The organism is Burkholderia sp. FW306-1C-G01B (genome assembly GCF_058781685.1).
In genome coordinates this window covers 55691-113361 of the sequence record NZ_JBYSWZ010000010.1, presented here as the reverse complement: position 1 = coordinate 113361, position 57671 = coordinate 55691, and the positions used below count along the sequence as shown (strand labels likewise).

Here is a 57671-nt window from a genome sequence, read left to right as displayed (position 1 = left end):
TTCGGCCCGGCGCCTTGCCCGGAGAGTTCTTCCTTCTTCTTGCGCGCGCGTTCGAGCGCAGCGGCGATGATCGCGCGTTTCTTCGCGTCGGCATCGTCGGCGGCCGGTGCGGTGGCCGGCGTGCCCGGCTGCGCTGCGGGTTGTTCTGCGGCCGGCTTCGCAGCGCCGGCACTGGCCGCGCGGCGTGCGGCGGCGCGCGCTTCGGCGGCCTCGCGTTCGCGGCGCTGGCGGGCGAGCCGGAGGTCATGGCGTTCGCGCGCGGCATCGGCCTGTTCCTGCGACCACGCGTCCCAGCCCGTGCGATCGCCGGTCACGGGCAGCATCGCGATGCAGTCGACGGGGCATGGCGGCACGCACAGGTCGCAGCCCGTGCAGAGCGACTCGACGATCGTATGCATCTGCTTCGGTGCGCCGACGATCGCGTCGACCGGGCATGCCTGCATGCACAGCGTGCAGCCGATGCACAGGTTTTCGTCGATGAATGCGACGGCACGCGGATGCTCGCTGCCGTTGACGGGGTTCAGCGGAATCACCGGCTTGCCGAGCAGGCCGGCGAGGCGCGCGATGCCTTCGGCGCCGCCGGGCGGACACTGGTTGTAGTTCGCATCGCCGGCGGCGATTGCCTCGGCATACGGGCGGCAGCCGTTATAGCCGCACTTCGTGCATTGCGTCTGGGGAAGCAGATCTTCGATACGATCCGCGAGTGTTTTGGAGTCGGTCACGGTGACAACGGGCGCAGCGGCGCCGAATGGCTCTCGGCCGCGCGGGGCGCGGCCGGAAAGGTTTGCCAAAGCTTGATTATCGCCGATTTCCCGCATTGCGCTGGACGCCGTCTGTGCGCATAATCGAACCGCTTTTTTGCAGGGGCTCAGCAGGAGGGCGGCCGCACGCGGCGCGCCCGTTCCACGGCGGCCGGCGCCGAGGCGGTGGGGGTGCCGGTCCGGATCACGCGGCTCACATAGCAAAACGCCACCATGAATCAGCCAAAAATCAAAAGAGATCCTGAAGGTACGCGCCGTCGCATCCTGATGGCGGCAGCCGAAGAGTTCGCAAGTGGAGGGCTGTTCGGCGCACGCGTCGACCAGATCGCGCGCCGGGCCGAAACCAACGAGCGCATGCTCTATTACTACTTCGGCAGCAAGGAGCAGCTGTTTACAGCCGTGCTCGAACATGCGTTCTCCGCGCTGACCGAGGCCGAGCGCGTGCTCGATCTCGACGGCGTCGCGCCGGTCGAAGCCGTCACGCGGCTCGCGCATTTCGTTTGGGACTACTACCGCGACCACCCGGAGCTGCTCAGGCTCATCAACAACGAGAACCTGCACGAAGCGCGCTACCTGCACAAGTCGACGCGGATCCGCGAGATGATGTCGCCGATCGTCGCAAAGCTCGGCAACGTGCTGACGCGCGGCCAGAAGGCCGGGCTGTTCCGCAGCGACGTCGATCCGCTGCGTTTCTACGTGACGCTGTCGGGGCTCGGCTACTACATCGTGTCGAACCGCTTCACGCTCGCCGCGACGCTCGGTCGCGACTTCACCGACACCGACGAGCGCGCGGAAATGGTCCGGATGAACACCGAGGTGCTGCTCGCGTATCTGCTGCGGCGCTGACGCGCCGACCAGCGCCCGCCGGATGCAAAAACGCCGCCGTGCGCAGGCAACGGCGGCGTTTTTTCGTCGGAACGCGGTGCGTCAGGCGGCCTTGCGCGTGCGTACGGCTTTTGCGCGCGGGCTGCTGCCGGCACGTTTCGCCGCCGGTGCGGCCTTGGCGGGCGCGGCGGCCGTGACCGTTGCCTTCTCGCGCGTGCGCTTCGCCGTGGTGGCACGTGTCGTTTCGGCTTGCGCGTTGCCGGCCGGCACGGCCGCGAGCGTCGCGGCCGCCGGTGCGACGGGCTGCACCTTCGTCGCGCCGGGCTTCGGTTCCGGCGCATGCTCGCGGATGAAGTCGCGCAGCTGCGGGTAGATGATCGTGCGCCAGCGGCGGCCCGAGAAGATCCCGTAGTGACCGCACTTCTCGGCGGTCAGGCTGCGGCGCTGGTCCTGCGGGATGCCCGTGCACAGTTCGTGCGCGACGTGCGTCTGGCCGCTGCCCGAGATGTCGTCGAGTTCGCCCTCGATCGTCATCAGCGCGGTGTGCCTGATGTCCTGCGGTCGCACACGCTCGCCTTCGACATCCCACGTGCCTTCGGCCAGCCGGAATTCCTGGAACACGATACGGATCGTCTCGAGGTAATACTCGGCGGCCATGTCGAGCACCGCGTTGTATTCGTCGTAGAAGCGGCGGTGCGCTTCGGCGTCGTCCTCGTCGCCGCGCAGCAGGCTCTGGTAGAAATCCCAGTGCGATTGCGCGTGCCGTTCCGGGTTCATTGCGACGAAACCCGTGTGCTGCAGGAAGCCCGGATACACGTGGCGGCCTTCGCCCGGATAGTTCGCGGGCACCGTGTGGATCACGTTGTTCTCGAACCACGAAGTCGAGTGCTGCGTCGCGAGCGAGTTCACCGATGTCGGGCTGCGGCGCGCGTCGATCGGGCCGCCCATCATCGTCATCGTGAGCGGCGTGTCCTCGCCGCGGCTCGCCATCAGCGAGATCGCCGCGAGCACCGGCACCGTCGGCTGGCACACCGAGATCACGTGCAGGTTGCGCGCGCCGATGTGACGGATGAACTCCTGGATGTACGCGACGTAGTCGTGCAGGTGGAACGGGCCGGTCTCGACCGGCACCATCCGCGCGTCGATCCAGTCGGTAATGTAGACCTTGTGATCCTGCAGCAGCGTGCGCACCGTGTCGCGCAGCAGCGTCGAGTGGTGGCCCGACAGCGGCGCGCAGACCAGCACGACCGGCTCGTCCTTCAACTGCGTGACGGCGTCGGCGTCGTCCGAATAGCGCTTGAAACGCAGCAGCCGGCAGAACGGCTTCTCGACGATCGTCTGCTCGACGATCGGGATGTTGTGGCCGTCCTTGACGATCTGGTGAAGGTTGAATTCGGGCTTCTCGTAATCCTTGCCGAGCCGGTACATCAGTTCGTACGCGGCGGCCATCCGCGTCGCGCCCGGCATCAGCGAGAACGGGCTGGACGGATTGGCGAACGACTTGGAGGCGGCCTGGGCCCAGGCCGTGAGCGGGCTCAGCATCGCCCGCTGGAATTCGTGCAGTTGGTAAAGCATGCAGACTACTCCCGCGTGGGGGACGGTGCGCAAGGGCGGCGTGGGGCGTCGCGGCGTGCCGTGGGGGTCAGCGGCCGGCCATGTTGCACTGCGGCCGGTCAATCGTGTCGATCATATCGGACAACCATGAATGTTGCAATGCAACATTTCCGCGATTTTTCATCAAAATTTTGCGATTTGACGTTCTCTGAAAAAGCTGCCCGCGCCTCGTTCAGCGCCCCGTGGCCATCGCCGGTGCGGGCTGGCCGGCCGCGCGCGCCATTGCGTCTTCGTGGTGCATCAGGTTCATCGCGGTATGCACGAGCGCCACGTGCGAGAACGCCTGCGGGAAGTTGCCGACGAGCCGCCCGGCAACCGGGTCGTACTCTTCCGCGAGCAGCCCGAGATCGTTCGACAGCGAGAGCAGCCGGCTGAACAGGCGGTGCGCGTCGTCGATCCGGCCAAGCAGCGCGTAGTTGTCGACCAGCCAGAAGCTGCACGCGAGAAACGTGCCTTCGCCGGGCGGCAGGCCGTCGTCGTATTCGGTCGTGCGGTAGCGCATCACGAGCCCGTCGTGCAGCAATTCCCGCTCGATCGCTTCGACCGTGCCGACGACGCGCGGGTCTTCCGGCGGCAGGAAGCCGAGCAGCGGCATCAGCAGCACGCTCGCGTCGAGTTCGTCGCTGCCGTAGCTCTGCGCGAACGCCTGCTTGTCTTTGTGCCACGCGTTGTCGCATACGTCGGCATGGATCCGCTCGCGCAGCGCGCGCCAGCGGTCGAGCGAGCCGGGCAGCCGGAACATTTCCGCAGACTTGATCGCGCGGTCGAACGCAACCCACGCCATCACCTTCGAGAACGTGAAATGACGGCGGCCGCCGCGCGTTTCCCAGACCCCCTCGTCGGGTTCCTGCCAGATCTTCTCGAGATGGTCGAGCAGCGCGCACTGCACGGACCAGACCGTGTCGTCGGCCTGCAGCCCGCCCACGCGCGCGAGGTGCAGCGCGGCCATCACCTCGCCGAACACGTCGAGCTGGAGCTGGTTCGCGGCGCCGTTGCCGATGCGTACGGGCTTCGAGTCCTGATAGCCGGGCAGCCAGTCGAGTTCCATTTCCGGCAGTCGGCGTTCGCCGGCGATCCCGTACATGATCTGGATCTGCTCGGGCGAGCCGGCCATCACGCGGCCGAGCCACGTGCGCCATGCGCGCGCCTCGTCGTAGTAGCCGCCGCGCATCAGCGCGAGCAGCGTGATCGTCGCGTCGCGCAGCCAGCAGTAGCGATAGTCCCAGTTGCGGTTGCCGCCGATCTTCTCGGGCAGCGACGTGGTCGGCGCCGCGACGATACCGCCGGTCGGCTCGTACGCGAGCGCCTTCAGCGTGATCAGCGAACGGCGCACGGCGGCCGCGTAGCGGCCCTGCACCTGGCAGCGGCCCGACCATTCGAGCCAGTAGTTCTCGGTGCGCGCGAGCATCGACAGCGGGTCGCGCGCGGGCGGCAGCCGCATGTGCGATGCCGCGTAGCTGAGCGAGAACGGCACGCGTTCGTCGGCGCTCACCGTGAATTCCGCAATCGTATGAAGGTTCTTGCCGGCGAGCGGCACCGGCGTGCGCAGCACGACGGTGTCGGGGCCGGCGATCGCCTTCATGCCGTCCTCGCGGGTCAGTTGCGTGACCCACGGGACCGAGAAGCCGTAGTCGAAGCGCAACACGAGCTCCATGCGCATCTTCATCGTGCCGTGGCGGCCGACGACGATCCGCACCAGTTCGGACCAGCCATTGCCGGGCGGCATGAAGTCGATCACGGTGACGGCGCCGTCGGCGCTTTCGTAGTCGGTTTCGAGAACCAGCGTGTCGCCGCGATAGCGGCGGGTCGTGTGCGTGATCGCGGCGTCGGCGGCCGGCGCGAGCAGCCAGCGGCCGTGCTCGGGCGTGCCGACGAGCGCCGCGAAGCAGGCGCCCGAATCGAAGCGGGGCCAGCACAGCCAGTCGACGGAGCCGTCTTTTGCGATCAGCGCGGCGGTGTGGCCGTCGCCGACGAGGGCGTAGTCTTCGATCAGGGCGGGCATGGGCAGGCGATCCTTGGTTTCGAGTTCACAATGCGGACGGCGGCGCCCGGGCTTCACGTGCCGGCGCTGCGCCCCGTATACTCGGCCGGGCGGCGGAGCGCGTGAATGGCCGGCGTTTCGTCCTATCTCAACACTTGAAGCGACTCGATGCAAGGAGGATTCAATGCCCAACCGTTTACGCGAGCATGACGCACGCGCTTCGACACGACGGTTCCCGCTTAGGCTCGCTCACTGGATGAAAGGTTTCGCGATCGTGCTTTCCCTGTCCGCGACCCACGCATTTGCGCAGCAATCGCCCGCCCCGGCCGACGGCGTCTACAACCTGCTCGTCGGCACCTATACGGGTGGCGGCAGCGACGGGATCTACGTTTATCGCTTCGATACGAAAACCGGCAGCGTCGCGCCGGTGTCGTCGGCGAAGACCGTGAATCCGTCGTATCTGTTGCCGAGCCGCGACGGTCGCACCGTCTACGCGGTCAACGAACTGCCCGGCGACGACGGGCCGGCGACGCAGCGCGGCGGCGTCAGCGCGTTCCGCTTCGACGCGAAGACGGGCGCGCTGACCTTCATCGACCGCGTGTCGTCGGAAGGGAACGATCCTTGCTATCTCGCGCTGTCGCCGGACGGCAAGTACCTCGTGACGGCCAACTATTCGGTTGCGTCGGATCCGGGCGGCAGCTTCGCGGTGTTCCCGCTGCGCGACGACGGCGCGGTCGGCCAGGCCGTGCTGGCCGTGCACCATGAGGGCACGGGGCCCGTGAAGGGCCGCCAGGACGGCGCGCACGTGCACTCGACGGTGTTTTCGCCGGACGGCCGTTACCTGTTCGTGCAGGATCTCGGCGCGGACAAGCTCTACGGCTACCGCTACACGGTGGACGGCAGCCGCGGGCTGATCGGCCCGACCGACACGCGCTACACGCCGGTGAAGGCCGGTTCGGGCCCGCGCCACATGGTGTTCGGCGCCGACGGCCGGTTCGCGTACGTGACGAGCGAGCTGAACGCGTCGGTCGAGGTGTTCGGCTACCACGACGGCAAGCTGACGCCGGTCGAGACGGTGCCGATGACGGCGCCGGGCTTCAAGGGCAAGGTCGGCGGCGGCGCGATTCATCTGTCGCCGGACGGCCGCTTCCTGTATGCGAGCAACCGCGGCGACGCGAACGACATCGTGATCTACGCGGTGAACCGGGCCGACGGCCGGCTGAAGCACGTCGGCCGCCAGTCGAGCCTCGGCAGGACGCCGCGCGAGTTCCTGATCGATCCGACCGGCAAGTGGCTGATCGTCGGCAACCAGGACAGCGATACGTTCTACGTGTTCAGCCGCGATGCCGAAACGGGGCAGCTCGGCGCGAATCCGCAGAAGGTTGCGGTCGGCAAGCCGGTCGACTTCAAGCTGGTGCCGGCGCTGTAAATGACGAAGGGCGCTGCCGATGCAGCGCCCTTCGTGTTCCGGGGCGGCCGGTTTCGCGGTGCGCCCGCGCCGGCCGATCGCGGCCGGGCGGCCGCCTTGCTCAGTCGGCCGCGGCCGGCACGAGCACCTCGCGGCTGCCGTTGATGCCCATCGCCGATACGAGCCCGGCCGCCTCCATCTGCTCGACGAGGCGCGCGGCGCGGTTGTAGCCGATGCGCAACTGCCGCTGCACCGACGAGATCGACGCGCGCCGCGTGCGCACGACGAACGCGACGGCTTCGTCGTACAGCGGATCGGCTTCCGCGTCCGGCGCTTCGCCGAACAGGTCCTGCGTCGCGCCGTCGGCGGCCGGGCCGTCGAGAATCCCTTCCTCGTACTGAGGTTCGCCGAACTGCTTCAGGTACTCGACGATCCGGTGCACTTCCTCGTCGGCGACGAACGCGCCGTGCACGCGCTGCGGGTAACCGGTGCCCGGCGGCAGGAACAGCATGTCGCCCATCCCGAGCAGCGATTCGGCGCCCATCTGGTCGAGGATCGTGCGCGAATCGATCTTCGACGACACCTGGAACGCGACGCGCGTCGGGATGTTCGCCTTGATCAGACCGGTGATCACGTCGACGGACGGACGCTGCGTCGCGAGGATCAGGTGGATGCCGGCCGCGCGCGCCTTCTGCGCGAGGCGCGCGATCAGCTCTTCGATCTTCTTGCCGGCGACCATCATCAGGTCGGCCAGCTCGTCGATCACGACGACGATCAGCGGCAGCTTCGACAGCGGCTCGGGATCCTCGGGCGTCAGCGAGAACGGGTTGCCGATCTTCTTTTCCTTCGCTTCCGCGTCGCGGATCTTCTGGTTGAAGCCCGCGAGGTTGCGCACGCCGACGGCTGACATCAGCCGGTAGCGCTTTTCCATTTCGCCGACGCACCAGTTCAGCGCGTTTGCCGCGAGCTTCATGTCGGTGACGACCGGCGCGAGCAGGTGCGGGATGCCTTCGTAGACCGACAGTTCCAGCATCTTCGGGTCGATCATGATGAGCCGCACGTCTTCGGGCGTCGCCTTGTACAGCAGCGACAGGATCATCGCGTTGATCGCGACCGACTTGCCCGAGCCCGTCGTGCCGGCGACGAGCATGTGCGGCGCCTTCGCGAGATCGGTCACGACCGGGTGGCCGGTGATGTCCTTGCCCATCGCGATCGTCAGTTGCGACGGCGAATGCTGGTACTCGCGCGCGGCAAGGATTTCCGACAGGCGGATCATCTGGCGCTTCGCGTTCGGCAGTTCGAGGCCCATGCAGGTCTTGCCGGGGATCGTCTCGACGACGCGGATCGACGTGAGGCCGAGGCCGCGCGACAGGTCCTTCATCAGGCCGACGATCTGGCTGCCGCGCACGCCGAGCGCGGGCTCGATCTCGAAGCGCGTGATCACGGGGCCGGCCGACGCGCCGACGACCGTCACCGGCACCTTGAATTCCTGCAGTCGCTGCTCGATCACCTGGGCCGTCTGCGCGAGGTGTTCCTCGGTGATCATTTCGACGTCGTCGGACGCGGGCTCGAGCAGGTCGAGCGTCGGCAGTTCGACGTTGAACGACGCGGGCGCGTGGAATTCGAACGCGTTCGGGCGCGGCTGGCGCGCGGGGGTGTCGGGGGCGGCGTTTGGGTCGGCCGCGGCAGGCGCGGCCGGTTCGGTTGCCACGGTGGCGATTGCGCCGACGGGGGCGGCAACGGGAAGCGTCGGCGCGGCAGCGGCAGTCGCTGGCGTGGGTAGGCCCGCGCCGGGAACGGTTGCCGGTTGCGGTGCTGCGATCGATGCGGCAGTCGGTGTCGCGGACACATTCGGCACCGACCAGCTTGCCGACGATGCGGCAGGGGCGGGCGGTGCAGCGAACGTCGTAGTTGCGGTTGCCGCAGGCGCCGATGCGATCGGCGGGGGCTGCGTCGCGGTCGTTGCCGCGATGGACGCCAGCGATCCGGCCGCGATGACAGGCGCGCCTGCGTCCGGTTGAACCGGGGCCGCTGCGGTTGTGGTCATCGGGGTGACTGTGCCCGAGGACGATGTCGTTACGACGGAAGCGGCTGGCGGAACCGGCAGGCTGGCCGCCGGTTGCGGTGCGGTTGAGCCGGATCGGCCGAATGTCGTGCCGGTCGACGAGGCTGCCGTGTTGGCCGACAGAGTCGATGCGGGCGCGAAAGGCTGCGCGGCGATCGAGCCGGACGCGAAACTCACAGGCGCCGCGGGAGCGGGCGTAGGCGTTGCCGCCGATGCAGGCGCTTGCGCGGTCGAGTTGAATGTCGAATCCGACGCGCCGGCCGTCGATGGTGGCGTGGCGGGTACAGCGGTCGATGCGGGCGTTGATTCGCGGGAGAGTGAACCGTAAGTCTCGCCCGAAACGCCGACCGGCGCCGCCGATACTACCGATGCGACGGCCGGTGCCGAGGCGGCTGGCTGTGAAAGCGGAGCGGATGCCGGGCCGGTTGCACCGACCGGTGAAGTCGAAGCGACCGGTGCAAAGGTCAGTGCCGAGGCGGCCGGCTGCGAAAGCGAAGTGGATTCAGTACCGGTAACGCCGACCGGTGAAGTCGAAGCGACCGGTGCAACGGTCGATGCCGACGCGGCCGGCTGAGAAAACGAAGCGGATGCCGTGCCGGTTACGCCGGCCGGTGCAGCCGCAGCTGTGTCGGGCGCCAAGCTCGATGCAGATGCAGGTACCTGCGCGGTCGCGCCGTGAGCGGCGCCGCCGAGCGGCGAAGTAGCGGCGGCCGAAGCCGTCGGTGCTGCGGCAAACGGTCGAGCTGGCTGCGATTTCGGCAATCCTGCGAAGACGGCCGTATTTGTCGTCGCAGGTTGCACCGTCGGCGGAATCGACGGCGTCCGCGTCCAATCAGTCGCAGGCGTGGCGCCCTGCGCGATTGCCGACAGCGGCGCGGCGCGCTCTGCGGCTTTCGGCTCGACGGTTTCAGATGCGGTATGCGATGCAGTCAGTGCCGACCCTGCCGCAAGCGGCACGGCGTCGGAAACGGCGCGTGCCGACGAATCTGCGATCGATGAAGCGGGGAGGACAGCAAACGGAGCGATCTCCGCGGCGGGTTGGACGTCGGCGTGAGCATCGGCGATGCCCTGCGGCGCATGGGCCGGTGCAAGGCGATCGATCGCAGGAGCCGGTTGCGCGTCGTACTTGTCACCGGTATCGATGGACGCAACCGGTTTGCTTGCAGCGATGCCGTGAACCGCCTCGTCTAGCGGTTGCGCGAAGGCCGCATTGGCCGGCTGCGATCCCGCCGCGCCGGTCGGCGACGCAGCGATCGGGCTACCGGCCGATCCGTCGAACGCGGAAACCGGCTGGCTGGCGAGGTCTTCCCACGGAGCGAGGTCGATCGGCGCGTCGAACGACGGCGCGGCGGGCGCATCGTCGGCGTGCCGGATCTCGGGGGCGCCGCGATGCGAAAACGCCGCATTGTCGATGCCGGTATCCGGCAGCGTCTGCGGGACGACGTCGTCGAACGTCGTGGCACCCGTATCGGCAACCGGAGCACGCGCCGTGCCGGACTCTGCCGGCATGAACGCATCCAGCATGATCGGCGCGTTGTCGTCGTAAGCGGGCGCCGCGTCGTGTTCGACCGTGGCGCCGGCGTCATGGGCCGCGACGCTGTGCGTCGCGGAGGCGAACCCGTTCGACACGGCAGCCGACACCGGCGCGGCAGCGCTGCCGGCTGTCGCTGCCATACCGGCCACGGTTGCGGCGGCTGCCGCCGCGTGCGCGGCATCGGTCGACTGCGAACCGCCGAGTGTGGCCCATTGTGCGGTGCTGGCCTCGATCGAGCGCAGCGTGTCGTGAACGCTCGGCGCCGGCGTGATCGGCGCCGCGGGTTTTTCCGTCCATGCATAGAGTGGCGCGCGCGCCGGCGTTTGCGGTGCCGGGCGGCGTCGCGCGGTGTCGGGCGGCAGGCCGGCCGCGCCGATTCCCGCCGCCGGTCGCACGGGCGGGCGCGGCGGCGGCGCGCTGGCTGGCCGCGGCGTGACCGTGGTGTGCGGAGCAGCCTGTTTCAGCGCAGCGGTGGCCGGTCGCGCAGCCGTCGGCCGCGGCCGGACGGGTTCGAATCCGACCGGAAGCGGGGCGGGATCGGGGCGCGGCACTTGCGAGTTCGCCGCCGCACGCGCGAGGCTGGCGGTGCTGCCGGTCGTCGGGGGCGGCATCGCGCTGGCCGGCATCGGCGCGGGCGGCGCCGGCATGCTGCGACCGGTCGCGGTCGGCTTCAGCCAGCCCGACGGCGCGACGGGTTCCGTGTGCGGACGCGGAGGCGTCTTGCTGCGCGGCTTCGGCCGCGCCTGCGGGTCGGGTTTCCACAGCGTCGGGCGCGAATACCGGCCGTTCTGGCGCGGCGCCATCGAGTTGACGGTATGCGCGGTGGTCGGCTGTACGATGTCGTCGTCGCGATGCAGTGCGCTGCGCGGCAGGTCGGCGATACCGCGGGCATCGTCGTCGTCGCGCTCGCGCGACAGCTTGACGCCGAACGACGTGTCGACCCATGCGGCGAACTGGCGCCAGCCGATGCCGGTCAGCCAGGGCAGCCCGGCGAAAAACAGCACGACCATCGCGACCGGCGTGCCGATCGGACCGAGCACATGGGCGAAGCCGGCGGAGAACGCGTGGCCGAGCGCGTTCGTGTCGGGGCCCGACAGCGCGCTCGTGAGCGTGCAGCTTGCGACGAACACCGCGGCGAAGCCGAGCCACAGGCGGATCGAGCCGCGGCCGGCGAGGCCGCCGCCGCCGGGCAGCATCGCCTGCACGAGACGCCAGAAGAGAAGGAGGAACCAGACGGCGGAGATGCCGAACCAGCCGAAGACAACCGTGTGCATGCTTTGAAACAGGAGTGGGGAGGGGCGCGCGGGGCGCGACCCGCCGAGTTTAACCGGCCGGCGAACAAGATTCTAAGGCGGCGTGAATTCGTTTCACGCCGTGCTGCGCGTGCGTCCGGCACACGCGTGCGACACGCAACGCGAAGGCGGTCGGCCGGCCTTCGCGCGCGCGGTGCATCAGGGGCTCCGGTGCGTGAAGGTCAGCGTTGCGCCGGCATTGGTCACGATCTGCAGTTGCTTGGGTTCGCGCATCTGCACGCCGGTCTTCTCGATATGGGCGAGCGCGTCGAGGTACGCGTGTTCGAGCTGGCCGCCGAGCGTATTCGGGCAGGCCATCCGCGTGCCGGCGAGCGGCCCGAAGCTCAGCAGGCCGTTCTTGATCGCGTAGGTGCCCATGTAGCGGTTGCAGCCCGAGAACCCGCTGGCGCGCCGGATGCCCGAGTCGGTCGACAGCGCGAGCTTGATCGGCTCGCCGTTGTCGCCGTGCGGGATCGTGCGCTGCGTGCCGTCGGCGTTCAGCCAGCTGGTGAGCTCCCAGCTCGTGTCGTCGAGCAACTGGACGGCGGCCGGGTTGTACGGGTCGGGGGCGGGGGCGGCGGAATCGGGGTGGGTCGGCATCGCGCAGGCGGCGAGAAGCGTGGCAAGCGTCAACGCGCAGAGCGGCGCGCGCAGCGGGCGAAGCAGGCCGGTGCGGGCGCGTGCGGCTGCGAACAGGTGGGACATGAGCCTCGTTCCTCATCGGATTCTGATCAAGGCGTAAGAGTAACGCACCCGCCCCGCGGCAGGCGAGCCGACACTTCGCGCGCGAAAACGTTCGCAGCCTGCCCGCGCGCGGCGCACGGCCGGGCAGCGGCGCGGCGAAACCGCCAAACCGGCGTCGTGGCGCGTGTTAACATCGGAGCCGTTTTCGTCCTCCACCAGAAGCGGGAAATCACATGCAGATCGGTCAGCGGCTCGGTACGCCGCTTTCACCCTCGGCCACGCGCGTCATGCTGCTCGGCGCCGGCGAACTCGGCAAGGAAGTCATCATCGCGTTGCAGCGGCTCGGTGTAGAAGTCATCGCGGTCGACCGCTATCCGGACGCACCGGGTCACCAGGTCGCGCATCGCGCGCACGTGATCGACATGACGGACGCCGCCGCGCTGCGGGCGATCGTCGAGGCCGAGCGCCCGCACCTGATCGTGCCGGAGATCGAGGCGATCGCGACCGACGCGCTCGCGTCGATCGAGGCGGCCGGCCTCGCCGAGGTGATCCCGACCGCACGCGCGACGCAACTCACGATGAACCGCGAAGGGATCCGCCGGCTCGCGGCCGAGGAGCTCGGGCTGCCGACGTCGCCGTATGCGTTCGCGGAATCGTTCGAGGCCTTCAGCGCGGCGGTCGCGAAGATCGGCATGCCGTGCGTCGTGAAGCCGGTGATGTCGTCGTCGGGCAAGGGGCAGTCGGTCGTGAAGACCGAAGCCGACGTGAAGCCCGCGTGGGACTACGCGATGGCGGGCGGGCGCGTGAACCACGGCCGCGTGATCGTCGAGGGCTTCATCGATTTCGAATACGAGATCACGCAACTGACCGTGCGCGCGATCGACCCGGCGACGCTCGGCACGCGCACCTACTTCTGCGAACCGGTCGGCCACGTGCAGGTCGCGGGCGACTACGTCGAGTCGTGGCAGCCGCAGCCGATGAGCGCGGTGGCGCTCGAGAAGTCGCGCGAGATCGCGCACAAGGTCACCGAGGCGCTCGGCGGGCGCGGGCTGTTCGGCGTCGAGCTGTTCGTGCGCGGCGACGACGTGTGGTTCTCCGAGGTGAGCCCGCGGCCGCACGATACGGGCCTCGTCACGCTCGCGTCGCAGCGCCAGTCGGAATTCGAGCTGCACGCGCGCGCGATTCTCGGGCTGCCGGTCGATCCGGCGCTCGGTACGCCGGCCGCGTCGGCCGTGATCTACGGCGGGCTCGACGAGCGCGGGATCGCGTTCGAAGGCGTGCGCGACGCGCTTGCGGTGCCGGGTGCCGACCTGCGCCTGTTCGGCAAGCCGGAAAGTTTTGCGAAGCGGCGCATGGGCGTCGCGCTGGCGACCGGCGCGACCGTCGACGAAGCCCGCGAACGCGCGAAGCGCGCCGCCGCGGCCGTCCGGCCCGTGTCGGCCGGCTGACGGAACGAGGAGAGGGCGATGGCGTCGATCTGGCTGCGTATCGGAAAGCTGGGCGCCGCGCTGGCGCTTGCCGCGGGTCTCGCGGGTTGCGGCCTCGCGGCCGCGCCGTGCCGGGTGGCATCGGCCGGGCTCAAGATCGTGCCACTCGTCGGCCATGTCGCGGCCGCGCCGACCGACGCGTGCGCCGACGTCATCGATCCCTGACGACGATAACCGGTGCGATGACCCACAATAACCGCGCCCCGCGAGGGCGCGTTTCCACCCGTCTCGCGAGAGGACCTGCATGATTCGCCAAACCGTCGCCGCACTCGCGCTCGCCGGCACCGCCGTTTCCGTCGCGCATGCCGCGCAGCTGACCGTCGAAGAGATCGACGCCGATTCGCGCCAGCAGACCTTCTACGAGTGCGCGAACCAGAAGCAGCCCGTGCGCGTGTCGTACTGGCTCGCGGGCAACGGCCAGAGCTTCGCGCTCGTGCCGGTCAACGGGCGGCAACTGCTGTTCGTCGATACCGTGTCGGCTTCGGGCGCGCGCTATCAGGCCGGCCGCTATACGTGGTGGACGAAAGGCAAGGAAGCGACGCTGCGCGACGAGATCGCCGACCAGAAGTCGCCGCCGCTGCTTGGCGACTGCGTGCAGGTCGAGAAGAAAAAGAAGAAGGGCTGAGCGCCGGGCGCGATCGTGGATCGTGTCCGCCAGGCGCCAGCGCCAGCCGGCTGCCGGACCTGAAGGTTCGGCGCTCAGGCCCGCCGCGGACGCCTGGGCAACGCCGTTCTTGATCGGGCCCCTGATATCGCTCGACGCCCGATCGGGATAGCCCGACCGGGCCGCTCGCCGGCCGTGCGGCGCTGTCCGGGCTCGCCGCGCGAACTGCCGCTGCGGCCGTTCGCGGCGTTGTCGCGGACAGATGGCCGCGCAGTGCTACAATACGGCCCTTTCCGCCGGCATTCGCGCCGAACGGAGTCCGCACGGCCTGGTGTCCAGCGTTCGCATTGAACCGGTCCCAAGCGCCAGAGCGGCGCCGCGCGGCGCGCCGCGGCTCCGTCTATTTCCGAATTGTGATGAGCGCAGGCCCGGCTGGCCTGACGCACGATGTCCCCGCCGCGCCTTTTGAGCGAAACGCCACCATGTCCGATTCTGTCGCCAAGCCCGTCGACGCAACCTTCGACCAATTCGGCCTTGCCGCCGATATCCTGAAAGCCATTGTGGAGCAGGGCTATACGACGCCGACGCCGATCCAGGCGCAGGCCATTCCGGTCGTGCTCGCCGGCCGCGACGTCATGGGCGCCGCGCAAACAGGCACCGGCAAGACCGCGAGTTTCTCGCTGCCGATCATCCAGCGCCTGCTGCCGCAGGCCAACACGAGCGCATCGCCCGCGCGCCACCCGGTGCGCGCGCTGATTCTGACGCCGACCCGCGAACTGGCCGACCAGGTCGCCGCGAACGTGCATGCGTACGGGAAGCACACGCCGCTGCGCAGCGCGGTCGTGTTCGGCGGCGTCGACATGAACCCGCAGATGGCCGAGTTGCGCCGCGGCGTCGAGATCCTGATCGCGACGCCGGGCCGCCTGCTCGACCACGTGCAGCAGAAGACCGCGAACCTCGGGCAGGTGCAGATGCTCGTGCTCGACGAGGCCGACCGGATGCTCGACATGGGCTTCCTGCCGGACCTGCAGCGGATCCTGAACCTGCTGCCGAAGGAGCGCCAGACGCTGTTGTTCTCGGCCACCTTCTCGCCGGAAATCAAGAAGCTCGCGTCGACCTACCTGCGCAACCCGCAGACGATCGAGGTCGCGCGCAGCAACTCTACGAACGCGAACGTCACGCAGATCGTCTACGACGTCGCCGAAGGCGACAAGCAGACGGCCGTCGTGCAGTTGCTGCGCAGTCGCGGGCTCAAGCAGGTGCTCGTGTTCTGCAACAGCAAGATCGGCGCGAGCCGGCTCGCGCGCAATCTCGAGCGCGACGGCGTGGTCGCGTCGGCGATCCACGGCGACAAGACGCAGATCGAGCGGATGCAGGCGCTCGACGCGTTCAAGCGCGGCGAAATCGAGGCGCTGGTCGCGACCGACGTGGCCGCACGCGGCCTCGACATCGCCGAACTGCCGGCCGTGATCAACTTCGACCTGCCGTTCAGCGCGGAAGACTACGTGCACCGGATCGGCCGGACCGGCCGCGCGGGCGCGACCGGCGACGCGCTGTCGCTGTGCAGCCCGAACGAGCGCAAGCAGCTCGCCGATATCGAGAAGCTGATCAAGCGTCCGCTCGAAGTGCAGACGCTCGCGCTCGACAAGCCGGCGCGCCATCGTCAGGACGACCGTGGCGGCGAGCGTAGCGGCGACCGCAGCAGCGAGCGCGGTGGCCGGCGCGAACGCGACGAGCATCGCGGTGCATCGGCGCGCCGCTCGGCCGGTTCCGAGCGTAGTGGTCATCACCGTCGCCACGAAGCGCCGGTCGACGATTTCTTCCTGAAGCCGTATGAGCCGTCGGCGGCGGCGAAGCAGTCGGACGACGCACAGCCGGCGCAGCAGCCCGAGAAGAAAGGGCCGAAGCGCCAGGTCGCCGCGCTGCTCGGCGGGTTCGGGATGCCGCGCAAGCCGTCGGCGTAAGCTCGACGGACGTGGCGGTGCGGCGCGCGAGCGCTGCCGGAAAAGCGGGTGCATGCGATGAGCATGCGCCCGTTTTTTTATTGGAGCCGTGGTTGGACGGGGGGCGGGACGTGGGTTGGCGGCGAGCGATGCAACCGGCACTCGACCGGCGCGAAACGGCTTGCCGGGCGCTTCAGCCGGCCCGCGGCCCGAAGCGCCGCGCCCATGCGGCCGTTGCGGCCGCATAGAACGCATCCAGCGTCGTGCCAGCGAGCGCGCCATCGGGCGCGAGGCCCAGATGCGCGGCCGCGGCCTGCAGCGTCGGCAGCGGATCGTCGCGCTCGAGCGCGGTCGCGCCCGTCTGCTTGCTGAGCTTCTCGCCGTTCGCATCGACGACGACGGGCACGTGCAGATACCGCGGCGTCGGTACGCCGAGGCAGTGTTGCAGATGGATCTGGCGCGCGGTCGAATCGAGCAGGTCGGCGCCGCGCACGACGTGCGTGATGCGCGCATCGGCATCGTCGACGACGACCGCGAGCTGATAGGCCCATTGCCCGTCCGCGCGCTTCAACACGAAATCGCCGACTTCGGTCGCAAGGTTTTGCGATTGCGCGTGCTGCCAGCGGTCGTCGAACGTGACGATCGCCGTGTCGCCGTCCGGTACGCGCAGCCGCCATGCGCGTGCAGGCTTGCCGTGCAGACCGGTGCGGCAGGTGCCCGGATACGCGAGCGTCGTGTGGCGCTCGTGCGCGGCGCGCAGCGAGTCGGCGATTTCCTTGCGCGTGCAGCCGCACGGATAGACGAGCCCCGCTGCGACGAGCTGCTCGAGCGCGGACGTATACGCGGCATCGCGCGTGCTTTGCCATACGGGCGGCTCGTCGGGCGTCATGCCGAAATGCGCGAGCGTCGCGAGGATGTCGTCGGCCGCGCCGGGTACCGTGCGCGGGCCGTCGAGATCCTCGATGCGCACGAGCCATGCGCCGCCGTGCGCGCGTGCGTCGAGCCAGCTCGCGAGCGCGCCGACCAGCGAGCCGAAGTGCAGCGGCCCGGTGGGCGACGGCGCGAAGCGGCCGCGATAGCCGTTCATTTGAGCGCGGGGCGCGCGCTTACGCGGCGCTGGCTGCCTGCGCGCAGGCCGGGCACGACTTGCCGGGCACGTAGCTCGGCGACTGTTGCGCTTCCGGCGCGACGACCGCGCGGCACGCGAAGCACGTGACGTTCTCGGTGGGCTGGAGTTGCGGGTTCAGCGCGGTGCGGTAGTCGAACACGAAGCAGTCGCCGTGATAATGGGCGCCGCCGACTTCCTCGAAATACTTCAGGATCCCGCCTTCGAGCTGGTACACGTTCTCGATGCCGATTTCCTTCATGTGGATCGCGGCCTTCTCGCAGCGGATGCCGCCCGTGCAGAACGACACGACCGTCTTGCCGTCGAGATCGGCGCGGTTCGCATCGATCACTTCCGGGAATTCGCTGAACTTGTCGATCCGGTAGTCGAGCGCATCGTCGAACGTGCCGACATCGACCTCGAACGCATTGCGCGTGTCGAGCATCACGACCGGGCGGCCCGCGTCGTCATGGCCGCGGTCGAGCCATGCCTTCAGCGTGCGCGCGTCGACCGACGGCGCGCGGCCGAGCTCGGGCTTGATCGCCGGCTTCTTCATCGTGATGATCTCGCGCTTCAGGCGCACGAGCATGCGGCGGAACGGCTGCGAGTCGGACAGGCTTTCCTTGAACTGCAGCGTCGCGAACTTGCCCTCGAACAGCGGATCGTGGCGAAGATAGTCGACGAACGCGTCGGCCGCTTCGCGCGTGCCGGCGATGAACAGGTTGATGCCTTCCGGCGCGAGCAGGATCGTGCCGCGCAGGTCGAGTTCGTTGCAGCGGGCGGTGACGAGCGGGCGCCATTGCTCGTTCGCGTCGAGCGACACGAAGTGGTAGGCGGCGAGGTTGACGATGGTCATGATGGTCCGACGGGGAAACGGCCGCACGGCGGCTCGCAAAAAAGGGTGCGAAGCCGTGGCGATGATTCGAAAAACCGTATTATCCCGCAAACCGCGCGCGCTTCGGCATCTGGCCGTTGGGCAGGCAGCGCGACGCGGCGTCGCGCGCATCGGCCGTACGGCCAGTGCGGGGATTTTTTGGGCAGCCTGCGCGGCGACGCGGCTACAATAACGCCCATGTCAGATCCCCGCTTCGTTCATCTTCGCGTTCACTCCGAATTCTCGATTGCCGACGGCATCGTGCGTCTCGACGACATCGTCAAGGCGGCGGCCGCGGACGGCCAGGGCGCGCTCGCGCTTACCGATCTCGGCAACGCATTCGGCCTCGTCCGTTTCTACCAGGAAGCCCGCGACAAGGGCATCAAGCCGATCGCCGGCTGCGACGTCTGGATCGCCAATCCGGACGATCGCGACAAGCCGTCGCGGCTGCTGCTGCTCGTGAAGGACAAGGTCGGCTACCTGAATCTCTGCGAGCTGCTGTCGAAGGCATGGCTCACGAACCAGTATCGCGGCCGCGCGGAACTCGACGCGAGCTGGCTCGACGGCGAACTCGCGCAGGGGCTGCTCGCGCTGTCGGGCGCGCAGCAGGGCGATATCGGGCTCGCGCTCGCGGCCGGCAACGAAGAAGCAGCGCGCCGTCACGCCGAGCGCTGGGCGAAGGTGTTTCCGGGCGGCTTCTACATCGAGCTGCAGCGGTACGGCCAGCCGGGCGCCGAGGCGTATATCCAGCAGGCCGCGACGCTCGCCGCGTCGCTGAAGCTGCCGGTCGTCGCGACGCACCCGACGCAGTTCATGACCGACGACGATTTCACCGCGCACGAGGCGCGCGTGTGCATCTCGGAAGGCGACATCCTCGCGAACCCGCGGCGCCAGAAGCGCTTCACGACCGACCAGTATTTCCGCACGCAGGACGACATGGTCGCGCTGTTTGCCGACCTGCCGTCGGCGGTCGCGAACACGGTCGAGATCGCGAAACGCTGCAACCTGAAGCTCGAGCTCGGCAAGCCGAAGCTGCCGCTGTTCCCGACGCCGGACGGCATGTCGCTCGACGACTACCTGGTCCAGCTGTCGAAGGAAGGGCTCGAGACCCGGCTCGTGCAGCTCTATCCGGCCGAAGCCGAACGCGACGCGCAGCGCGACACGTACTACAAGCGCCTCGAATTCGAGTGCGGGACCATCACGAAGATGGGCTTCCCCGGCTACTTCCTGATCGTCGCGGACTTCATCAACTGGGCGAAGAACAACGGCGTGCCGGTCGGCCCGGGCCGCGGCTCGGGCGCCGGTTCGCTGGTCGCGTACGCGCTCGGCATTACCGACCTCGACCCGCTGCGCTACAACCTGCTGTTCGAGCGCTTCCTGAACCCGGAGCGCGTGTCGATGCCCGACTTCGACATCGACTTCTGCCAGCACGGCCGCGACCGCGTGATCCAGTACGTGAAGGAGAAGTACGGCGCGGACGCCGTGTCGCAGATCGCCACCTTCGGCACGATGGCTGCGAAGGCGGCCGTGCGCGATATCGGCCGCGTGCTCGACCTCGGCTACATGTTCACCGACGGCGTTGCGAAGCTGATCCCGTTCAAGCCGGGCAAGCACGTGACGATCGCCGACGCGATGAAGGAAGAGCCGCAGCTGCAGGAGCGCTACGACCACGAGGACGAAGTCCACCAGCTGCTCGATCTCGCGCAGCGCGTCGAGGGCCTCACGCGTAACGTCGGGATGCACGCGGGCGGCGTGCTGATCGCGCCCGGCAAGCTGACCGATTTCTGCCCGCTGTACACGCAGGGCGACGACGGCGGCGTCGTCAGCCAGTACGACAAGGACGACGTCGAAGCCGTCGGCCTCGTGAAGTTCGACTTTCTGGGCCTCACGACGCTGACGATCCTCGACTGGGCCGAGCGCTACATTCGCCGCCTCGATCCGTCGAAGGCCGACTGGTCGCTCGCGCAGGTGCCGCTCGACGATCCGGCTTCGTTCCAGATCCTGAAGAAGGCCAACACGGTCGCGGTGTTCCAGCTGGAAAGCCGCGGGATGCAGGGCATGCTGAAGGATGCGCAGCCCGACCGCTTCGAGGACATCATCGCGCTGGTGTCGTTGTACCGTCCGGGCCCGATGGACCTGATCCCGAGCTTCTGCGCACGGAAGCACGGCCGCGAGAAGGTCGACTATCCGGATCCGCGCGTCGAACCCGTCCTGAAAGAGACCTACGGCATCATGGTCTATCAGGAGCAGGTGATGCAGATGGCGCAGATCATCGGCGGCTACTCGCTCGGCGGCGCGGACTTGCTGCGTCGCGCGATGGGCAAGAAGAAGCCCGAGGAGATGGCCAAGCACCGCGAGATCTTCGCCGAGGGCGCCGCGAAGAACGGCCTCACGCGCGAGAAGTCCGACGAGATCTTCGACCTGATGGAGAAGTTCGCGGGCTACGGCTTCAACAAGTCGCACGCGGCCGCGTACGCGCTGCTCGCGTATTACACCGCATGGCTGAAGGCGCACCATCCGGCCGAATTCATGGCGGCCAACATGACGCTCGCGATGGACGACACCGACAAGGTGAAGATCCTGTTCGACGACTGCGTCGTGAACAACCTCACCGTGTTGCCGCCCGACATCAACCAGTCGCATTACCGGTTCGAGCCCGTTGCCGAAGCCGACGGCAAGCGTTCGCGCACGATCCGCTACGGCCTCGGCGCGGTGAAGGGCAGCGGCCAGAACGCGATCGAGGAAATCCTGCGCGCTCGCGAGGAAAAGGCGTTCACCGACCTGTTCGACTTCTGCGAGCGGATCGACCGGCGCGTCGTCAACCGCCGCACCGTCGAGGCGCTGATCCGCGCCGGCGCGTTCGATTCGCTGAACGCGAACCGCGCGCAGATGCTCGCGTCGGTGCCGCTCGCGATGGAAGCGGCCGACCAGGCCGAGGCGAACGCGATGCAGGCCGGGCTGTTCGACATGGGCGCCGAGTCGCCGCACGCGCATGCGCTCGTCGATGAACCGGCGTGGGACGACAAGCGTCGCCTGCAGGAAGAAAAGGGCGCGCTCGGCTTCTACCTGTCCGGCCACCTGTTCGACGCGTATCGCGACGAGGTGCGCCGCTTCGTGCGGCAAAAGGTCGGCGACCTGAAGGAAGGGCGCGACAAGCTCGTCGCGGGCATCATCGCATCGCTGCGCACGCAGATGACCCAGCGCGGCAAGATGCTGATCGCGCTGCTCGACGACGGTTCGGGCCAGTGCGAGATCACGATCTTCAACGAGCAGTTCGAGGCGAACAAGGCGCTGTTCAAGGAAGACGAACTGCTGATCGTGCAGGGGCAGGCGCGCAACGACGCATTCACGGGCGGCATCCGTTTCACGACCGATACCGTGATGGATCTCGAACGTGCGCGCAGCCGCTATGCGCAGGCCGTGCGGCTGACGATGAACGGCAACGCCGACGCAGTTGCGCTGCGCCGCGTGCTCGAGCCGCACGTGTCGAAGGACGATCCCGCTGCCGCGCATGCGGTCGAAGCGCCCGCGCCGCGCGGCGGCGGGCGTGACGGCGGCCGTCGCCCGCAGGCGCCGTTGCCGAACGGCCTCGCGGTCCAGATCCACTACAGCAACGCGCGGGCGCAAGGCGAAATGCGTCTCGGCGACGCGTGGCGCGTGAAGCCGAGCGACATGCTGCTCGCGGAACTGCGCGCGGCGTTCGACGGCAGTGTCGTCGAAATCACGTACTGACCGCATCCCGACCACCGGACGGCTGTCGCGATACGCGGCCCGTCGCATCGCCATCGTGCGGTGCGGCGGGCCGTTTTTACATCTTCGGGTACCCGGGTCTTGGGCCGGCCATCCGGACGCTATACAATCCGGCGCAGCCGCGCTCGCACGCGCGCACACAAACGGGGGCGGATCCACGCGGCGAGCGGCAACGCGCGACAAGGCCGTCCCGGAACAGGATGCCGGTGCATCAGCCCGTCGCGACGATAAAAACTGACAGTCACCACATGACCATGGCCAACTGGAACCCGACGGGCCGGATCCTCGTGATCCGGATTGATTTTCTGGGCGACATGCTGTGCACGACCGCGTTCCTCGGTGCGCTGAAGGAGCGCTGGCCGGGCGCGGAACTGCATGTGGTCGCGAACCGCTACAACGCGGCCGCGCTGGCCGGCAACCCGGACGTGCACACGGTTCACACGTACGTGTACAGCCGCCAATGCGAACGCAACGACCGTCCCGGGCGGATGCGCGCGCTCTTCGACCGGCTGCGGCTCGTGCGCCGCCTGCGTCGCCTGCGGTTCGACCTCGTGGTCGTGCCGAACGGCGGCATGCATCGCAGCAGCATACAGTTCGCGCGCCAGCTCGGTGCGAAGGACTGCCGCTGGCACGATGCCGAGACCGAATTCGACGATCGCAAGCCCGAACACATCGCGCAGCGGCCGATGTGCCACGAGGCGCTGTCGGGGTTCCGGCTCGTGCCCGAACTCGGTCGTGCCGATGTCGACCGCCTCGGGCTGTCGGTTCATCCCGATCGCACGTTGCAGGACGCGTGGTATCGCCTGCTCGGGGAGCGTACGAAGCCGCGCGTCGGTTTGTTCGTGTCGAACAAGGCGGCCGAGCGCCGCTGGCCCGCGGATCGCTGGCGCGACCTCGGCGAGCGGCTCGCGCCGTTCGCCGACGTGATCGTGTTCCGCGATCCGGCCATCCGCAATACCGCCGAGGACGATGCGTGGCGCGATGTGAGCGCGCGCCATGTCGTGCCGTCGTCGGTCGCCGATCTGGTGGCCGCCGCGAGCCTGCTCGATACGATCGTGTCGGCCGACAGCGCACCCGTGCATCTCGCGTCGGCGCTCGGCGTGCCGGTGGCCGCGCTGTTCGAGGACCGTCCCGAGAAATACCTGCGCTGGCATCCGCTCGGCGTGCCGCATGTGATCCTGCGCGCCGGCGCGACCGTCGACGCGATCGGTGTCGACGCGGTCGAGCGCGCCGTGCGTCATCTGCTGCCGCAGGCCGGCCATTGCGACGAGCCGGTGGCGGATGCGGCACGCGCACGGCCGCCGGCCGCCGCGACATCCGCGGTCCTGACCATCACTTCGTAGCGCCGCAAGCACCGCACACGGTGCAAGCGCCGGCGCCTGCCGCACCGCGCCCGCAGGCGGGGTCGCATCAGGGGGCACATCAGCGCGTCCTGCACGGCCGGTTCGCGATGCCGCGCCGGCTGCTGCAAAATCCTGTACATTGCCAGCCTTGTTCAGCCAGCTAGACAGACCGATCGCCGTGGCCCTGTTTTCCTCCGCCCGCCCGCCCAGAACCATCCTCGTTGCCGCGCCGCGCCGTATCGGCGACGTGCTGCTGACGACGCCGCTCGTGCGTTCACTGAAGGCTCGCTGGCCCGATGCGCAGATCGACATGCTGGTGTTTCGCGGCACCGAGGGCGTGCTCGAGCACAATCCGGACGTGCGGCGCGTGATCGTCGTCGCGCAGCGCGCGGGATTCCGCGAGCGGCTGCGCGACGCGCTGTCGATGTGGCGCCGCTACGATCTCGCGTGCGCGGCGCTGAGTTCCGACCGGCCGCGCTTCTATAGCTGGTTCGCGGGTCGCAAACGGGTCGGCCTCGTCGATCCCGACCGCGTCACGTGGCTCACGCGGATGATGCTGAACGGCATCGCGATCAATCACCATGAATCCGCGCATACGGTCGTCAGCACGCTTGCGCTCGCACCCGTGATCGGCATCGAGCCGGTGTCCGAGGTCGTCGCGCCCGGCATCGGTGACGATCCCGCGCGGCGCGCGCGCTTCGACGCATGGCTCGCGGAGTCGCCGGCGATCCGCGACGGCAAGCCGCTGGTCGTCCTGCATCCGTATCCGATGTTCCGCTACAAGCAATGGCGGCTCGAAGGCTGGGTCGAGATGATCGGCTGGCTGCGCGAGCGCGGCTTTGCGGTCGCGTTGTCGGGCGGTCCAGCCGATCGCGAGCGCGAGTATGCGGAGCAGGTCGCGGCCGAAGCGGGCGGCGACGTGCTGAATCTGGTCGGCCGCCTCACGTTCGGCGAGAGCGCGGAGCTCGTGCGGCGCGCGCGGCTCTTCATCGGGCCCGACACCGGCGCGACGCACGTGGCGGCTGCGACGGGCACCGACACGATCGCGCTGTTCGGCCCGTCCGACCCCGTGCGCTGGGGGCCGTGGCCGCAGCACTGGCCCGCGACCGAGAATCCGTGGCCGCTGCGCGGCTCGGGGCGGCACGGGAACGTGTGGCTGCTGCAGGGGGAGGGCGATTGCGTGCCGTGCCGGCACGAGGGCTGCGAGCGCAAGGTCGACAGCCGCAGCGATTGCCTCGCCAATCTCGGCGCGCAGCGCGTGAAAGCCGCGGCGGCCGAGATGCTCGGGCTGAATCCGCCGGGCCCGGCCGAGGGCGCCGTCGATACGTCGCGACTGCATCGCGCCGGATCCGACTGACGACTGACGCGCGGAAGACGCGCGTTTTTGCTTCGTTGCAGGCGGCTTGTTTCGCGGCGAGCCGTGCAGCCCGCTCGCCTTGACGGCAGGCCTCCGCTGCCGCCGAAGCCGGCTGGCGGCAGCGCGGATGCCGTTGCGCGTTACGCGCTGCGCCGGATCGCCGACGTCTCGCGCGGCAGCGCCTCGCCGCTCGCGCCGCAACCGAGCAGGATGCCGGCCAGCAGCACGATCAGGTGCCCTTCGGCGAAATCGAGCAGCAGCGAATTCGCGAGGCTGCCGATCGTGAAGATCGCGAGCCATGCGAGCAGCAAGTGCCGCGAGCGCGGATCGAGCGTGCGGCTGCCGCGCGCGATCTGCACGATCAGGTTGATGAACAGCAGCACGCCGAGCGAGCCGAGCTGCACGGCCATCAGCAGGTATTCGTTGTGCGGGTTCGACGTGAGCTGGCCTTCGGCGGCCGTCTTGCCGGCCGTGAGCTTCTCGAATTCGGATTCGAGGCCGCCTGCACCGTAACCGATCACCGGGCGGTGACGAAACAGCTCGAGCCCCTTCTTGTACCACTCGAGGCGCAACCCGGTCGACGTGGCCGCGTCGCTCTGCCGGTATTGCTGCACTTCCGTCACGACCTTCACGAGCCGGCCGTTGTGAACCGTGCACGCGGCGACGACGAGCGCGACGCCGAACAGGACGAGCACGCCGGCGGCGAGCCCCGCGCGCAGCGCCGATTGCCGGCGCAGCAACAGCACGAAACGCACGGCGACGACGAGGATCAGCAGCAGCGCGATGACCTGCCCCGTGCGTCCCTGCAGCATCACGAACACGTTGACGAGCGACCACGCGGCGACGCCCGCATACGCGGTGCGGGACAGCGCCGTGCGGGCGGCAAGCGCAAGATCGGCCGCCTGATAGAACAGCAGCGCGCCGAACATGCCGGCGGCGATGTGGTTCTTGAACACCCAGGCGCGCGACAGCGGCAGATCGGTCGCGTGCGCGGGCCCGATCGCGGTCAGCCCGAGATAGTTGGTCGTCGACAGCAGCAGGATCACGCACAACGTGCCGAACCAGCAGCGCCGCACGATCGGCGCCCAGTTCGAATGACGGAACGCGAGCACGGCGAAGGGCAGCAGCAGCAGCTTGTCGTACTTGGCGACCCAGTTCCACGCCTTGTTGTGCGGTGCGACCGTATACGCGACGCTGGCAGTCAGCGCAGCGAGGATCAGCAGCGCCGCGAGCGAAGCCGGGTCGGTCACGAACGAGCGCAGGTCGCGCCAGAATTCGGGGGAGATCACGAGCGCGGCGGCGAACAGCCCGCAGAAGACGTTGGTCAGCGCGGTCGAGACGGGCACCATGCAGAGCGCGGCGACGGCGAATGCACGGGCGGCGGTCAGGCGCCGCGTGGCGGGAGCGGAAAACGAAAGCATCGGAACCTGTCGAATGGACGAATGCGGCTTGCGGACATCGTGCTCGCGCCGCGCGTCCCGGCGGGAGCTCCGGGACGAACGGCGCAGTATACGCGAAGCAGGCAGCGTTTCTGTGCCGTTTTAGGGGCCCGATCAGCTGAACGCGCGCTTGATCCGCGAGCGCAGCAGCGCGCGCTTCAGGCGCCCAGCAACTGCCGGCGTGTCGAGCGCGATGCGCGTGCCGGCCGGCTCGCCGCGATGCAGGTAGTAGCGGTCGAACGTCGCCTGGGTCATGCCCCATTTGTTCAGGAACTGGCGGCGGCCGTCGTTCTTGACGATCTTGCCCGTGCTCTTCTGCTGGAAGTGGTAGACGAGGCTGTCGCCGACACCGAGGAAGATCCGGCAGCCGGCGTCCCAGAATTTCATCGAGAAGTCGTTGTCGCTGCTCATGCCGGGCGACAACTCGCTGCTGTAGCCGCCGATGCGGTTCCACCAGTCGCGGTGCACGAGCGTCGGCGGCCAGGTCGAACCGAGCCAGTCCGCGCGCGCGAGCCGCGGGGTCGCTTCGACGAGGCCCGCCGCGTCGAAATGCTCGGCATCGCGGCCGAAATTGCTGACGACGACGCACGGGTTGCGCGTGTCGACCGGCTCGATCATCGTGCCCGACAGCATGAAGAGGTCGGTCGGCATCTGTTCGATGCGGCGCACGAGCGCCGCGTCCCAGCCGGGGCAGCAGAACATGTCGTCGTTCATGTAGACGACGTAGTCGCGCGTCGCGCGCGCGGCGGCCAGGTTCACCGCATGGCAGATGCCGATGTTGGTCGGCGACGCGGTGTGCTCGATCCCTTCGCTGCGCACCCAGTCGAGCGTGCCGTCCGAGCCGTCGTTCACGTGCACGATGATCTGGTGATCGTACGCGGAGTGGCGGCGCAGGCTGTCGACGACGAGCTTGAGGTACGGCAGGTTGTTCCAGGTCGGGATGATGATGGAGAACATGGCGGTCGGATTCGGTGGTCGTCGTGGCGGGCGGCGCGCGGTGCAGCCGTCTGGGCGGGCACGCGCGGCGCGGGCAGCCCGGCATTGTAACGCCGGGCCGGCCGCTTGCCGGCGGCGCGCAGGGGCGGGCGCTCAGCGCGCCGGTTCGTGGCCGAGCTTCAGGAAGCGGTAATAAACGGTTTCCGCGTTGAACACGGCGATCATGAAGCCCGCGCGGCCGTCGAGGAACCCGCGCCGCAGCACGTAGGTGCGCACGAACGCCCAGGCGCCGCGCGCGAGCGCCTTGCCGAAGCCGCCGCGCTGGCCGGCCGCGCGGCGCTGGCGCGCGCCGGCCGTCGAATACGCGTCGAGCTTGCGCACGACGGTTTCGAAATCCTCGTACGAGTAGTGCATCAGCTTGCCGGGCAGGCGCTGCGCGGCGGTATCGAACACGAGGCGCTCGTGCACGAGATCGTCCGAGAAACGCGCGGCGCCGCGCCGGAACAGGCGCGGCACCCAGTCCGGATACCAGCCGCTGTGATGGATCCACTGGCCGCAGAAGCTCGACAGCCGGTCCAGCGCATAGACCTGCGCGGCCGGCGCGCGGATCGCGTCGCGGATCGACTGCGCGAGCTCCGGGCTGACGATTTCGTCGGTATCGAGCGACAGGATCCAGTCGGTGCCGAGCGCGTCGAGCGCGCGGTTCTTCTGCGGGCCGAAGCCCGGCCAGTCGCGCTCGACGATCACGCGCGCGCCGTGCGCCTGCGCGATCGCGACGGTATCGTCGGTGCTGCCGCCGTCGATGACGACGACATCGTCGGCGAACGACAGCGCATCGAGGCACTGGGCGAGCCGCGCGGACGCGTTGAGGGCGATGAGGGCGACGCCGAGGGAGGGTTCAGCCATGAAATCGTCGGAAAGGCGGAGAAAACGGTGAGCGGCAGTATACCCGCGGCCCGGCCGCCGGCCGCATCGGCCATGACCGTGCCGGCGAGGGCGGTGCGGCTATAATGTTGAGCCCTTTTCGGCACCCGCCCGACAGGGGCGAAATCCCGGGCGGCCACGCGCCGGGCGCCGCATCGCGGCTCAAGAAGGATTGCCTTGGAAACCCAGAACACTCTCCGCAAACCGATGGACGGCACCGGCACCTCGCCGGTCACGGTCCTGAAGCGCCTGTGGCCGTACATCCGGCCGCTCATCGGCATCGTGGTGCTCGCCGTGATGACGATGGGCGTCGTCGCGGCCACCGAAGCCGGCATTCCGGCGCTGCTCAAGCCGCTGCTCGACCACGGTTTCGGCGTGCACGGCAGCGACCGCGCGAAATGGTACGTGCCGATCGCGGTGATCGGCCTCGCGCTCGTGCGTGGCGTATCGCAGTACGCATCGAATTACCTGCTCAACTACGTTTCGAACCGCATCCTGCTGCAACTGCGGCTCGAGATGTTCCAGCGGATGATCCATACCGGCGCGTCGTTCTTCCAGCGCGAAACCGCGAGCACGGTGATCAACGCGATCGTGTTCGAGGTCAACCAGATCCTGTCGGTGCTGACGGGCGTGATGGTCACGCTCGTGCGCGATTCGCTGACGGTGATCTTCCTGCTCGGCTACCTGTTCTACCTGAACTGGCGGCTCACGCTGATCGTCGCGGTGATCCTGCCCGGCATCGGCTGGCTCGTCAGCAAGATCAACCGCCGCCTGCGCCGCCTGAACCGCGAGCACCAGACGCTGACCAACGAACTGTCGTACATCGTCGAGGAGACGGTCGGCGGCTACAAGGTCGTCAAGGTGCACAACGGCGAAGCGTACGAGATGGACCGCTTCGCGTCGATGAGCAAGCGCCTGCGCGGCTACGCGATGCGCATGACGATCTCGGGCGGTCTCGCGCAGCCGCTCACGCAGTTCCTCGCGTCGATCGCGCTCGCGGTCGTGATCACGATCGCGGTCGTGCAGTCGACCAACGACCAGACGACGGTCGGCGGCTTCGTCGCGTTCGTCACGTCGATGCTGCTGGTGATTTCTCCGCTCAAGCACCTGATCGACGTCAACCAGCCGCTGCAGCGCGGGATGACGGCGGCCGAGCTGATCTTCGGGCTGATCGACGAGCCGGCCGAGCCGCAGGGCGGCGGGCGGCTGCTGCCGCACGCGCGCGGCGAGATCGAGTTCCGCGGCGTGTCGTTCGACTACGGCGCGGCCGAGCGGCCGACGCTCGACCGCATTTCGTTCAAGGTCGCGCCGGGCGAAATGATCGCGCTCGCCGGCCCGTCCGGCAGCGGCAAGACCACGCTCGTGAACCTGCTGCCGCGCTTCTTTGACCCGACGGACGGTGCGATCCTGGTCGACGGCGTGCCGGTTGCCGACTACGACCTCCACGCGCTGCGCAGCCAGATGGCCATGGTCAGCCAGGACGTCGTGCTGTTCAACGACACGATCGCCGCGAACGTCGCATACGGGCAGACGCCCGACCGCGCGCGCGTGCAGGCCGCGCTCGAGGCCGCGAACCTCGCCGACGCGGTTGCCGCGATGCCCGACGGGCTCGACACGCTCGTCGGCGGCAACGGGATGCGGCTGTCCGGCGGCCAGCGCCAGCGGCTCGCGATCGCGCGCGCGATCTACAAGGACGCGCCGATCCTGATCCTCGACGAAGCGACGTCGGCGCTCGATTCGGAATCGGAGCGCCACGTGCAGGCCGCGCTCGAACGGCTGATGGAAGGCCGCACGACGCTCGTGATCGCGCACCGGCTGTCGACGATCGAGCGTGCGGACCGCATCCTCGTGCTCGAGGCCGGCAAGATCGTCGAAGAGGGCAGCCACGACGAACTGCTGCGCCACGGCGGCCTCTACGCGCACCTGCACCGGATCCAGTACCAGCAGCAGGCGGCGTGACGCGCGTTCCGTTCGCGTCAAACCGGTGTGCTAGTCTTGATTGGGCAGGCCCGGTCGTTTGCTACGACGTGACAACACGGAGGGAAGGCACGATGAAGAAGATGCACTGCATGATGCTGGCCGCGCTGATCGCGGCGGGTTTCGCCGCGCCGGCCGCGATGGCGCAGGATCACGGCAACTTCGACGACCATGACAACCGCGGCATGCATCGCGGCCATGGCCCGAAACACATGCCGCCCGGCCAGGCGATGCACCGCGAGGACGACGTGCCGCCGCGCTGGGCCGACCAGCCGCGCCGCGACTGGCACAAGGGCGACCGGCTGCCCAGCGAATTCCGCGACCGCCAGTACGTGATCGACGACTGGCGCGGCTACCACCTGAGCCCGCCGCCGCGCGGCTATCACTGGGTCGGCGTGGGCGGCGATCACCTGCTCGTTCAGATCGGCTCGGGCATCGTGCTGCAGATCGGCGAGTAACGTTTCCCGCCGTTTATCCGGTTGCCGGGCCCGCGCCCGGCAGCCGCGTCACTTTGCCGCCGCGCGGCGGAACCAGCGCCGCTCGATTCTCGACATCCCCCAGCACACGCCGAGCGCACATACGGTGCCGAGCGTCACCTCGCCGAGCCGCATCAACGGAATGTCCCACAGCGGGCCGTTGCCCGGAAACAGCAGCACGATCGTCGCGGTCACGCCGCCGAGCCGTGCCGCGCTGCCGACGTTCAGGCACCAGCAGCAGACGATCGTGAGCGCGACCGCGAGCGCATAGGCGACGAGGCGATCGCCGCCGAGCGCGGCGCCCGCGAAGCCGAGCACGCCGCCGATCATCGCGCCGACGAACTGGTCGCGCGACAGCGACATCGTGTCCGAGTAGTTGTGCTGCGTGACGGCGATCGCGGTGACCGCCGCCCACACGGCCTGCTCGGTGTGCAGCGCACGTCCGATCGTGTACGCGAGGCACGCGCCGCACACGGCCTGGATGGCCATCAGCACGCCTTGCACGAAACGCTCGCCGAAGGTCAGCCCCTTGAACAGATCGAAGACCGACTGCTGGATCTGCTGGCGGGCTTCGTTGAGTGTCCTGATCGTATCCATCATGAGTTGGCCAAGAAGCGGGTAACGGCGGCGCGCCGCCCTCAATGCGCCTGTTCGGGCGATGCGGCGGCCGGCTCGTCGGCCGCTGCGTCGCCGTTCTCGACGCGCGTTTCGGGCATCGCGAGCCAGACCAGCAGCACCGCGAGCGCACCCGCGCCCGCGAGCCCGAAGAAGCTGACCGTGTTGCCGAAGTGATCGGCGACGTAGCCGGCCGCGGCCGTGCTGAGCGTCGCGCCGATCCCGGCCGCGAGCCCGAAGAGCCCGATACACAGGTTATAGCGGCCCTTGCCGCCCGCGACGTCGGCCGCGATCAGCGGCAGCATCACGCCGAACACGGCCGCGCTGATGCCGTCGAGCATCTGTACGGGCACGAGCAGGTACGGGCTGCTCACGCCGGCGAACAGCAGCGCGCGCACCGGCAGCGCGGAGAAGCCGAGCAGCAGGATCGGCCGGCGCCCCCAGCGTTGCGCGGAGCGGCCGACCCACGGCGACAGCATCGCGACGATCGCCTGCGGCACGATGATGCACGCGGCGATCACGAGCTGCACGTTCTCGCCCATCCCGGCCGTGACTTCGCCGGCCGCGAGGTTCAGCATTGCCGCGTTCGACAGGTGGAACAGCACGACGCACGCCGCGAAGATCAGCATCCGGCGGTCGCGCAGCAGTTCGAGCAGCGTTTCGCGGTGCTCGCCTTCGTCGTGATCGTCGGGCTTCGACGACTGCGGAATCACCTCGTGCGTCGGCTGGATCATCGCGAGCGCGAACAGCGCGGGCAGCGCCAGCACCGCGGTCAGCCAGAACACCGCGCGCGCGGAGAAGTATTCGCCGGTGAGCCCCATCAGGCCCGCCGCGACCGCGCTGCCGATCGACGCCCAGCGCGCGTTGCGGCCGAGCCGGTCGCCGAGGTCGGCGCGGCCGACCAGCGAGAACGAGATCGCGGCCATTGCCGGCACGAGCATGCAGCTCGCGAACCCGTGGAACACCTCGGCGGCGATCACCGGCACGATCGTCGGGCTCGACGCGAGCAGCACCGCGGACAGGATGATGGCCGCGATCGCCCACGCGGCCGCGCCTTTCTTGTTCTTCAGCGCATCGACGGCCGCGCCGCCCGGCACCTGGCTGACCATCGCGCTGATCGTGCCGATCGACAGCACCATGCCGATCTCGCCCTGCGTCCACTTGTGCGACGCGAGGTAGGACGCGATGAACGGACCGAACCCGGTTTGAACGTTTGCAACGAAAAAGTTGAGCCAGTCGAGAGACCGCAGACTGCGAACGCTGACGGAATGCTTGATCGTCATCGGGTGGCACTCGCAGACGAAGCCGGCGCGGGGGCGGCAGGGGGCGGCGGCGAGACCGCGACGATCGGCTTGTCGGCCGCGTAGGGCGGCGACGCCTTGATCTGCGCGTCGTTCAGGTCGAGCTGCGGATGCAGCGCCTTGTCGCGCGTGACGAAGCGCAGCGCGGCCCAGTTCGCGGCGATCGAGCGGCGGTCGGTATTGACGAGCCCGCCGAGGTCGAGCACGACGGCCTGCGGTTGCGCGGCGCGGTCGATCAGCACGTCGACGACGCGGCCGATCTTCGTGCCGTTCGGGCGCTCGACATCGCTGTCGAGCATCGGCAGCCGCGTCGCGGGCGATGCCGCGGCGGAGCCCGACAGCGGCACGGCCTTCGGCCGCGCGGCGGGCGGCAGGTCGCCCGACGGCACGTCGAGCACGATCGGCTCCTGTTTGCCGCCCGGCGTAAAGCGGAACACGTTCCACGGGAAGATGACCTTGCGGTCGCCGACGCCCATGAAGCCCTGCAGGTTGACGATCATCTCGCGCGGTTTGCCGTTCGCGTCGGTCACCATGTCGATCGCGCGGCCGATCACCTTGCCGTTGCGGCGCGCGACTTCGCTGTCGAGCAGCGCATGGATCTGGGTGCGGTCGAGCACGCGCGTCGCGACGAGCGGCGCGGGCGGCGGCGGGGGCGGCGTCGGCGATTCGGGGCGCTGTACCGGCTTCGGCCGCGTCACCTCGCGGTGCGGCTTCTTCGGCGCTTCCGGTTCCTCCGGCTGCGTCGGCGCCGGCACGGGCGGCATCGTCAGCGGCTCGCCGGCGGTTTCCTCGACGGGCTCGACGAGCGCCTCGCTGATCGGCGCGGGCGGATTCTGGGTCGGCAGCAGCCCGCAGCCGGACAGCAGCACGGCGGCGGCGAGAATCAGGAAGACCGTCGACGACGGAAACGACTTGCGGGATGCGGGAAACGGAAGTCCGCCGCTCATTGACACTCACTCCATGGGTCGGGGGCGGCCCGAGGGCACGCGGCTGGCGATGGATGGCGGGTGCGGGCGGCGCACCACGCGAGGTGAGAGTTTAACGTGTCTTGCTTTCAGGACCGATTTCGATGGCCGATTGGAGGCGGACTGTCGGGAAAAGGAAGGGATCGGGGGCGGGGCGTGGGACGCCGAACGACGGTCGAGGATGCGGCCGCGGCGCCTGATCGGGGGTAGTCACGGTCGACACGGCGTGAATCGTGCGAGCCGGTGCCGGTTGCGCGGGTGTCGGGAGACGGGTAAGGGAGGCTGAAGAGAAGGCGGGGCATACAGGCGCCGGCCTGGCCCGCCGTCATGGCGGGCCGGCGCGGGCGCTGCCCGATGCAGGGCGAAACCGGAAAGTCAGGCGTCCGGATACCACGCATCGGTGAATTCGCTGACCTTGACGTCGGTCAGTTCCGGCCGTGCGGCCAGCCAGCCGCGCACGATCTCGCGATCGGCGTCGGTCGTCGTGCCGCGCGGTGCGCCGGAGATCACATAGGCGCCGATGCCTTCGTCCGCGGACGCGACGGTCAGCAGCCCGTTCGCTTCGACGAAGTCGATGAACGCGTCGATCAGTTCGCCGCGTTCGAGGTCGGTCATCTCGTTGCGGTAATGCGCGGTCGCGTTGAACGCGAGTTCCTGGAATTCGCCGATGTGGAGTTTCTTGCGCTGACGGCGGTTGTGGCCTTGGCTCATGGTGCGTGATGAATGCGAAAAGGGTAAGTGAAAGGGCGGCGGCGGGCGCTGGCGCGGGATGCGCGAGCGGCCCGGGCGCCGCATCGAAGCGCCGCGCGGCGATGCCGGCGGCGGATGGACGGAACCTTACATCAGCACGATATCGTACTGCTCCTGGCTCAGATTCGATTCAACCTGCAGCGACACCGGCTTGCCGATGAAGTCGATCAGCATCGCGAGATGCTGCGATTCCTCGTCGAGGAACAAATCGATCACCTGCTGCGCGGCGATCACGCGGAATTCGCGCGGGTTGAACTGCCGCGATTCGCGCAGGATCTCGCGCAGGATGTCGTAGCACACGGTGCGCGAGGTCTTCACCTGGCCCTTGCCCTGGCAGGTCGGGCAGGGCTCGCACAGCACGTGCGCGAGCGATTCGCGCGTGCGCTTGCGCGTCATCTCGACGAGCCCGAGCTGCGAGAAAGTATTGACCGTCACGCGCGTGCGGTCGCGCGACAGCGCCTTCTTCAGCTCGGACAGCACCGCGTCGCGATGCTCGGCGTTCTCCATGTCGATGAAGTCGATGATGATGATCCCGCCGAGGTTGCGCAGCCGCAGTTGCCGCGCGATCGTGTGCGCGGCCTCGAGGTTGGTCTTGAAGATCGTGTCGTCGAAGTTGCGTGCGCCGACATAACCGCCGGTGTTCACGTCGATCGTCGTCATCGCCTCGGTCTGGTCGATCATCAGGTAGCCGCCCGACTTCAGGTCGACGCGGCGCGACAGCGCGCGCTGGATCTCCGTCTCGATGTTGTACAGGTCGAACAGCGGCCGCTCGCCCGTGTAGTGGTGCAGCTTCGGGCTCACGGCCGGCGTGAACTCGGCCGCGAATTCCGCGAGGCGCTGGTACGTCTCGCGCGAATCGACCTGGATGCGCGTCGTGTCGTCGTTCGCGAAATCGCGCAGCACGCGCTGTGCGAGATCGAGATCCTGGTACAGCAGGCTCGTCGCCGGCAGCCGCTGCGCCTGCGCGACGATCGTCGCCCATGTCTTGCGCAGGTAGGCGACGTCGCCGGCCAGCTCGTCGGAGGTCGCATCCTCGGCGATCGTGCGCACGATGTAGCCGCCTTTCTCGTCCGGCGGGATCACGGCCGTCAGGCGCGCGCGCACGGCCTCGCGCTCGGCCTCGCTCTCGATCTTCTGCGAGATGCCGATATGCGGTTCCTGCGGCAGGTAGACGAGCGTGCGGCCCGCGATGCTGACCTGCGTCGACAGCCGTGCGCCCTTCGTGCCGATCGGATCCTTGATTACCTGGACCATCAGCGTCTGGCCTTCGAACACGGTCTTCTCGATCGGCTGGTGCGGCGTGTTCGACTGCGGCTCGCCCGCGAGGCGCGGATGCCAGATGTCGGCCACGTGCAGGAACGCCGCGCGCTCGAGGCCGATGTCGATGAACGCCGACTGCATGCCGGGCAGCACGCGCACGACCTTGCCGAGATAGATGTTGCCGACCCGCCCGCGCGACAGCGTGCGCTCGACGTGAAGCTCCTGCACCGCGCCTTGCTGGACGAGTGCGACCCGCGTTTCCTGCGGCGTGAGGTTGATCAGGATTTCTTCGTTCATGGTGGGATTCAGAAGGCGACACGCGCGGCACGCAACAGCGCCGCGGTCTCAAAAAGGGGCAGACCCATGATACCCGAATGGGAACCGTCGATCCGCTCGATGAATTCGGCCGCGCGCCCCTGGATCGCGTACGCGCCGGCCTTGCCGAACGGCTCGCCCGTTTCGACGTAGCGCGCGTATGCGTCGCGCGATGCCGCCGCGAAGCGCACCGACGAGCGCGACAGTGCGGGCGGCAGCAGTTCGCCGCGCGCGTCGATCACGGCGACGGCGGTCAGGACTTCGTGTTCGCGGCCCGCGAGGCGCGTCAGCATCGCGAGCGCGTCATCGGCGTCGGCCGGCTTGCCGAGGATCGCGTTGTCGATCGTGACGGTCGTATCGGCAACCAGCACCGGCGCGGCCGGCTTGCCGCTCGCGACGAGGCGCGCACGCGCGGCTTCGGCCTTCGCGACGGTCACGCGCCGCACGTACGTATCGGCGGCTTCGCCGGGCAGTTCGGCTTCGAGCGCCTCGGCGTCTTCGTCGGGGCGCGGCAGCAGCAACTCGAAGCGTACACCGATCTGCTGCAGCAGCTCCTGGCGGCGCGGGCTTTGCGAAGCGAGGTAAAGGATCGGGAAAAGCGCGGGGGACGTGCTGGACGGCATGGTGTCGTTATCTCGGTGGGCGCGCGCGGCGCGCGTCTCGAGGACGACACGTCATGCGCGGTGGTAGGGGTGATTCTGCGTGATGCTCCACGCCCGGTAAAGCTGTTCGGCGAGCAGCACGCGCACCATCCCGTGCGGCAGCGTCATGCTCGAGATGCGCAGCAGCACGTCGGCGCGTGCTTTCAGTTCCGGATCGAGCCCGTCTGCGCCGCCGATCACGAACGCGACGTCGCGGCCGTCCTGCTGCCAGCCGGGCAGCGCCTGCGCGAGCTGCATCGTGGTCCAGTCGCGGCCGCGCTCGTCGAGCGCGACGAGGCGTGCGCCCTTCGGCAGCGCGGCCTCGATCTTCTGCCGCTCGGCTGCCATCACGCTTTCGGCGCTGCGGCCGCCCGAACGCAGTTCGGGCTTGATCTCGCGCAGCTCGATGCGCAGCTCGGGCGGCATCCGCTTCGTGTATTCGTCGAAGCCGGATGCGATCCAGCCCGGCATCTTGTGGCCGACCGCGAGAATGAAAAGCTTCATCGGGACGATTCGTGACGACTTAACGGCGGCGGGCGGCCGTCTTGCGTGCCGGGCGGGCCGGCGCGGCTTCTTCCTCGTCTTCGTCGTCTTCGCTGGCCGTCGCGAAGCCATTCTGGCCCTTGCCGCCGCCGAGTTTCATCCGCACGGGTTTGTCGCCCCAGATTTCCTCGAGGTTGTAGTACTGGCGCAGGGCCGGCTGCAGGATGTGCACGACGGCGTCGCCGCAGTCGACCAGCACCCATTCGCCGGTTTCCTCGCCCTCGGAGCTGACGATGTCGCCGCCGGCTTCCTTGACCTTGTCGCGCACGCTCGATGCGAGGGCCTTGGTCTGGCGGTTGGAGGTGCCCGATGCGACGACCACGCGGTCGAACAGTTCGGTCAGGTGGCTGGTGTTGAACACCTTGATGTCTTGCGCCTTGACGTCTTCGAGGGCGTCGACGATCACGCGCTGCAGTTTGCGAATATCCATGGAATCAGGTGTGGTAGAGGCGATGTTGAAGAATATAGGCCCATACGGCGGCCGGTACATGTTCGGCCGATGCGTCGGGCATTTGCGCATGGCGCGCGATGCATTCGCGCAGGTGCGCGCGGATGTCGGTCGCGGCGATGTCGAACGCGAGGGTCGTGTCGATCAGCAGGCGGCCGGCCGGCGTGGCCTTCAGCACGTCGGCGCCGGCCTGCCGCGCGGTGATTTCCTGCGCAACCTCCGGCGGCGCCGCGCCGAGCTCGAAGCCCGGGCGCGTCGACGCGCAGATGTGCGCGTAGTCGAACAGCTTGCGCCAGTCGCGCCACGTATCGAGGCGCACGAGCTGGTCGGCGCCGATCAGCAGCGACAGCGACGCGTCGGGGCCGATCCGCTCGCGCCAGCGCGCGAGCGTGTCGACCGTGTAGGTCGGGCCGGCGTGCTCGATCTCGTCGGTCGCGACGGTCACGGTCACGCCCGGCAGCACGAGCGAATCCGCGGCCGCGCGCGTCATCGCGAGCCGATGCTCGGCGGCCGACACGTCGCGTTTCTGGTACGGCTGCCCGGCGGGCAGCAGCACGAGCTCGGTCAGGCCGAGCAGCTCGGCGAACCGGCGCGCGAGCGCGAGATGGCCGTCGTGGATCGGGTCGAAAGTGCCGCCCAGCAAGCCGATACGACGCGGCAGCGGGGCGGGGCGGGCGGTGGTGTCCAGAAACGCGTCCTTTTCTTGTGGCAGCGGGGGGGCGCGCGGGCTCAGACCCAGTCGCGCGGCACGATGAAGTCGCTGTACAGGCGTGCTTCAGGCGTTCCCGGTTCGGGCTGCCAGTTGTAGCGCCAGTTCGCGACCGGCGGCATCGACATCAGGATCGACTCGGTCCGGCCGCCGCTTTGCAGGCCGAACAGCGTGCCACGGTCGAACACGAGGTTGAATTCGACGTAACGGCCGCGGCGGTAGGCCTGGAAGTCGCGCTCGCGCTCGCCGTACGGCAGGTCGGCGCGGCGCTCGACGATCGGCAGGTAGGCCTGCAGGAACGCATCGCCGACGCTTTGCATCATGTCAAACGAACGTTCGAAACCGGGCTCGGAGAAATCGTCGAAGAAGATCCCGCCGATGCCGCGCATCTCGTTGCGGTGCTTCAGGAAGAAATACTCGTCGCACCATTTCTTGAAGCGCGGGTAGAGCTCGGCGCCGAACGGGTCGAGCGCATCCTTGCAGGTCTGGTGGAAATGGCGCGCGTCGTCCTCGAAACCGTAAACCGGTGTCAGATCCATGCCGCCGCCGAACCAGAACACGGGATCCTCGCCCGGTTTCGTCGCGATCAGCATCCGCACGTTCATGTGCACGGTCGGGCAGTACGGATTGCGCGGGTGCAGCACGAGCGACACGCCGAGCGCCTCGAAGCCGCGGCCCGCGAGCTGCGGGCGCGCCGCGCTCGCCGACGGCGGCAGCGCGTCGCCCGCGACGTCGGAAAAGCCGATTCCCGCGCGCTCGAACACGCGGCCGCCTTCGAGAATCCGCGTGCAGCCGCCGCCGCGCAGGCGCTCGGCCAGCCCGCGCTGCCAGGCGTCGGTCGCGAGCGGCGTGCCGTCGAGCGCGCCGAGCGCGTCGGCGATGCGTGCCTGCAGGCCCTGGAGGTACGTGCGCACGCGCGCCACGTCGTAGGTCGAATCGGTCATGTCTGGACTGGGTGCCCCCGCCCGAAGCGGGGGCCGTAAAAAAGGCATCTGCCGGGCATTCTATCGAACCCCGGCAGAGAGGCCGCCGCGCGAGGGCGGGGCGGCGGTTGCGATCGTCACACGCTCTTGCGGTTGAGCGCGCGGAAACCGATGTCGCGGCGGTACTGCATGCCTTCGAAATTGATCTGGTTGATCGTGTCGTACGCATGCTGCTGCGCTTCGCGCACCGAATCGGCGAGGCCGACCACGCACAGCACGCGGCCGCCGGACGTCACGAGCTTGTCGCCATCGCCGAGCGTCGTGCCCGCATGGAACGTGACGGCCTGTTCGGTCTCGGCCGGGATCCCGTTGATGCGGTCGCCCTTGCGCGGCGCGTCCGGGTAGCCGTGCGCGGCCAGCACGACGCCGAGCGCGGTGCGGCGGTCCCAGTCGAGCTCGACCGTGTCGAGCGTGCCCGCGATCGCCTGCTCGACGACCTTCGAGAAATCGCTCTTCAGGCGCGCCATGATCGGCTGCGTTTCCGGGTCGCCCATTCGGCAGTTGAACTCGAGCGTGCGCGGATTGCCTTCCTTGTCGATCATCAGGCCCGCATACAGGAAGCCGGTGAAGCGGATGCCGTCCTTCTCCATCCCGCGCACGGTCGGCATGATGATTTCGCGCATCACGCGTGCGTGCATCTGCGGCGTGACGATCGGCGCGGGCGAATACGCGCCCATGCCGCCGGTGTTCGGGCCGCGGTCCTCGTCGAGCAGGCGCTTGTGGTCCTGGCTGGAAGCCAGCGCCAGCGCATGCTTGCCGTCGACCATCACGATGAAGCTCGCTTCCTCGCCGTCGAGGAATTCCTCGATCACGACGCGCGCGCCGGCGTCTCCAAGCTTGTTGCCCGACAGCATCATGTCGACGGCGGCATGCGCCTCTTCGAGCGTCATCGCGACGACGACGCCCTTGCCGGCCGCGAGGCCGTCGGCCTTCACGACGATCGGCGCACCCTTCGCGTCGATGTAAGCATGGGCTGCTGCGGCATCGGAGAAGGTTTCGTAGTCGGCCGTCGGGATGCCGTGACGCTTCATGAACGCCTTCGCGAAATCCTTCGAGCTTTCGAGCTGCGCGGCTTCGCGGGTCGGGCCGAACACCTTCAGGCCGCGCGCGCGGAACAGGTTGACGATGCCGGCCGCGAGCGGCGCTTCCGGCCCGACGAGCGTGAACGCGACGCCTTCGCTTTCCGCGAAATCGGCGAGTTCGTCGAGCGACGTGATGTCGACGTTCTTCAGACGCTCGTCCTGCGCCGTACCGCCATTGCCGGGTGCGACGTAGACCATCTGGACGCGCGGCGACTGCGCGAGCTTCCACGCCAGTGCATGTTCGCGGCCGCCGGAACCGACGACGAGTAGTTTCATGGGATTCCCCGCAGACTAGAAAACAGGGCGGCCGGCACGCTCAGGCGCGCCGGCCGCGGATTCGGTCGGGCCGCCGCCGCGACAGGAGCACGGCGGCCGGCATCTCATTCCTCGACGATGACGGCGTTCGTATACACGTCCTGCACGTCGTCGAGGTTCTCGAGCGCGTCCAGGAGCTTCTGCATCTTGGCCGCGTCGTCGCCGGTGAATTCGACTTCGTTTTGCGGCTTCATCGTCACTTCGGCGAGTTCGGCCTTGAAGCCGGCAGCTTCGAGCGCGTCCTTCACCTTCGAGAATTCCTGCCAGTCGCACAGCACTTCGATCGAGCCGTCGTCGTTCGTGTTCACGTCGTTCGCGCCGGCTTCGAGCGCGGCTTCCATCAGCGCGTCTTCCGACGTGCCGGGCGCGAACAGGAACTGGCCGACGTGATCGAACATGAACGCGACCGAGCCGTCGGTGCCCATGTTGCCGCCGAACTTCGAGAACGCGTGGCGGACTTCCGCGACCGTGCGGGTGCGGTTGTCGGTCAGCGTATCGACGATGATCGCCGCGCCGCTGATGCCGTAGCCTTCGTAACGGATTTCCTCGTAGTTCGCGCCGTCCGCACCGCCGACGCCGCGATCGATCGCGCGCTTGACGTTGTCCTTCGGCATGTTCGCGTCGGCCGCCTTGTCGACCGCGAGACGCAGGCGCGGGTTCGAGCCGACGTCGCCGCCGCCGAGGCGGGCCGCGACCTGGATTTCCTTGATCAGGCGGGTCCAGATCTTGCCGCGCTTCGCGTCGGCCGCTGCCTTCTTATGCTTGATGTTGGCCCATTTCGAATGACCAGCCATACCTTTCTCCGTGCCCGGGCGCGCTGCGCGGGCGATTGTGCCAATGTGTCGTTGAATCGGCGGCCGTTTCGGCGGGCATGAAGCCGCGGGGCCGCGCGTGTCGAGTGGATCGAGATTTTATCACGCGGCGACCGTCGGATCGGGGCCGCCGCGCATGGCCGAACGGCCGGGCAGGCTGCCGCGGGGTACCCGACGGCGTGCCGCGCGGCCGTGCAGGCACGTCAGTTCTTGGTGCCGAACAGGCGGTCGCCCGCGTCGCCGAGGCCCGGCACGATGTACGCGTGCTCGTTCAGGTGCGAGTCGAGCGAAGCCACATACAGCTTCACGTCCGGGTGCGCGTCCTGGAACACCTGCACGCCCTCGGGCGCGGCGACGAGCGCGACGAACATGATGTTCGCGGCCGGCACGTTGCGGCGCTTGAGCACGTCGACCGCATGCACGGCCGAATAGCCGGTCGCGACCATCGGGTCGCACAGGATGAAGATGCGGTCCTCGAGGTCGGGCAGGCGCACGAGGTATTCGACCGGGCGGTGGTCCTCGGCGCGGTACACGCCGATGTGGCCGACGCGCGCGGACGGGACCAGGTCGAGCAGGCCGTCCGACATCCCGATGCCCGCGCGCAGCACGGGCACGATCGCGAGCTTCTTGCCCGCGATCACGGGCGCGTCGACCTCGACGAGCGGGGTTTCGACCCGTCTGGTCGTGATCGGCAGGTTGCGGGTGATCTCATAGCCCATCAGCAGCGTGATTTCGCGCAGCAGCTCGCGGAACGTGCGCGTCGACGTGTCCTTGTCGCGCATGTGGGTGAGCTTGTGCTGGATCAGCGGGTGATCGAGGATGAAGAGATTCGGGAAACGGCTGTCCTGTTTCATGACGGGGGCGCCTTGGCGGCAAAAGGGGATCGGGGCGACGGCGGCGCCAGGCCGGCCGCCGCTCATGGCCGCAATTTTACCAAGGCGCGTCGCATGATCCGGATATTATCGACGTCTCACGACAATCCGCGTGCCGCGCTCGCCCGTTCGCCCGCCTACCGGCGCGACACGGGGCCGCACCGGCGCGCGTCGCCACCAGGGAATCGACGATGGATCTCGGCATCGCAGGAAAGACCGCGCTCGTGTGCGCGGCAAGTAAGGGCCTCGGGCGCGGCTGCGCGGAAGCGCTGGCCGCCGAGGGCGTGAACCTCGTGATCGTCGCGCGCACGCGCGACACGCTCGACGCCACCGCCGACGCGATCCGCGCGGCGTCCGGCGTGTCGGTCACGGCGGTCGCGTGCGACATCACGACGCCGGACGGGCGCGCGGCCGCGCTCGCCGCGTGCCCGCAGCCGGACATTCTTGTGAACAATGCGGGCGGGCCACCGCCCGGCGACTTCCGCGACTTCTCGCACGACGACTGGATCCGCGCGCTCGAGTCGAACATGCTGACGCCGATCGAGCTGATCCGCGCGACCATCGACGGGATGATCGCGCGCGGCTTCGGCCGGATCGTCAACATCACGAGTTCGGCCGTGAAGGCGCCGATCGACGTGCTCGCGCTGTCGAACGGCGCGCGCTCGGGGCTGACCGGCTTCGTCGCTGGGCTGTCGCGCAAGGTCGCCGGCCAGGGCGTGACGATCAACAGCCTGCTGCCGGGGCTGTTCGACACCGACCGGATCGCGACCACGCTCGCCGCGTCGGCGCAGGCGCAGGGCGTGACGGTCGACGAAATGCGCGCGCGGCGCACGAAGGACATCCCGGCCGGCCGACTCGGCACGCGCGAGGAGTTCGGCGCAGCGTGCGCGTTCCTGTGCAGCGTGCATGCCGGCTATATCACCGGGCAGAACTGGCTGCTCGACGGCGGCGCGTATCCGGGCACGTTCTGACGCGCACTCGCCAAATCACGATCACGACAAAAACCAAACGACGAAGGAACCGGAGATGAGCAAACCCCGCATCGCATTGATTGCGCACGACGCGAAGAAGGACGAGATCGTCGCGCTCGCGGGTCAATTTCGCGAGACGCTCGCGCAATGCCGGCTGGTCGCGACGGGCACGACGGGCGGCCGCATCGCGGCCGCGCACGGGCTGGAGGTCGAGCGCAAGCTGTCGGGACCGCTCGGCGGCGACCTGCAGATCGGCGCGGAACTGGCCGACGGCCGCGTCGACCTCGTCGTGTTCCTGCGCGACCCGATGACCGCGCAGCCGCACGACCCCGACATCACCGCGCTCGTGCGCGCATGCGACGTGCACGACGTGCCGGTCGCGACCAACGTCGCGACCGCGCGGATGCTGCTCGACGATCTGGCGCGGAACATGCAGGACGTTTGCTAGGCGCTTGCTGCGCCCGATTGCCCATGCCGGCGGCAGGGCCATGCATGGACGGCCGCGACGCGCGAGAATCGTGCGTCGCGACGCGCACCTGCCGCCCGGTTCCCGCATGAATCGGCCGACCCGCGCATCGGCGACCCGGATTTTTCCTGACCGATTGACAGACGAGGAGCGAAACGATGCCGAAAGCAATCCGATACGACCAGCCAGGCGGCCCGGACGTGATGAAGTGGGTCGATGTCGAGGTCGGCGTGCCGAAGGCGGGCGAAGTCCGCATCCGGCAGCACGCGGTCGGGCTCAACTACATCGACGTGTATTTCCGCACGGGCCTCTATCCGCAGCCGCTGCCCGGCGGCCTCGGGATGGAGGCGGCGGGCGAGGTGACGGCCGTCGGCGACGGCGTGAGCGCGCTCGAGGTCGGCGACCGCGTCGCCTATGTCGGCCAGCCGCCGGGCGCGTATGCGCAGGAGCGCGTGATGCCGGCCGAGCGGCTCGTGAAGCTGCCGGACGGCATCAGCTACGACGACGCGGCGTCGGTGATGCTGCAAGGCCTGACCGCGCACTACCTGCTGCGCCGCACGTATCCGGTGAAGGCCGGCGACACGATCCTGATCCACGCGGCGGCCGGCGGCGTCGGCCTGCTCGTGTGCCAGTGGGCGAAGGCGCTCGGCGCGACCGTGATCGGGACGGTCGGCTCCGACGAGAAAGCCGAGCTGGCGAAGGCGCACGGCTGCGACCACCCGGTCGTCTACACGCGCGAGAACTTCACGCAGCGCGTGAAGGAGATCACGAACGGCGCGGGCGTGCCGGTCGTCTACGATTCGATCGGCAAGGACACCTACATCGGCTCGCTCGACAGCCTCGCGCCGCTCGGGATGTTCGTCAGCTTCGGCAACGCGTCGGGCCCGCTGCCGCCGATCGACTCGAAGGAGTTCTCGTCGCGCGGCTCGCTGTTCTTCACGCGGCCGACGCTGTTCTCGTACATCGCGAAGCGCGCCGATCTCGAAGCCGCGGCCGCCGAGCTGTTCGACGTGATCCTGTCGGGCAAGGTGAAGGCGAGCATCAACCAGCGCTATCCGCTCGCGGAAGTCGGCCGCGCGCATGAAGATCTCGAAGCGCGCAAGACCACCGGCTCGACGATCCTCGTTCCCTGACCGTTCCTTTCGTGCCGGCGCCACGCCGGCACGCGCCTTCGCGGGCGGCGCTGCGGCGCCGCCCGTCCCGCGTCCGTTTTTCTCCCGCCTCGCGTTTACACGTTTTTTATATCCGCCCCGATACCTTTGACCCGTCCTTTACGTGCGTTCCCATAAGGTTCTAGTCGTCTGATTTCGACGACGGAGAACACAAAAATGGATGGGGTATTCATCGGCGCCCTGGTGCTTTTCACCGTGCTGATCCTCGGTTTGGTTGCCGGTTGCGAGAAGCTCGTGCAATACGGTCGCGGGGGGCGAGCATGACCTGGATGCTTTGGCTGGCGGGCGCATCGACAGCCCTGCTGTTCGCGTATCTCGTCTTTGCGCTGCTGCGCGCGGAGGACATCGAATGAACGCGAACAACCTGTTGCAGATGCTGCTGTTCATCGTCGTGCTGCTGGCGGCGGCCGTACCGGTCGCGCGCTACCTGACGGCCGTGATGGACGGCAGTTCGCGCGTCGTGCGCGTGTTCGGGCCGCTCGAACGCGCGCTGTACCGCATCGCCGGCGTCGACGCCGGCAGCGAGATGAGCTGGAAGCAGTACGCGATCGCGACGATCGCATTCAACGCGCTCGGCGCATTGTTCCTCTACGGCCTGCTGCGCCTGCAGGGTTTCCTGCCCGGCAACCCGCAGCAGTTCGGCGCGATGACGGTCGACGGCGCGTTCAACACGGCCGTCAGCTTCGTCACCAACACGAACTGGCAGGACTACACGCCGGAGCAGACCGTCAGCTACCTGACGCAGATGCTCGGTCTGACCGTGCAGAACTTCCTGTCGGCGGCGACCGGCATCGTCGTCGTGATCGCGCTGGTCCGCGGCTTCGCGCGCCACACCGCGCAGACCATCGGCAACTTCTGGGTCGACCTCACGCGCGTGACGATGTACGTGCTCGTGCCGATGTCGATGATCGTCGCCGCGCTGCTGATGAGCCAGGGCGTGATCCAGAACATGAAGGCGTACCAGGACGTGCCGGTGCTGCAGGCGAGCACCTATGCGGCGCCGAAGCTCGACGCGCAGGGCAACCCGGTGAAGGACGACAAGGGCGCTCCGGTGACGGTGCCGACCCCGCTCACGAAGCAGACGCTCGCGATGGGTCCGGTCGCGTCGCAGGAAGCGATCAAGATGCTCGGCACCAACGGCGGCGGTTTCTTCAACGCGAACTCTGCGCATCCGTACGAGAATCCGACGCCGTTCGCGAACTTCATCCAGATCTTCGCGATCCTGATCATCCCGGCCGCGCTGTGTCTCGTGTTCGGCCGCGTGATCGGCGACCGCCGGCAGGGCATCGCCGTGCTCGCGGCGATGACGGTCGCGTTCGCGGTCGCGGTCGGCGTCGAGGTGAGCGCCGAGCAGGGCGGCAACCCGACGCTCGCCGCGCTGCACGTCGACCAGTCGGCGAGCGCGCTGCAGTCGGGCGGCAACATGGAAGGCAAGGAAACCCGCTTCGGGATCGCGCAGACCGGCATCTTCACGGTCGCGACGACGGCCGCGTCGTGCGGCGCGGTCGACACGATGCACGATTCGCTGACGCCGCTCGGCGGCCTCGTGCCGATGCTGCTGATGCAGCTCGGCGAGGTGGTCTACGGCGGGGTCGGCTCGGGCCTCTACGGGATGCTCGTGTTCGCGCTGCTCGCGGTGTTCGTCGCCGGCCTGATGATCGGCCGCACGCCGGAATACGTCGGCAAGAAGATCGAGTCGTACGAGATGAAGATGGTGTCGATCGTCGTGCTGCTCACGCCGCTGCTGGTGCTGGTCGGCACGTCGATCGCCGTGCTCGCAGATGCAGGCAAGGCCGGCATCGCGAATCCGGGCCCGCACGGCTTCTCGGAAATCCTGTACGCGTTCAGTTCGGCCGCGAACAACAACGGCAGCGCGTTCGCGGGCCTGACGGTCGGCACGCCGTTCTATAACTGGATGACCGCGATCGCGATGTGGTTCGGCCGCTTCGGCACGATCGTGCCGGTGCTGGCGATCGCCGGCTCGCTCGCCGCGAAGAAGCGCATCGCGGTGACGAGCGGCACGCTGCCGACACACGGTCCGCTGTTCGTCGTGCTGCTGCTCGGCACCGTGCTGCTGGTGGGCGCGCTGACCTACGTGCCGGCGCTTGCTCTCGGCCCTGGCGTCGAGCACCTGATGATGTGGCTGGGCGCGTGACGCGCGCCCGCATGGCCACACGTTGAAAAGACTGAAGAGATTGAAGAGATCGCAATGACTCAACATTCCGCAACACGGTCCATGTTCGATCCGGCGCTGCTGCGCCCGGCGATCGTGGATTCGTTCAAGAAACTCACGCCGCGCACGCAGTTCCGCAACCCGGTGATGTTCTGCGTATACGTCGGCAGCATCCTGACCACGATCCTGTGGATCGCAGCGCTTGCCGGCCAGGCCGAGGCGCCCGCGGGCTTCATCCTCGCGATCGCGCTGTGGCTGTGGTTCACGGTGCTGTTCGCGAACTTCGCCGAAGCGCTCGCCGAAGGGCGCTCGAAGGCGCAGGCCGCATCGCTGCGCAGCGCGAAGAAGGACGTGATGGCGAAGAAGCTCAACGAGCCGCATCCGAAGTCGCCGATCCGCATCACGACCGCATCCGACCTGCGCCGCGGCGACATCGTGCTCGTCGAGACCGGCGACGTGATCCCGGCCGACGGCGAGGTCGTCGACGGCGTTGCGTCGGTCGACGAATCGGCGATCACCGGCGAATCCGCGCCGGTGATCCGCGAATCGGGCGGCGACTTCTCGTCGGTAACGGGCGGCACGCGCGTGCTGTCCGACTGGATCGTCGTGAAGGTCACGGCGAACCCCGGCGAGGCGTTCCTCGACCGGATGATCGCGATGGTCGAAGGCGCGAAGCGCAAGAAGACGCCGAACGAGATCGCGCTGACGATTCTGCTCGTCGCGCTGACGATCGTGATGCTGCTCGCGACCGCGACGCTGCTGCCGTTCTCGACGTTCGCGGTCGACGCGATGAAGGCCGGCCACGTGGTGACGATCACCGCGCTCGTCGCGCTGCTCGTGTGCCTGATCCCGACGACGATCGGCGGGCTGTTGTCCGCGATCGGCGTGGCAGGGATGAGCCGGATGATGCAGGCGAACGTGATCGCGACGTCGGGCCGCGCGGTGGAAGCGGCCGGCGACGTCGACGTGCTGCTGCTCGACAAGACCGGCACGATCACGCTCGGCAACCGCCAGGCGTCGATGTTCGTGCCCGCGCCGGGCGTGACCGAGGAAGCGCTGGCCGACGCCGCGCAACTATCGTCGCTCGCCGACGAAACGCCGGAAGGCCGCAGCATCGTCGTGCTCGCGAAGGAGCGCTTCAACATTCGCCAGCGCGACATGGGGCAACTGCACGCGACGTTCCTCGGCTTCTCCGCGCAGACGCGGATGAGCGGCGTCGACCTGCCCGGCCGCGAGATCCGCAAGGGCGCGGCCGACGCGATCCGCCGCTATGTCGAGACGCACGGCAGCCGCTTCCCGGAAGAAGTGCGCCGCGCGGTCGACGACGTCGCGCGCCGCGGCAGCACGCCGCTCGTCGTGGCCGACCTGCATGAAGGGGCGGCGCGCGTGCTCGGCGTGATCGAGCTGAAGGACATCGTGAAGGGCGGCATCAAGGAGCGCTTCGCGGAACTGCGCAAGATGGGCATCAAGACCGTGATGGTGACGGGCGACAACCGGCTGACGGCCGCGGCGATCGCGGCGGAAGCGGGCGTCGACGATTTCCTCGCGGAAGCGACGCCGGAAACCAAGCTCGCGACGATCCGCGAGCACCAGGCGGCGGGGCGCCTCGTCGCGATGACGGGCGACGGCACCAACGACGCGCCGGCGCTCGCGCAGGCCGACGTGGCGGTCGCGATGAACACGGGCACGCAGGCCGCGAAGGAAGCGGGCAACATGGTCGACCTCGATTCGAACCCGACGAAGCTGATCGAGATCGTCGAGATCGGCAAGCAGATGCTGATGACGCGCGGCTCGCTGACGACGTTCTCGATCGCGAACGACATCGCGAAGTACTTCGCGATCATCCCGGCCGCGTTCGTGACCACGTACCCGCAGTTGCGCGTGCTCGACATCATGCACTTGACGTCGCCGGCATCCGCGATCCTGTCGGCGGTAATCTTCAACGCGCTGATCATCGTCGCGCTGATCCCGCTCGCGCTGAAGGGCGTCACGTACCGGCCGCTCGGCGCCGCATCGCTGCTGCGCCGCAACCTGCTGGTCTACGGCCTCGGCGGCGTGCTGCTGCCGTTCCCGTTCATCAAGCTGATCGACATGACGCTCGCCGCACTCGGCTGGGCCTGAGGTCTTGAAGGAAACATCATGAAAACGTTGATTCGTCCGCTCGTCGTGCTCTTTGTCGCGCTTGCCGCGGTGACGGGGCTCGCGTATCCGGCCGTGATGACCGTGTTCGGCCAGGCCGTGTTCCCGTCGCAGGCGAACGGCAGCCTGATCGAGAAGGACGGCAAGGCGGTCGGCTCCGCGCTGATCGGCCAGCCGTTCGATGCGCCGAAGTACTTCTGGGGCCGGCTGTCGGCCACCGCGCCGATGCCGTACAACGCGACCGGTTCCGGCGGCTCGAACCTCGGCCCGCTGAATCCGTCGCTCGCCGACCAGGTGAAGGGGCGCATCGCCGCGCTGCGCGATGCCGGCACCGACATGTCGAAGCCCGTGCCGGTCGACCTCGTGACGGCGTCGGCGAGCGGCCTCGATCCGGAGATCACGCCGGCCGCCGCCGCATACCAGGTCGAGCGGGTCGCGAAGGCGCGCAACCTGGCGCCCGACGCGGTCGCGCAGCTCGTTGCCGCGAACACGACGGGCCGCCAGTTCGGCGTGCTCGGCGAGCCGCGCGTGAACGTGCTGAAGCTGAACCTCGCGCTCGACGCGGCGCAGGCCGCGCACTGATCGCGCATCCGGGCTTCAGGCCCGGCAACCGGTGCCCGGCACGGCTCGAGCCGTGCCGGACGCACTTTTTTCCGACGGCGCGTGCGCCGTCTTTGCCTTTTGCGGCGATTTGGAACAACAATGCTCGTACTCGCGCGCATCCGGGCGCTCCGCTTTCCTGACGCATGAACCGTCCCGATCCAGACCAACTCCTCGACAAGCTGCAGCGAGACGAAGAAAAGCAGCGGCGCGGCCAGCTCAAGATCTTCTTCGGCGCATCGGCCGGCGTCGGCAAGACCTACGCGATGCTGCAGGCCGCGCGCCAGCGCCTGCAGGACGGCGTCGACGTCGTCGTCGGCATCGTCGAAACCCACGGCCGAGGCGAAACCGCCGCGCTGCTCGACGGCCTCGACGTGCTGCCGCTCGCGCGCATCGACTATCGCGGCCGCACGCTCGCCGAATTCGATCTCGATGGCGCGCTCGCGCGCCAGCCGCAACTGATCCTCGTCGACGAACTCGCGCATTCGAACGTGCAGGGCGCACGGCACCTGAAGCGCTGGCAGGACGTCTATGAACTGCTCGACGCGGGCATCGACGTGTATACGACCGTCAATGTCCAGCACCTCGAAAGCCTGAACGACGTGGTCGGCGCGATCACCGGCATCCGCGTGTGGGAGACCGTGCCCGATCGCGTGTTCGACGCGGCCGACGAAGTCACGCTCGTCGACCTGCCGGCCGAGGAACTGCTCGAGCGGATGCGCGACGGCAAGGTCTATCTCGCGCAGCAGGCCGAGCGCGCGGTGCGCAACTTCTTCCGCAAGGGCAACCTGATCGCGCTGCGCGAACTGGCGCTGCGGCGCACGGCCGATCGCGTCGATGCGCAGATGCGCGAATACCGCGCCGACCGTTCGATCCAGCGCATCTGGCAGGCGCGCGAGCGGCTGCTCGTGTGCGTCGGTCCGGGCGCCGAAGCGCCGACGCTCGTGCGCGCGGCCGCGCGGCTCGCCGCGAGCCTGAAGGCCGACTGGATCGCCGTGTATGTCGAGACGCCGCGCCTGCAGCGGCTGCCCGACGCGCAGCGGCAGCGCACGCTCGACGCGCTGAAGCTCGCGGCCGAACTCGGCGCGGAAACGGCCACGCTCGCCGGCGGCGACGCGGTCGCCGCGCTGATCGGCTATGCGAAGGTGCGCAACGTGTCGAAGATCGTCGCGGGCGGCTCGCCGAAGGTCGGGCTCATGCGCCGCTTCGCGCGGCCGTTCGGCGAGCAGCTCGCCGAACGCGCGGGCGACGTCGACCTGATGCTGATCCGCGCGTCCGCGAGCGACGAGGCGCGCGCGGCGCCGCTCGACCCGCGTGCGCGCGACTGGCGCGATGCGTTCGCGAAGTTCGGCACGCACCGTTCGCCGCCGCGGCACTACGTGTACGCGGCCGCGATCTGCGCGGCGATCACCGTCGTCGCAAACGTCGTGTCCGAGCGGCTCGACCTCACGAACCTCGTGATGCTGTACCTGCTCGGCGTCGTGTTCTCGGCCGTGCGGCTCGGGCGCGGCCCGGGCGTGCTGCAGTCGTTCCTGTCGGTGGCCGCATTCGATTTCTTCTTCGTGCCGCCGCGCATGTCGTTCTCGGTCAGCGACACGCAATACCTGCTGACCTTCTTCGGGATGCTGCTGACGTCGCTCGTGATCAGTCACCTGACGTCGACGCTGACGCGCCAGGCGAGCATCGCGCAGCGCCGCGAGCGCCGCACCGGCGCGATCTACGCGATGGCGCGCGAGCTGGGCGCGGCGCTGACGACCGAGCAGATCGTCGAGATCGGCAGCCGCCACGTGGGCGAGGTGTTCCGCGCGCGTGTCGCGTTCCTGCTGCCCGACAGCGCGGACAAGGTGCGCCAGAAGATCGAGGAGCCCGACGCGGCCGTCACGCTGACGGGCGCCGATCTCGACAGCGACGTCGGCCAGTGGGTGTACGACCAGCAGAAGCCGGCCGGCCGCGGCACCGACACGCTGCCCGCGACGGCCGCGCTGTACCTGCCGCTGAAGGCGCCGATGCGTACGCGCGGCGTGCTCGCGGTCGTGTCGCGCGAGCCGCGCGAGCTCGAGGTGCCCGAACAGCTGCGGATGCTCGACGCATTCGCCGCGCAGATCGCGCTCGCGCTCGAACGCGTGCACTACGTCGAGATCGCGCGCGACGCGCTCGTGAACATGGAATCCGAGCGGCTGCGCAACTCGCTGCTGTCGGCGATCTCGCACGACCTGCGCACGCCGCTCACGACGATCGTCGGCTTCTCGTCGATGCTCGCGAACGGGCGCGCGGCCGCGCGGGGCGGCGATGCCGCGGCGGCCGAACGCTTCGCGCAGCGCGAGGGAGAGCTCGTCGACGCGATCCACGACGAAGCGCTGCGGATGACGGGCATCGTCACGAACCTGCTCGACATGGCGCGGCTGCAGGCCGGCAGCCTGCAGCTCAAGCGCCAGTGGTCGCTGCTCGAGGAAACCGTCGGCGCCGCGCTCGCCGCGTGCAAGCGCGTGCTCGCGCGCCATCCCGCGCGCGTGTCGCTGCCGGCCGACCTGCCGCTGCTGCAGATGGACGCGGTGCTGATGGAACGCCTGTTCACCAACCTGTTCGAGAACGCGGCGAAGTACACGCCGCCCGACACGCCGCTCGACATCGGCGCGGAGCGCGTGACCGACGACGGGCTGCCCTACGGGAACCCGTTCGTGCGCGTGCACGTCGACGATTACGGCCCGGGCCTGCCGGCCGGCATGGAAACGCGGATCTTCGACAAGTTCACGCGCGGCGAGAAGGAATCGGCGACGCCGGGCATCGGGCTCGGCCTCGCGATCTGCCGTGCGATCGTCGAGGCGCACGGCGGTAGAATCGGCGCGCTCAACCGCACCGCGCCCGACGGCCGCGTGACGGGCGCGCGCTTCTGGTTCACGCTGCCGGTCGAGACGCCGCCGGTCGCGCCCGCCGTGCCCGACGACGAATCCGACGTGCCGGGCGCATCGTCCCCATCCGAGCCATTGCCAGACCATGAGTGAACCCAGCCTGACCGTTGTCCTGATCGAGGACGAAAAGCAGATCCGCCGCTTCGTGCGTGCCGCGCTCGAGGAGGAGGACATCGCCGTGTTCGAGGCCGAGACGGGCAAGCAGGGGCTGATCGACGCGGCGACGCGCAAGCCCGATCTCGTGATCGTCGACCTCGGCCTGCCCGATACCGATGGCCTCGACGTGATCCGCGAGCTGCGCGGCTGGTCCGAGGTGCCGGTGATCGTGCTGTCCGCGCGCACGCAGGAAGAGGAGAAGGTCGCGGCGCTCGACGCGGGCGCCGACGACTACCTGACCAAGCCGTTCGGCGTGTCCGAACTGCGCGCGCGGATTCGCGCGCAACTGCGTCGGCGCAACCAGGGCGGCGCGAACGAGACGCCGAAGGTGAGCTTCGGCACCGTGACCGTCGATCTCGCGCTGCGCCAGGTGTGGCGCGACGGCGAGATCGTGCATCTGACGCCGCTCGAATACCGGCTGCTTGCGACGCTCGTGCGGCACGCGGGGCGCGTGCTCACGCACCGCCAGTTGCTGCGCGACGTGTGGGGGCCGTCGCACGTCGAGAGCCATCACTACCTGCGCATCTACATGGCGCACCTGCGCCAGAAGCTCGAGCGCGACCCGGCACAGCCCGAGTACATCGTCACCGAGACGGGCGTCGGCTACCGGCTGGTCGGCGCCGCGTGACGGGCATCGCACGGCGGCGGCAGCCCGGGCTGGCGTGACGCCGCGCGGGCGGGGTTGCACCGGCGCGACAGTCGTGCGGCCGGCGCCGGCCTTGCACACCGGCCGCGGATTCCCCGTTATGCTGACCGTTCCGCGAACAAAAACGAGGAGCGTGCAATGTCCGTCCGTCTGGCCGTCATCTGTGCGCTGGCGCTGACTGCGCCCGGCGCGTTCGCCCAACCGCTGCCGCCGGGGCAACAGCCGCCCGCGCAGGCAGCGCTCGCCAATCCCGCGTCGGTCAACTGCGAGAAGCTCGGCGGTCGCCACGTGATCCGCAGCCTGCCGAGCGGACAGGTCGGGATGTGCATGTTCAAGGATGGCCGCGTGTGCGAGGAGTGGGCGCTGTACCGCGACGACCGCTGCGTCGGCGGCGTCGCGCCGAAGCGTGTGTCGAATTGATGCCGAGCTGACCGGGCCCGGCCGATCCTGCCCCGGATCGGCCGCCGGCCGTGCGCCGCGTCCGGCGTGTCCGTAAGCCTCTTGTTATACTCGGCGCCGCCCGGGGACGACCCCGGGTCATTCGCTTCAACGGGGACGGCCCCATCCGATACGGAGTACGTCGCGATGGCGTGGGTATGGTTGTTGATTGCCGGTTTGCTGGAAGTGGCCTGGGCGGCCGGCATGAAATCGTCGGACGGCTTCACGAAGCTCGGCCCGTCGGTGTTTACGATCGTGACGGCGCTGGCCAGCTTCGGGCTGCTCGCGGCCGCGATGCGCCAGTTGCCGCTCGGCACCGCGTACGCGGTGTGGACGGGCATCGGCGCGGTCGGCGCGTTCGTGTTCGGCATCGTGATGATGGGCGAGGCGCTGACCGTCGCGCGCGTCGCGAGCGCTGCGCTGATCGTCGCCGGGCTGATCGGCCTCAAGCTGTCGTCGGCCGCCTGACGACGGAGTCCCGGACGCGCTGCGCCCGGGCACTGCACTGCGGAATTGCGCCGGCTGCCCGGTTAGCCTGTCTATAATGGAACGCATTCGGGCCTGAATGTCGTTGTGCCGTTCGCGGCCTGCGGCGCCGGTCGCCACGCGCCGCGCGGCCGGTCTGACCGACCCGATCCGATCGATCGGCAAAGCGCACGGAAAGTGCAAGGAGAGGGCCATGATCGAAGCCATTTCGCTCGGCGCGGGGCTCGCGTGGGCGAGCGGGCTGCGCCTGTACCTGACGGTGCTGATCGCCGGCGTGCTGGCGCGGGTCGGCTGGCTCCATCTGCCCGACACGCTGGCCGTCCTGATGTCGCCGTGGGTCATCGGCGCCGCCGCCGTGCTCACCGTCACCGAATTCCTTGCCGACAAGATCCCCGCGTTCGATTCGCTGTGGGATGCCGTGCACACCTTCATCCGCATCCCGGCCGGCGCCGTGCTCGCAGCCGGCGCGCTCGGCCATGCCGATCCGACCGTGCTCGCGGTCGCGGGCCTTGCAGGCGGTTCGCTCGCCGGCGCCGCGCACGTGGCGAAGGCCGGTACGCGCGCGCTGATCAACCTGTCTCCCGAACCGATTTCGAACTGGGTTGCGTCGTCGACCGAGGACGGCCTCGTGGTCGGCGGGCTCGCGCTCGCATTCTTCGTCCCGCTCGCGTTCCTCGTGCTGCTCGCGGCCTTCGTCGCCGCTTCGGCCTGGGCGCTGCCGCGCCTGTGGCGCGGCGTGTCGGGCGGTTTTCGCGGGATGGCGAACCACATGGTGTCGCGGCTCAACTCGATCGGGGGTAAGCGCGATTGAAGGGGCCGCAACACGCGGCGCAGCCGCCGGCCGGGCAACCCGGCCATGACATGCCCGCGCATGCCGGCCGCTTCGGCCTGCGCGACCTGATCCGCCAGGCCGCACGGATGACCGCGCGCGACTGGCGCGCGGGCGAGTTGACGCTGCTCGTACTCGCACTGGTGCTCGCGGTCGCGGCACTGACGAGCGTCGGCTTTCTCGCCGACCGGCTGCGCCAGGGGCTCGAGCGCGACGCGCGCCAGATGCTCGGCGCCGATTTCGTCGTGCGCGCCGACCGTCCCGTCGATCTGTCGTTCGACCGTCAGGCCCGCGCGCTCGGCCTGCGTACCGCGACGACCGCGATTTTCCCGAGCATGATCGCGTCCGCCGCGGGCGGGCAGACGGCCGACGCAGCGCCCGCGCGCCTCGCGGCCGTGAAGGCCGTGTCGCCCGGATATCCGCTGCGCGGCGCCGTCGAGATCCTGCCGGCCGGCGCCGCCGCCGCGCACAAGGCGACCGCGATTCCCGCGCCCGGCACCGTGTGGGCCGACCCCGCGCTGCTCGACGCGCTGCACCTGAAGGCGGGCGATACGGTGCGTGTCGGGCTGCGCACGTTCACGGTCGCCGCATCGATCTCCCGCGAACTCGATCGCGGCTTTTCGTTCGTCAATTTTTCGCCGCGGCTGATGATGCGCGCGGACGAACTCGCCGCGACGGGGCTCACGGGCTACGGCAGCCGCGTCACGTACCGGCTGCTGGTTGCCGGCGATGCGCAGGCCGTCGCGCGCTTCGAAACCTATGCGCACGAGCGCGTCGATGGCGGGAAGCTGCGCGGCGTCGGTCTCGAGTCGTTGCAGGAAGGCCAGCCGCAGGTGCGGCAGACGCTGGATCGCGCGCGCCATTTCCTGACGCTCGTCGCGCTGCTGACCGCGCTGCTCGCGGCGGTCGCGATCGCGATGGCCGCGCAGCGCTACATGCGGCGCCATCTCGACGGCTGCGCGACGATGCGCTGCCTCGGCGTGAGCCGCCGCACGCTCGGCGCACTGTTCGCGCTCGAATTCGTCGGCATCGGGATCGTGTCGGGCGCCGCGGGCGCGGTGCTCGGCTACGGCGGCCACTGGGCGTTGCTGGCCGCGCTCGGCGGCCTGATCGAAGTCGTGCTGCCGCCGCCCACGCTGTGGCCGGCGCTCATCGGCGTGGGTGCCGCGCTCGTGCTGCTGCTCGGCTTCGCGCTGCCGCCGCTCGTGCCGCTCACGCGCGTGCCGCCGGTGCGCGTGCTGCGCCGCGAATGGGGCGATGCGTCGCGCACCGCGTGGGCCGCGTATGCGGTCGGCGTCGTGCTGTTCGCAGGGCTGCTGATCGCGGCCGCCGGCGACCTGAAGCTCGGCCTGATCGTCGCGGGCGGCTTCGCCGGCGCGCTGGTCGGTTTCGCGCTGTTCGCGCGGCTCGTGCTGTTCGCCGCCGCGCGCGCGGTGCGCAACGCGCGCGTGGCCGCGGGCGTCGGCTGGCGCTATGCGCTCGCGTCGCTGCACCGGCGCGGCACGGCCAGCGCGCTGCAGATCACCGCGCTCGCGCTCGGCCTGATGTGCCTGCTGCTGATCGCGATCACGCGCAACGACCTCGTCGCGGGCTGGCGGCAATCGACGCCGCCCGATGCGCCGAACCAGTTCCTGATCGACATCCAGCCCGACCAGCGCGACGATGTCGCGGCCTATCTGGCCGCGCACGGCGTGCGCGACGCGGTGCCCGCGCCGATGGTGCGCGGCCGCCTCGTCGCGATCAACGGCAAGCCGGTGAATCCGGACGCCTATCAGTCCGACGAGGAGCGCCGGCTCGTCGATCGCGAGTTCAACCTGTCGTATACGACCGAGCTGCCGTCCGACAACCGGATCGTCGCAGGCGACTGGTTCGGCACCGCGGCCGCGCCGCAGATCTCGATCGAGGCCGGCCTCGCGAAGATGCTGAACGTGAAGCCGGGCGACACGCTGCGCTTCGACGTGACGGGGCTGACGGTCGACGCGCCGATCACGAGCGTGCGCAAGCTCGACTGGGGCACGTTTCGCGTCAACTTCTTCGTGCTGATGCCGCCGCGGGTGTTGAAGGATTTCCCGGCCGTCTACCTCACGAGCTTCCATCTGCCTGCATCCGATGCCGCGTTGCTCGATCCGCTGATCGCGCGCTACCCGAACCTGACCGCGATCGACGTCGCGCCGATCCTCGCGCAACTGCAGCGGATGATGCTGCAGGTGGTCGGCGCGGTGCAGTTCCTGTTCGCGTTCACGCTGGCGGCCGGCGTGCTCGTGCTGTACACGGCGCTCGCCGGCTCGCGCGACGAGCGGGTGCGCGAAGCCGCGCTGCTGCGCGCGCTCGGCGCGTCGCGCGCGCAGGTCAATGCGGTGCAGCGCGCGGAATTCGTCGTGGTCGGCGTGCTGGCCGGCGCGCTGGCGTCGGCGGGCGCGATCGCGGTCGGCTGGGTGCTCGCGTCGCGCGTGTTCGATTTCCGGCTCGCCGTCGATCCGTGGCTCGTGCCGGCCGGCATCGCGGCCGGCGTCGCGTGCGCCGGTGCGGCCGGCTGGCTGAGCCTGCATAATGTGTTGCGGCGCCCCGCGCTGCAGTCGCTGCGCGACGCATGAGCGTCGCCGGCGGCCCCGAAGATCCCGTTTTCCGACTATCCGTATGACCGATGTGAATGACGATGCGCCGTCGCAGCCGACGGCGTTCGAGCTCGTGGGCGG

The 57671-nt window shown here is 68.9% G+C and carries 48 protein-coding genes (2 of these 48 running past the window's edge); 25 read left to right on the top strand and 23 right to left on the bottom strand.

Features of this window, described 5'->3' with window-relative positions:
* On the bottom strand, positions 1-818 hold the 5' portion of the coding sequence (rsxB, locus tag AC3WLY_RS20840; RefSeq protein ID WP_492309839.1) for an electron transport complex subunit RsxB. 187 nt of this gene lie to the left of the window's left edge; only the first 818 of its 1005 coding nucleotides appear in the window; its start codon is at positions 816-818; the stop codon falls past the left edge of the window.
* A gap of 156 nt (positions 819-974) precedes the next feature.
* Between rsxB and AC3WLY_RS20835 the strand changes: the two genes are divergently transcribed.
* Complete coding sequence (locus AC3WLY_RS20835) at positions 975-1607, top strand: TetR/AcrR family transcriptional regulator (RefSeq protein WP_034184817.1); 633 nt, start codon at positions 975-977, stop codon at positions 1605-1607.
* A gap of 81 nt (positions 1608-1688) precedes the next feature.
* Here the strand turns inward: AC3WLY_RS20835 and AC3WLY_RS20830 are convergent, their stop codons facing one another.
* Entirely contained in the window at positions 1689-3161 is a 1473-nt protein-coding gene (locus tag AC3WLY_RS20830; protein ID WP_310138745.1) for a polyhydroxyalkanoate depolymerase, read from the bottom strand.
* A 211-nt stretch (positions 3162-3372) separates the two neighbouring features.
* On the bottom strand, positions 3373-5202 hold the full coding sequence (locus tag AC3WLY_RS20825) for a glycoside hydrolase family 15 protein (protein ID WP_175962847.1): 1830 nt from the start codon (positions 5200-5202) through the stop codon (positions 3373-3375).
* A 163-nt stretch (positions 5203-5365) separates the two neighbouring features.
* Between AC3WLY_RS20825 and AC3WLY_RS20820 the strand changes: the two genes are divergently transcribed.
* The gene (locus tag AC3WLY_RS20820; protein WP_492309838.1) at positions 5366-6610 is read left to right on the top strand and encodes a lactonase family protein; all 1245 of its coding nucleotides are present in this window, start codon (positions 5366-5368) and stop codon (positions 6608-6610) included.
* A gap of 100 nt (positions 6611-6710) precedes the next feature.
* Here the strand turns inward: AC3WLY_RS20820 and AC3WLY_RS20815 are convergent, their stop codons facing one another.
* Both AC3WLY_RS20815 and AC3WLY_RS20810 read right to left on the bottom strand, forming a co-directional pair.
* On the bottom strand, positions 6711-11462 hold the full coding sequence (locus AC3WLY_RS20815; protein ID WP_492309837.1) for a DNA translocase FtsK: 4752 nt from the start codon (positions 11460-11462) through the stop codon (positions 6711-6713).
* A gap of 177 nt (positions 11463-11639) precedes the next feature.
* Positions 11640-12185, bottom strand: a complete 546-nt coding sequence (locus tag AC3WLY_RS20810; RefSeq protein WP_072440796.1) for an META domain-containing protein — start codon at positions 12183-12185, stop codon at positions 11640-11642.
* 212 nt (positions 12186-12397) lie between these two features.
* On the opposite strand from AC3WLY_RS20810, the gene purT reads away from it, so the two are divergent.
* The 4 genes from purT to AC3WLY_RS20790 all read left to right on the top strand — a co-directional run bounded on the left by purT (position 12398) and on the right by AC3WLY_RS20790 (position 16219).
* Positions 12398-13612 (top strand): formate-dependent phosphoribosylglycinamide formyltransferase, encoded by a 1215-nt coding sequence (gene purT / locus AC3WLY_RS20805; protein ID WP_175962850.1) that lies wholly within the window; start codon positions 12398-12400, stop codon positions 13610-13612.
* Between the two features lie 18 nt (positions 13613-13630).
* Positions 13631-13816, top strand: coding sequence for a DUF6726 family protein (locus tag AC3WLY_RS20800; protein WP_175962851.1), 186 nt, complete (start codon positions 13631-13633; stop codon positions 13814-13816).
* 79 nt (positions 13817-13895) lie between these two features.
* Positions 13896-14276 (top strand): MliC family protein, encoded by a 381-nt coding sequence (locus AC3WLY_RS20795; protein WP_175962852.1) that lies wholly within the window; start codon positions 13896-13898, stop codon positions 14274-14276.
* Positions 14277-14737: 461 nt separating this feature from the next.
* On the top strand, positions 14738-16219 hold the full coding sequence (locus tag AC3WLY_RS20790; RefSeq protein ID WP_492309996.1) for a DEAD/DEAH box helicase: 1482 nt from the start codon (positions 14738-14740) through the stop codon (positions 16217-16219).
* A 172-nt stretch (positions 16220-16391) separates the two neighbouring features.
* Here AC3WLY_RS20790 and gluQRS read toward each other — a convergent pair whose 3' ends face one another.
* Both gluQRS and AC3WLY_RS20780 read right to left on the bottom strand, forming a co-directional pair.
* The gene (gluQRS, locus tag AC3WLY_RS20785; protein ID WP_492309997.1) at positions 16392-17285 is read right to left on the bottom strand and encodes a tRNA glutamyl-Q(34) synthetase GluQRS; all 894 of its coding nucleotides are present in this window, start codon (positions 17283-17285) and stop codon (positions 16392-16394) included.
* Between the two features lie 19 nt (positions 17286-17304).
* A complete protein-coding gene (locus AC3WLY_RS20780; RefSeq protein ID WP_492309998.1) occupies positions 17305-18159 on the bottom strand; it encodes a sulfurtransferase in 855 nt (284 codons plus the stop codon).
* Positions 18160-18375: 216 nt separating this feature from the next.
* On the opposite strand from AC3WLY_RS20780, the gene dnaE reads away from it, so the two are divergent.
* From dnaE to AC3WLY_RS20765, 3 genes are all read left to right on the top strand, one after another.
* Complete coding sequence (gene dnaE, locus AC3WLY_RS20775) at positions 18376-21909, top strand: DNA polymerase III subunit alpha (protein WP_492309999.1); 3534 nt, start codon at positions 18376-18378, stop codon at positions 21907-21909.
* 272 nt (positions 21910-22181) lie between these two features.
* Entirely contained in the window at positions 22182-23270 is a 1089-nt protein-coding gene (locus AC3WLY_RS20770) for a glycosyltransferase family 9 protein (RefSeq protein ID WP_175962917.1), read from the top strand.
* Between the two features lie 178 nt (positions 23271-23448).
* The gene (locus tag AC3WLY_RS20765) at positions 23449-24627 is read left to right on the top strand and encodes a glycosyltransferase family 9 protein (RefSeq protein ID WP_492310000.1); all 1179 of its coding nucleotides are present in this window, start codon (positions 23449-23451) and stop codon (positions 24625-24627) included.
* A gap of 140 nt (positions 24628-24767) precedes the next feature.
* On the opposite strand, the gene AC3WLY_RS20760 is transcribed toward AC3WLY_RS20765, so the two are convergent.
* The 3 genes from AC3WLY_RS20760 to AC3WLY_RS20750 form a co-directional block, all read right to left on the bottom strand.
* A complete protein-coding gene (locus AC3WLY_RS20760) occupies positions 24768-26048 on the bottom strand; it encodes an O-antigen ligase family protein (protein WP_175962858.1) in 1281 nt (426 codons plus the stop codon).
* Positions 26049-26180: 132 nt separating this feature from the next.
* Complete coding sequence (locus AC3WLY_RS20755; RefSeq protein WP_105390997.1) at positions 26181-27023, bottom strand: glycosyltransferase family 2 protein; 843 nt, start codon at positions 27021-27023, stop codon at positions 26181-26183.
* 132 nt (positions 27024-27155) lie between these two features.
* Positions 27156-27908: a glycosyltransferase family 2 protein gene (locus AC3WLY_RS20750; protein WP_175962859.1), complete on the bottom strand. Its 753-nt coding sequence runs from the start codon at positions 27906-27908 to the stop codon at positions 27156-27158.
* A 225-nt stretch (positions 27909-28133) separates the two neighbouring features.
* On the opposite strand from AC3WLY_RS20750, the gene msbA reads away from it, so the two are divergent.
* Positions 28134-29885 carry a lipid A export permease/ATP-binding protein MsbA gene (msbA, locus tag AC3WLY_RS20745; protein WP_244137381.1) on the top strand — a complete coding sequence of 584 codons (1752 nt, stop codon included), beginning with the start codon at positions 28134-28136 and terminating at the stop codon, positions 29883-29885.
* Positions 29886-29977: 92 nt separating this feature from the next.
* The gene (locus AC3WLY_RS20740) at positions 29978-30361 is read left to right on the top strand and encodes an RcnB family protein (RefSeq protein WP_492310001.1); all 384 of its coding nucleotides are present in this window, start codon (positions 29978-29980) and stop codon (positions 30359-30361) included.
* A gap of 48 nt (positions 30362-30409) precedes the next feature.
* On the opposite strand, the gene AC3WLY_RS20735 is transcribed toward AC3WLY_RS20740, so the two are convergent.
* The 13 genes from AC3WLY_RS20735 to upp all read right to left on the bottom strand — a co-directional run bounded on the left by AC3WLY_RS20735 (position 30410) and on the right by upp (position 41972).
* Complete coding sequence (locus AC3WLY_RS20735; protein ID WP_034184836.1) at positions 30410-30976, bottom strand: FUSC family protein; 567 nt, start codon at positions 30974-30976, stop codon at positions 30410-30412.
* 41 nt (positions 30977-31017) lie between these two features.
* On the bottom strand, positions 31018-32277 hold the full coding sequence (locus tag AC3WLY_RS20730) for an MFS transporter (protein ID WP_492310002.1): 1260 nt from the start codon (positions 32275-32277) through the stop codon (positions 31018-31020).
* Positions 32274-33242 carry a PRC-barrel domain-containing protein gene (locus AC3WLY_RS20725; RefSeq protein WP_175962863.1) on the bottom strand — a complete coding sequence of 323 codons (969 nt, stop codon included), beginning with the start codon at positions 33240-33242 and terminating at the stop codon, positions 32274-32276. The genes AC3WLY_RS20730 and AC3WLY_RS20725 overlap by 4 nt, the downstream gene beginning before the upstream one ends.
* A gap of 393 nt (positions 33243-33635) precedes the next feature.
* Complete coding sequence (locus tag AC3WLY_RS20720; RefSeq protein WP_034184839.1) at positions 33636-33971, bottom strand: YggL 50S ribosome-binding family protein; 336 nt, start codon at positions 33969-33971, stop codon at positions 33636-33638.
* Between the two features lie 126 nt (positions 33972-34097).
* The gene (gene rng / locus AC3WLY_RS20715; protein WP_072440765.1) at positions 34098-35567 is read right to left on the bottom strand and encodes a ribonuclease G; all 1470 of its coding nucleotides are present in this window, start codon (positions 35565-35567) and stop codon (positions 34098-34100) included.
* A gap of 8 nt (positions 35568-35575) precedes the next feature.
* Positions 35576-36208, bottom strand: coding sequence for a Maf family protein (locus AC3WLY_RS20710; RefSeq protein ID WP_175962864.1), 633 nt, complete (start codon positions 36206-36208; stop codon positions 35576-35578).
* A gap of 51 nt (positions 36209-36259) precedes the next feature.
* Positions 36260-36730, bottom strand: coding sequence for a 23S rRNA (pseudouridine(1915)-N(3))-methyltransferase RlmH (gene rlmH, locus AC3WLY_RS20705; protein ID WP_006484265.1), 471 nt, complete (start codon positions 36728-36730; stop codon positions 36260-36262).
* A gap of 19 nt (positions 36731-36749) precedes the next feature.
* On the bottom strand, positions 36750-37199 hold the full coding sequence (gene rsfS / locus AC3WLY_RS20700) for a ribosome silencing factor (RefSeq protein ID WP_034184843.1): 450 nt from the start codon (positions 37197-37199) through the stop codon (positions 36750-36752).
* A 4-nt stretch (positions 37200-37203) separates the two neighbouring features.
* Positions 37204-37956, bottom strand: coding sequence for a nicotinate-nucleotide adenylyltransferase (locus AC3WLY_RS20695; RefSeq protein ID WP_492310020.1), 753 nt, complete (start codon positions 37954-37956; stop codon positions 37204-37206).
* Positions 37947-38870: an oxygen-dependent coproporphyrinogen oxidase gene (gene hemF / locus AC3WLY_RS20690; protein ID WP_492310003.1), complete on the bottom strand. Its 924-nt coding sequence runs from the start codon at positions 38868-38870 to the stop codon at positions 37947-37949. Before hemF ends, AC3WLY_RS20695 begins: the two co-directional genes overlap by 10 nt.
* A 116-nt stretch (positions 38871-38986) precedes the next feature.
* Positions 38987-40267 (bottom strand): phosphoribosylamine--glycine ligase, encoded by a 1281-nt coding sequence (gene purD / locus AC3WLY_RS20685; RefSeq protein ID WP_034184846.1) that lies wholly within the window; start codon positions 40265-40267, stop codon positions 38987-38989.
* Between the two features lie 104 nt (positions 40268-40371).
* Positions 40372-41100 (bottom strand): YebC/PmpR family DNA-binding transcriptional regulator, encoded by a 729-nt coding sequence (locus AC3WLY_RS20680; protein WP_492310004.1) that lies wholly within the window; start codon positions 41098-41100, stop codon positions 40372-40374.
* 221 nt (positions 41101-41321) lie between these two features.
* A complete protein-coding gene (gene upp / locus AC3WLY_RS20675) occupies positions 41322-41972 on the bottom strand; it encodes a uracil phosphoribosyltransferase (protein WP_034184848.1) in 651 nt (216 codons plus the stop codon).
* 209 nt (positions 41973-42181) lie between these two features.
* Between upp and AC3WLY_RS20670 the strand changes: the two genes are divergently transcribed.
* The 14 genes from AC3WLY_RS20670 to AC3WLY_RS20605 all read left to right on the top strand — a co-directional run.
* The gene (locus tag AC3WLY_RS20670) at positions 42182-42961 is read left to right on the top strand and encodes an SDR family oxidoreductase (RefSeq protein ID WP_072440755.1); all 780 of its coding nucleotides are present in this window, start codon (positions 42182-42184) and stop codon (positions 42959-42961) included.
* A 55-nt stretch (positions 42962-43016) separates the two neighbouring features.
* Positions 43017-43409 (top strand): methylglyoxal synthase, encoded by a 393-nt coding sequence (locus AC3WLY_RS20665; RefSeq protein WP_059583666.1) that lies wholly within the window; start codon positions 43017-43019, stop codon positions 43407-43409.
* Between the two features lie 176 nt (positions 43410-43585).
* Positions 43586-44560, top strand: a complete 975-nt coding sequence (locus AC3WLY_RS20660) for a quinone oxidoreductase family protein (protein WP_492310005.1) — start codon at positions 43586-43588, stop codon at positions 44558-44560.
* A 299-nt stretch (positions 44561-44859) separates the two neighbouring features.
* The gene (gene kdpF, locus AC3WLY_RS20655) at positions 44860-44952 is read left to right on the top strand and encodes a K(+)-transporting ATPase subunit F (protein WP_006752209.1); all 93 of its coding nucleotides are present in this window, start codon (positions 44860-44862) and stop codon (positions 44950-44952) included.
* Complete coding sequence (gene kdpA, locus AC3WLY_RS20650; RefSeq protein ID WP_347065457.1) at positions 44949-46754, top strand: potassium-transporting ATPase subunit KdpA; 1806 nt, start codon at positions 44949-44951, stop codon at positions 46752-46754. Before kdpF ends, kdpA begins: the two co-directional genes overlap by 4 nt.
* Before the next feature lie 54 nt (positions 46755-46808).
* Positions 46809-48893, top strand: a complete 2085-nt coding sequence (gene kdpB, locus AC3WLY_RS20645; protein ID WP_175962868.1) for a potassium-transporting ATPase subunit KdpB — start codon at positions 46809-46811, stop codon at positions 48891-48893.
* Between the two features lie 18 nt (positions 48894-48911).
* Complete coding sequence (gene kdpC / locus AC3WLY_RS20640; protein WP_492310006.1) at positions 48912-49493, top strand: potassium-transporting ATPase subunit KdpC; 582 nt, start codon at positions 48912-48914, stop codon at positions 49491-49493.
* Positions 49494-49657: 164 nt separating this feature from the next.
* Complete coding sequence (locus AC3WLY_RS20635; protein WP_492310007.1) at positions 49658-52513, top strand: DUF4118 domain-containing protein; 2856 nt, start codon at positions 49658-49660, stop codon at positions 52511-52513.
* A complete protein-coding gene (gene kdpE, locus AC3WLY_RS20630) occupies positions 52506-53204 on the top strand; it encodes a two-component system response regulator KdpE (protein ID WP_072440742.1) in 699 nt (232 codons plus the stop codon). The genes AC3WLY_RS20635 and kdpE overlap by 8 nt, the downstream gene beginning before the upstream one ends.
* Before the next feature lie 156 nt (positions 53205-53360).
* Complete coding sequence (locus AC3WLY_RS20625; RefSeq protein WP_072440740.1) at positions 53361-53642, top strand: DUF333 domain-containing protein; 282 nt, start codon at positions 53361-53363, stop codon at positions 53640-53642.
* A gap of 165 nt (positions 53643-53807) precedes the next feature.
* Positions 53808-54128, top strand: a complete 321-nt coding sequence (sugE, locus tag AC3WLY_RS20620; protein WP_175962871.1) for a quaternary ammonium compound efflux SMR transporter SugE — start codon at positions 53808-53810, stop codon at positions 54126-54128.
* A 211-nt stretch (positions 54129-54339) separates the two neighbouring features.
* On the top strand, positions 54340-54957 hold the full coding sequence (locus AC3WLY_RS20615) for a DUF4126 domain-containing protein (protein ID WP_072440937.1): 618 nt from the start codon (positions 54340-54342) through the stop codon (positions 54955-54957).
* Positions 54958-55007: 50 nt separating this feature from the next.
* Positions 55008-57569: an ABC transporter permease gene (locus tag AC3WLY_RS20610; RefSeq protein ID WP_175962872.1), complete on the top strand. Its 2562-nt coding sequence runs from the start codon at positions 55008-55010 to the stop codon at positions 57567-57569.
* 43 nt (positions 57570-57612) lie between these two features.
* Positions 57613-57671, top strand: partial view of a group II truncated hemoglobin gene (locus AC3WLY_RS20605; RefSeq protein WP_017331548.1) — the start only. It continues 352 nt past the right edge of the window; the window shows 59 of its 411 coding nt (coding positions 1-59); it begins with the start codon at positions 57613-57615; its stop codon lies off the right edge, out of view.

Excerpts from the sequence above, each read along its gene's own strand:
- purD (WP_034184846.1), bottom strand. The coding sequence starts at position 40,267 with ATGAAACTACTCGTCGTCGGTTCCGGCGGCCGCGAACATGCACTGGCG.
- AC3WLY_RS20830 (WP_310138745.1), bottom strand. The coding sequence starts at position 3,161 with ATGCTTTACCAACTGCACGAATTCCAGCGGGCGATGCTGAGCCCGCTC.
- kdpC (WP_492310006.1), top strand. The coding sequence starts at position 48,912 with ATGAAAACGTTGATTCGTCCGCTCGTCGTGCTCTTTGTCGCGCTTGCC.
- msbA (WP_244137381.1), top strand. The coding sequence starts at position 28,134 with ATGGACGGCACCGGCACCTCGCCGGTCACGGTCCTGAAGCGCCTGTGG.
- kdpF (WP_006752209.1), top strand. The coding sequence starts at position 44,860 with ATGACCTGGATGCTTTGGCTGGCGGGCGCATCGACAGCCCTGCTGTTC.
- AC3WLY_RS20625 (WP_072440740.1), top strand. The coding sequence starts at position 53,361 with ATGTCCGTCCGTCTGGCCGTCATCTGTGCGCTGGCGCTGACTGCGCCC.
- kdpA (WP_347065457.1), top strand. The coding sequence starts at position 44,949 with ATGAACGCGAACAACCTGTTGCAGATGCTGCTGTTCATCGTCGTGCTG.
- AC3WLY_RS20665 (WP_059583666.1), top strand. The coding sequence starts at position 43,017 with ATGAGCAAACCCCGCATCGCATTGATTGCGCACGACGCGAAGAAGGAC.
- AC3WLY_RS20660 (WP_492310005.1), top strand. The coding sequence starts at position 43,586 with ATGCCGAAAGCAATCCGATACGACCAGCCAGGCGGCCCGGACGTGATG.
- kdpE (WP_072440742.1), top strand. The coding sequence starts at position 52,506 with ATGAGTGAACCCAGCCTGACCGTTGTCCTGATCGAGGACGAAAAGCAG.
- AC3WLY_RS20615 (WP_072440937.1), top strand. The coding sequence starts at position 54,340 with ATGATCGAAGCCATTTCGCTCGGCGCGGGGCTCGCGTGGGCGAGCGGG.
- AC3WLY_RS20610 (WP_175962872.1), top strand. The coding sequence starts at position 55,008 with ATGCCCGCGCATGCCGGCCGCTTCGGCCTGCGCGACCTGATCCGCCAG.
- AC3WLY_RS20815 (WP_492309837.1), bottom strand. The coding sequence starts at position 11,462 with ATGCACACGGTTGTCTTCGGCTGGTTCGGCATCTCCGCCGTCTGGTTC.
- AC3WLY_RS20680 (WP_492310004.1), bottom strand. The coding sequence starts at position 41,100 with ATGGCTGGTCATTCGAAATGGGCCAACATCAAGCATAAGAAGGCAGCG.
- kdpB (WP_175962868.1), top strand. The coding sequence starts at position 46,809 with ATGACTCAACATTCCGCAACACGGTCCATGTTCGATCCGGCGCTGCTG.
- AC3WLY_RS20835 (WP_034184817.1), top strand. The coding sequence starts at position 975 with ATGAATCAGCCAAAAATCAAAAGAGATCCTGAAGGTACGCGCCGTCGC.
- AC3WLY_RS20760 (WP_175962858.1), bottom strand. The coding sequence starts at position 26,048 with ATGCTTTCGTTTTCCGCTCCCGCCACGCGGCGCCTGACCGCCGCCCGT.
- AC3WLY_RS20730 (WP_492310002.1), bottom strand. The coding sequence starts at position 32,277 with ATGACGATCAAGCATTCCGTCAGCGTTCGCAGTCTGCGGTCTCTCGAC.
- AC3WLY_RS20790 (WP_492309996.1), top strand. The coding sequence starts at position 14,738 with ATGTCCGATTCTGTCGCCAAGCCCGTCGACGCAACCTTCGACCAATTC.
- AC3WLY_RS20710 (WP_175962864.1), bottom strand. The coding sequence starts at position 36,208 with ATGCCGTCCAGCACGTCCCCCGCGCTTTTCCCGATCCTTTACCTCGCT.
- AC3WLY_RS20750 (WP_175962859.1), bottom strand. The coding sequence starts at position 27,908 with ATGGCTGAACCCTCCCTCGGCGTCGCCCTCATCGCCCTCAACGCGTCC.
- sugE (WP_175962871.1), top strand. The coding sequence starts at position 53,808 with ATGGCGTGGGTATGGTTGTTGATTGCCGGTTTGCTGGAAGTGGCCTGG.
- dnaE (WP_492309999.1), top strand. The coding sequence starts at position 18,376 with ATGTCAGATCCCCGCTTCGTTCATCTTCGCGTTCACTCCGAATTCTCG.
- AC3WLY_RS20800 (WP_175962851.1), top strand. The coding sequence starts at position 13,631 with ATGGCGTCGATCTGGCTGCGTATCGGAAAGCTGGGCGCCGCGCTGGCG.
- AC3WLY_RS20755 (WP_105390997.1), bottom strand. The coding sequence starts at position 27,023 with ATGTTCTCCATCATCATCCCGACCTGGAACAACCTGCCGTACCTCAAG.
- AC3WLY_RS20780 (WP_492309998.1), bottom strand. The coding sequence starts at position 18,159 with ATGACCATCGTCAACCTCGCCGCCTACCACTTCGTGTCGCTCGACGCG.
- AC3WLY_RS20720 (WP_034184839.1), bottom strand. The coding sequence starts at position 33,971 with ATGAGCCAAGGCCACAACCGCCGTCAGCGCAAGAAACTCCACATCGGC.
- rlmH (WP_006484265.1), bottom strand. The coding sequence starts at position 36,730 with ATGAAGCTTTTCATTCTCGCGGTCGGCCACAAGATGCCGGGCTGGATC.
- rng (WP_072440765.1), bottom strand. The coding sequence starts at position 35,567 with ATGAACGAAGAAATCCTGATCAACCTCACGCCGCAGGAAACGCGGGTC.
- AC3WLY_RS20725 (WP_175962863.1), bottom strand. The coding sequence starts at position 33,242 with ATGAGCGGCGGACTTCCGTTTCCCGCATCCCGCAAGTCGTTTCCGTCG.
- AC3WLY_RS20740 (WP_492310001.1), top strand. The coding sequence starts at position 29,978 with ATGAAGAAGATGCACTGCATGATGCTGGCCGCGCTGATCGCGGCGGGT.
- AC3WLY_RS20770 (WP_175962917.1), top strand. The coding sequence starts at position 22,182 with ATGGCCAACTGGAACCCGACGGGCCGGATCCTCGTGATCCGGATTGAT.
- AC3WLY_RS20810 (WP_072440796.1), bottom strand. The coding sequence starts at position 12,185 with ATGTCCCACCTGTTCGCAGCCGCACGCGCCCGCACCGGCCTGCTTCGC.
- upp (WP_034184848.1), bottom strand. The coding sequence starts at position 41,972 with ATGAAACAGGACAGCCGTTTCCCGAATCTCTTCATCCTCGATCACCCG.
- AC3WLY_RS20795 (WP_175962852.1), top strand. The coding sequence starts at position 13,896 with ATGATTCGCCAAACCGTCGCCGCACTCGCGCTCGCCGGCACCGCCGTT.
- gluQRS (WP_492309997.1), bottom strand. The coding sequence starts at position 17,285 with ATGAACGGCTATCGCGGCCGCTTCGCGCCGTCGCCCACCGGGCCGCTG.
- AC3WLY_RS20825 (WP_175962847.1), bottom strand. The coding sequence starts at position 5,202 with ATGCCCGCCCTGATCGAAGACTACGCCCTCGTCGGCGACGGCCACACC.
- purT (WP_175962850.1), top strand. The coding sequence starts at position 12,398 with ATGCAGATCGGTCAGCGGCTCGGTACGCCGCTTTCACCCTCGGCCACG.
- AC3WLY_RS20735 (WP_034184836.1), bottom strand. The coding sequence starts at position 30,976 with ATGGATACGATCAGGACACTCAACGAAGCCCGCCAGCAGATCCAGCAG.
- AC3WLY_RS20670 (WP_072440755.1), top strand. The coding sequence starts at position 42,182 with ATGGATCTCGGCATCGCAGGAAAGACCGCGCTCGTGTGCGCGGCAAGT.
- AC3WLY_RS20820 (WP_492309838.1), top strand. The coding sequence starts at position 5,366 with ATGCCCAACCGTTTACGCGAGCATGACGCACGCGCTTCGACACGACGG.
- hemF (WP_492310003.1), bottom strand. The coding sequence starts at position 38,870 with ATGACCGATTCGACCTACGACGTGGCGCGCGTGCGCACGTACCTCCAG.
- rsfS (WP_034184843.1), bottom strand. The coding sequence starts at position 37,199 with ATGGATATTCGCAAACTGCAGCGCGTGATCGTCGACGCCCTCGAAGAC.
- AC3WLY_RS20635 (WP_492310007.1), top strand. The coding sequence starts at position 49,658 with ATGAACCGTCCCGATCCAGACCAACTCCTCGACAAGCTGCAGCGAGAC.